This window comes from Pseudomonadota bacterium (assembly GCA_039815145.1).
Lineage (GTDB): Bacteria > Pseudomonadota > Gammaproteobacteria > Steroidobacterales > JBCBZW01 > JBCBZW01.
In genome coordinates this window covers 1-47,495 of the sequence record JBCBZW010000032.1, presented here as the reverse complement: position 1 = coordinate 47,495, position 47,495 = coordinate 1, and the positions used below count along the sequence as shown (strand labels likewise).

Annotated in this window: 41 protein-coding genes; 27 read left to right on the top strand and 14 right to left on the bottom strand. The window is 67.0% G+C overall.

Annotated features, from left to right (window positions below; genetic code table 11):
* From AAF184_10680 to paaZ, 3 genes are all read left to right on the top strand, one after another.
* A partial coding sequence (locus AAF184_10680) for a M24B family metallopeptidase (protein MEO0422792.1) occupies nucleotides 1-782 on the top strand: 782 nt, incomplete at its 5' end.
* The gene (gene ubiH, locus AAF184_10675; protein ID MEO0422791.1) at nucleotides 779-3,370 is read left to right on the top strand and encodes a 2-octaprenyl-6-methoxyphenyl hydroxylase; all 2,592 of its coding nucleotides are present in this window, start codon (nucleotides 779-781) and stop codon (nucleotides 3,368-3,370) included. The genes AAF184_10680 and ubiH, both read left to right, overlap by 4 nt.
* A gap of 33 nt (nucleotides 3,371-3,403) precedes the next feature.
* Complete coding sequence (paaZ, locus tag AAF184_10670; protein MEO0422790.1) at nucleotides 3,404-5,449, top strand: phenylacetic acid degradation bifunctional protein PaaZ; 2,046 nt, start codon at nucleotides 3,404-3,406, stop codon at nucleotides 5,447-5,449.
* On the opposite strand, the gene AAF184_10665 is transcribed toward paaZ, so the two are convergent.
* The 3 genes from AAF184_10665 to pcaF are packed head-to-tail and all read right to left on the bottom strand — an operon-like array spanning nucleotide 5,446 to nucleotide 8,587.
* Nucleotides 5,446-6,519 carry a homoserine O-succinyltransferase gene (locus AAF184_10665; GenBank protein ID MEO0422789.1) on the bottom strand — a complete coding sequence of 358 codons (1,074 nt, stop codon included), beginning with the start codon at nucleotides 6,517-6,519 and terminating at the stop codon, nucleotides 5,446-5,448. The genes paaZ and AAF184_10665 overlap by 4 nt on opposite strands.
* Nucleotides 6,520-6,535: 16 nt before the next feature.
* Entirely contained in the window at nucleotides 6,536-7,378 is an 843-nt protein-coding gene (locus AAF184_10660) for an ATPase (GenBank protein ID MEO0422788.1), read from the bottom strand.
* The gene (gene pcaF / locus AAF184_10655; protein MEO0422787.1) at nucleotides 7,379-8,587 is read right to left on the bottom strand and encodes a 3-oxoadipyl-CoA thiolase; all 1,209 of its coding nucleotides are present in this window, start codon (nucleotides 8,585-8,587) and stop codon (nucleotides 7,379-7,381) included.
* Between the two features lie 214 nt (nucleotides 8,588-8,801).
* On the opposite strand from pcaF, the gene gcvT reads away from it, so the two are divergent.
* The 10 genes from gcvT (at nucleotide 8,802) to AAF184_10605 (ending at nucleotide 21,374) form a co-directional block, all read left to right on the top strand.
* On the top strand, nucleotides 8,802-9,947 hold the full coding sequence (gcvT, locus tag AAF184_10650; protein ID MEO0422786.1) for a glycine cleavage system aminomethyltransferase GcvT: 1,146 nt from the start codon (nucleotides 8,802-8,804) through the stop codon (nucleotides 9,945-9,947).
* A 38-nt stretch (nucleotides 9,948-9,985) separates the two neighbouring features.
* On the top strand, nucleotides 9,986-10,372 hold the full coding sequence (gene gcvH / locus AAF184_10645) for a glycine cleavage system protein GcvH (protein ID MEO0422785.1): 387 nt from the start codon (nucleotides 9,986-9,988) through the stop codon (nucleotides 10,370-10,372).
* Between the two features lie 55 nt (nucleotides 10,373-10,427).
* On the top strand, nucleotides 10,428-10,928 hold the full coding sequence (gene tpx, locus AAF184_10640; protein MEO0422784.1) for a thiol peroxidase: 501 nt from the start codon (nucleotides 10,428-10,430) through the stop codon (nucleotides 10,926-10,928).
* 216 nt (nucleotides 10,929-11,144) lie between these two features.
* Complete coding sequence (locus AAF184_10635; GenBank protein ID MEO0422783.1) at nucleotides 11,145-12,083, top strand: carbohydrate kinase family protein; 939 nt, start codon at nucleotides 11,145-11,147, stop codon at nucleotides 12,081-12,083.
* Nucleotides 12,084-12,136: 53 nt separating this feature from the next.
* Nucleotides 12,137-15,061, top strand: coding sequence for a trypsin-like peptidase domain-containing protein (locus AAF184_10630; protein ID MEO0422782.1), 2,925 nt, complete (start codon nucleotides 12,137-12,139; stop codon nucleotides 15,059-15,061).
* Nucleotides 15,062-15,242: 181 nt separating this feature from the next.
* Nucleotides 15,243-16,757 carry an aminotransferase class III-fold pyridoxal phosphate-dependent enzyme gene (locus AAF184_10625; GenBank protein MEO0422781.1) on the top strand — a complete coding sequence of 505 codons (1,515 nt, stop codon included), beginning with the start codon at nucleotides 15,243-15,245 and terminating at the stop codon, nucleotides 16,755-16,757.
* Between the two features lie 176 nt (nucleotides 16,758-16,933).
* Nucleotides 16,934-17,314: a hypothetical protein gene (locus AAF184_10620; GenBank protein MEO0422780.1), complete on the top strand. Its 381-nt coding sequence runs from the start codon at nucleotides 16,934-16,936 to the stop codon at nucleotides 17,312-17,314.
* Between the two features lie 170 nt (nucleotides 17,315-17,484).
* Nucleotides 17,485-18,912, top strand: coding sequence for a DUF2868 domain-containing protein (locus tag AAF184_10615; protein ID MEO0422779.1), 1,428 nt, complete (start codon nucleotides 17,485-17,487; stop codon nucleotides 18,910-18,912).
* Nucleotides 18,909-20,312, top strand: a complete 1,404-nt coding sequence (locus tag AAF184_10610) for a GTPase/DUF3482 domain-containing protein (protein MEO0422778.1) — start codon at nucleotides 18,909-18,911, stop codon at nucleotides 20,310-20,312. Before AAF184_10615 ends, AAF184_10610 begins: the two co-directional genes overlap by 4 nt.
* A gap of 21 nt (nucleotides 20,313-20,333) precedes the next feature.
* On the top strand, nucleotides 20,334-21,374 hold the full coding sequence (locus AAF184_10605) for a glycoside hydrolase family 5 protein (protein ID MEO0422777.1): 1,041 nt from the start codon (nucleotides 20,334-20,336) through the stop codon (nucleotides 21,372-21,374).
* An 83-nt stretch (nucleotides 21,375-21,457) separates the two neighbouring features.
* On the opposite strand, the gene AAF184_10600 is transcribed toward AAF184_10605, so the two are convergent.
* The 3 genes from AAF184_10600 to AAF184_10590 form a co-directional block, all read right to left on the bottom strand.
* Nucleotides 21,458-23,557, bottom strand: a complete 2,100-nt coding sequence (locus AAF184_10600; GenBank protein MEO0422776.1) for a thioredoxin domain-containing protein — start codon at nucleotides 23,555-23,557, stop codon at nucleotides 21,458-21,460.
* Between the two features lie 84 nt (nucleotides 23,558-23,641).
* Nucleotides 23,642-24,937 (bottom strand): alpha/beta fold hydrolase, encoded by a 1,296-nt coding sequence (locus AAF184_10595; protein ID MEO0422775.1) that lies wholly within the window; start codon nucleotides 24,935-24,937, stop codon nucleotides 23,642-23,644.
* A gap of 7 nt (nucleotides 24,938-24,944) precedes the next feature.
* Nucleotides 24,945-25,433, bottom strand: a complete 489-nt coding sequence (locus AAF184_10590; GenBank protein ID MEO0422774.1) for a hypothetical protein — start codon at nucleotides 25,431-25,433, stop codon at nucleotides 24,945-24,947.
* Nucleotides 25,434-25,613: 180 nt separating this feature from the next.
* Between AAF184_10590 and AAF184_10585 the strand changes: the two genes are divergently transcribed.
* From AAF184_10585 to AAF184_10570, 4 genes are read left to right on the top strand one after another with little or no spacing between them, the layout of a single operon-like run.
* On the top strand, nucleotides 25,614-26,861 hold the full coding sequence (locus AAF184_10585; GenBank protein MEO0422773.1) for a class I SAM-dependent rRNA methyltransferase: 1,248 nt from the start codon (nucleotides 25,614-25,616) through the stop codon (nucleotides 26,859-26,861).
* Between the two features lie 22 nt (nucleotides 26,862-26,883).
* Nucleotides 26,884-27,690: a prolipoprotein diacylglyceryl transferase gene (gene lgt / locus AAF184_10580; protein MEO0422772.1), complete on the top strand. Its 807-nt coding sequence runs from the start codon at nucleotides 26,884-26,886 to the stop codon at nucleotides 27,688-27,690.
* Between the two features lie 2 nt (nucleotides 27,691-27,692).
* Nucleotides 27,693-28,487, top strand: a complete 795-nt coding sequence (gene thyA / locus AAF184_10575) for a thymidylate synthase (GenBank protein ID MEO0422771.1) — start codon at nucleotides 27,693-27,695, stop codon at nucleotides 28,485-28,487.
* 2 nt (nucleotides 28,488-28,489) lie between these two features.
* On the top strand, nucleotides 28,490-29,467 hold the full coding sequence (locus tag AAF184_10570; protein ID MEO0422770.1) for an NAD(P)-binding domain-containing protein: 978 nt from the start codon (nucleotides 28,490-28,492) through the stop codon (nucleotides 29,465-29,467).
* 128 nt (nucleotides 29,468-29,595) lie between these two features.
* Here AAF184_10570 and AAF184_10565 read toward each other — a convergent pair whose 3' ends face one another.
* Both AAF184_10565 and AAF184_10560 read right to left on the bottom strand, forming a co-directional pair.
* Nucleotides 29,596-30,411, bottom strand: a complete 816-nt coding sequence (locus AAF184_10565; GenBank protein MEO0422769.1) for a hypothetical protein — start codon at nucleotides 30,409-30,411, stop codon at nucleotides 29,596-29,598.
* Entirely contained in the window at nucleotides 30,396-31,106 is a 711-nt protein-coding gene (locus AAF184_10560; protein MEO0422768.1) for a hypothetical protein, read from the bottom strand. The genes AAF184_10565 and AAF184_10560 overlap by 16 nt, the downstream gene beginning before the upstream one ends.
* A gap of 446 nt (nucleotides 31,107-31,552) precedes the next feature.
* Between AAF184_10560 and AAF184_10555 the strand changes: the two genes are divergently transcribed.
* The 7 genes from AAF184_10555 to AAF184_10525 all read left to right on the top strand — a co-directional run bounded on the left by AAF184_10555 (nucleotide 31,553) and on the right by AAF184_10525 (nucleotide 40,048).
* Nucleotides 31,553-32,596 carry a hypothetical protein gene (locus AAF184_10555; protein ID MEO0422767.1) on the top strand — a complete coding sequence of 348 codons (1,044 nt, stop codon included), beginning with the start codon at nucleotides 31,553-31,555 and terminating at the stop codon, nucleotides 32,594-32,596.
* 565 nt (nucleotides 32,597-33,161) lie between these two features.
* Nucleotides 33,162-35,105, top strand: coding sequence for a hypothetical protein (locus tag AAF184_10550; GenBank protein MEO0422766.1), 1,944 nt, complete (start codon nucleotides 33,162-33,164; stop codon nucleotides 35,103-35,105).
* Nucleotides 35,106-35,205: 100 nt separating this feature from the next.
* Nucleotides 35,206-35,853: a MarC family protein gene (locus tag AAF184_10545; protein MEO0422765.1), complete on the top strand. Its 648-nt coding sequence runs from the start codon at nucleotides 35,206-35,208 to the stop codon at nucleotides 35,851-35,853.
* A 204-nt stretch (nucleotides 35,854-36,057) separates the two neighbouring features.
* Nucleotides 36,058-36,642 carry a redoxin domain-containing protein gene (locus AAF184_10540; protein ID MEO0422764.1) on the top strand — a complete coding sequence of 195 codons (585 nt, stop codon included), beginning with the start codon at nucleotides 36,058-36,060 and terminating at the stop codon, nucleotides 36,640-36,642.
* 232 nt (nucleotides 36,643-36,874) lie between these two features.
* Nucleotides 36,875-39,085 (top strand): 4-alpha-glucanotransferase, encoded by a 2,211-nt coding sequence (malQ, locus tag AAF184_10535; GenBank protein MEO0422763.1) that lies wholly within the window; start codon nucleotides 36,875-36,877, stop codon nucleotides 39,083-39,085.
* 20 nt (nucleotides 39,086-39,105) lie between these two features.
* Nucleotides 39,106-39,672 (top strand): hypothetical protein, encoded by a 567-nt coding sequence (locus AAF184_10530; GenBank protein MEO0422762.1) that lies wholly within the window; start codon nucleotides 39,106-39,108, stop codon nucleotides 39,670-39,672.
* A 40-nt stretch (nucleotides 39,673-39,712) separates the two neighbouring features.
* Nucleotides 39,713-40,048, top strand: coding sequence for a hypothetical protein (locus tag AAF184_10525; protein ID MEO0422761.1), 336 nt, complete (start codon nucleotides 39,713-39,715; stop codon nucleotides 40,046-40,048).
* Between the two features lie 13 nt (nucleotides 40,049-40,061).
* Here AAF184_10525 and AAF184_10520 read toward each other — a convergent pair whose 3' ends face one another.
* The 6 genes from AAF184_10520 to AAF184_10495 all read right to left on the bottom strand — a co-directional run bounded on the left by AAF184_10520 (nucleotide 40,062) and on the right by AAF184_10495 (nucleotide 44,927).
* Nucleotides 40,062-40,496: a hypothetical protein gene (locus AAF184_10520; protein MEO0422760.1), complete on the bottom strand. Its 435-nt coding sequence runs from the start codon at nucleotides 40,494-40,496 to the stop codon at nucleotides 40,062-40,064.
* The gene (locus AAF184_10515) at nucleotides 40,493-41,704 is read right to left on the bottom strand and encodes a type III PLP-dependent enzyme (GenBank protein ID MEO0422759.1); all 1,212 of its coding nucleotides are present in this window, start codon (nucleotides 41,702-41,704) and stop codon (nucleotides 40,493-40,495) included. The genes AAF184_10520 and AAF184_10515 overlap by 4 nt, the downstream gene beginning before the upstream one ends.
* Nucleotides 41,688-42,545: a polyamine aminopropyltransferase gene (gene speE / locus AAF184_10510; protein ID MEO0422758.1), complete on the bottom strand. Its 858-nt coding sequence runs from the start codon at nucleotides 42,543-42,545 to the stop codon at nucleotides 41,688-41,690. The genes AAF184_10515 and speE overlap by 17 nt, the downstream gene beginning before the upstream one ends.
* Nucleotides 42,542-43,006 (bottom strand): adenosylmethionine decarboxylase, encoded by a 465-nt coding sequence (gene speD / locus AAF184_10505; GenBank protein ID MEO0422757.1) that lies wholly within the window; start codon nucleotides 43,004-43,006, stop codon nucleotides 42,542-42,544. Before speD ends, speE begins: the two co-directional genes overlap by 4 nt.
* Nucleotides 43,007-43,199: 193 nt before the next feature.
* Entirely contained in the window at nucleotides 43,200-44,171 is a 972-nt protein-coding gene (locus AAF184_10500; GenBank protein ID MEO0422756.1) for an MBL fold metallo-hydrolase, read from the bottom strand.
* 45 nt (nucleotides 44,172-44,216) lie between these two features.
* Entirely contained in the window at nucleotides 44,217-44,927 is a 711-nt protein-coding gene (locus AAF184_10495) for a methyltransferase domain-containing protein (protein ID MEO0422755.1), read from the bottom strand.
* 57 nt (nucleotides 44,928-44,984) lie between these two features.
* Between AAF184_10495 and cmoB the strand changes: the two genes are divergently transcribed.
* The 3 genes from cmoB to AAF184_10480 all read left to right on the top strand — a co-directional run.
* Nucleotides 44,985-45,989 (top strand): tRNA 5-methoxyuridine(34)/uridine 5-oxyacetic acid(34) synthase CmoB, encoded by a 1,005-nt coding sequence (gene cmoB, locus AAF184_10490; GenBank protein ID MEO0422754.1) that lies wholly within the window; start codon nucleotides 44,985-44,987, stop codon nucleotides 45,987-45,989.
* Nucleotides 45,986-46,894 carry a rhodanese-related sulfurtransferase gene (locus AAF184_10485; GenBank protein ID MEO0422753.1) on the top strand — a complete coding sequence of 303 codons (909 nt, stop codon included), beginning with the start codon at nucleotides 45,986-45,988 and terminating at the stop codon, nucleotides 46,892-46,894. Before cmoB ends, AAF184_10485 begins: the two co-directional genes overlap by 4 nt.
* A gap of 32 nt (nucleotides 46,895-46,926) precedes the next feature.
* Nucleotides 46,927-47,495: PQQ-binding-like beta-propeller repeat protein (locus AAF184_10480; protein ID MEO0422752.1), on the top strand; the 569-nt coding region annotated here is incomplete at its 3' end.

Below are 47,495 nucleotides of genomic sequence, written 5' to 3'. Positions count from 1 at the left end.
GTCGGCCCGGCATGTTCGAGTACGAGGTGGAGGCCGAGCTCGCGCACACCTTCCGCCGCGCGGGTGCGCGCACGTCCTATCCGCCGATCGTAGCGAGCGGCGCCAACGCGTGCATCCTGCACTACATCAAGAACGATCAAGCCTGTGAGGACGGCGACCTGCTGCTCATCGATGCAGGCTGCGAGATCGAGTGCTACGCCTCAGACATCACCCGCACTTTTCCGGTGAACGGTCGCTTCAGCGACGCCCAGCGGGCGATTTACGAACTCGTGCTGAAGGCTCAGTACGCGGCGATCGAGGCCGTGCAACCGGGCAACCACTGGAACGCTCCCCACGAGGCGGCCGTGAAGATCATCACCCGCGGCCTGGTGCGCCTGGGGTTGCTCAAGGGCGGCGTGCCCAAGCTCATCAAAGATATGGCCTACCGTCGCTTCTTCATGCACAAGACCGGTCATTGGCTCGGCATGGATGTGCACGACGTGGGCGATTACAAGGTGGGTGACGCCTGGCGCGAGTTCGAACCCGGCATGGTGCTCACGGTGGAGCCGGGCATCTACATCGCGCCTGGCAGCAAGGGCGTGCCGCGCAAGTGGTGGGGTATCGGTGTGCGCATCGAGGATGACGTGCTCGTCACTCGCACCGGCCAGGACGTGCTGAGCGCCTCCGTGCCCAAGGAGGTGGATGAGATCGAAGCGCTGATGGCAGACGGCGCCGACACCCTACCTCCTCCTGCGCGCGCCCGACGCTCTCGCCCCCGCCGCGCCGCAGGTGCGGCTCCTTGAACGCGCGCGACGCGCGCGCCTACGACGTGGTGATCGTCGGTGGCGGCGCCGTCGGCAGCGTCCTCGCTCTTGCCCTGGCCCCCCTCAATCTGCGAGTGGCCGTCGTGGAGGCCATGGCGCCGCCGCAGGAGCCCGCCGACAGGGCGCAGGGCGCCGTTCACGAAGCGCGCTGCACAGCGCTCGCCTTAGGTAGCCAGCGGATTCTCGAGACGCTCGGCGTCTGGCCCCAGCTGCAGTCGGCGGCCGTGCCCATCCGGCATATTCATGTCTCAGATCGCGGACAGTTCGGCAGCACTCGCCTGAACGCCGAGGCCGAAGGCGTCAACGCCTTCGGCCAGGTGGTGCACAACAGCGATCTTCAGCAGCGACTTTGGACGCGCATGAGCGCGTTGGGCCAACGCGACCAGGCGCCCGCCGCCGGTCAGTTGGACCTGTGGGCGCCGGCGCAGGTCACCGCGGCCCATGCGGATCTCGAGGCGGCGACGATTACCCTCGCGGTCGACGCTGAGGAGTCGCCCGTGCAGTTGCGGGCGCAACTGTTGGTGGCGGCCGATGGTGCGCGCTCGAGCGTGCGTCGGTTGCTGGGCGTTGGAGCGGATCTTCAGTCCTACCGGCAGCAGGCGATCGTCGCCAACGTCACCACCCAGCGTCCCCATGAGAACGTCGCCTACGAACGTTTCATTGGTAGCGGCCCCCTCGCCTTACTGCCGCTGACGGAGGGGCGCAGCAACGTGGTGTGGACCGTGTGGCGCGATGATGCGCCGCGCCTACTGGCGCTGGATGATGCTGAGTTTCTCGAAGCGCTTCAGGAGGCCTTCGGTTTTCGACTCGGTCGGTTAACCCACACCTCGCCGCGCGCCGCCTTTCCCCTGTGGCTGAGCCGTGCACGCGATGATCTGCTGCCGCCGCGCGTCGCCCTGGTCGGTAACGCAGCCACCGGCGTGCACCCGGTGGCCGGTCAAGGCCTCAACCTTGGGTTGCGCGATGCGGCGGGGCTGGCGGAGTTGATCGCCGACGCCTTGGCCGATGGCCTCATCGATGTGGGCGGCGGCGCGTTACTCGATGCGTTCCTGCGCTGGCGCGCGGAAGACCGCGGCCAGGTGAGCGCCTTTACCGACACGCTAGTGCGCTTGTTTACCCAACCTGCTGCACCGATCGGCATGGCGCGGGGCTTAGGTCTTCTGGCCCTGGATCTCATGCCGGGGGCGAAGTCGGCCTTCGCACGCAATGCGATGGGCATGGGCGGTAAGTCACCTCGCCTGGCCCGCGGCTTGCCCCTTACCAGCGCCGACGCAGCGCGCCGCTACCGGCGGTGCCTCATGAGTGCGTCGCCCGCGGTGGACTACGACGTGGTCATCGTCGGTGGTGGGTTGGTGGGGGCTTCCCTCGCCGCTCTGCTCGCGCACACCACCAAGCTCAGCGTGGCCGTGCTCGATCGGGCCCCGCCGCCGGCCGCGGCCTCGCCCTTGGCTGGGCCCGTGGGAGCGTTCGAGTTCGGTTTGCGCGTCTCCGCCATCTCCCACGCCACCTGGCGCCTGCTTGAACTCGTGCGCGCGCGACCTGATCCACGCTCGCTGATCGCCTACGAACGCATGGAAGTGTGGGAGGGGGCGAGCGCGCGTGAGGCGCGGATCGAGTTCGACTGCGCCCGCCTCGCTGAACCCTGCCTCGGCTACATCATCGACAATGCCGCCCTGCTCAGCGCGTTCTACGAGGTGTTACATAGCGAGCGCAACGTGAATCTGCTGGCGCCTACGGGTGTGGCAGGGATCGGGTCGGCGGCTACGCCGCGCGAGGCGATCGTCGTGCAGTTGGACGATGGACGGGCCCTGCGCGCCCGCCTGGTGGTCGGTGCCGACGGCGCTGAGTCGCGCGTGCGCAGTTTGGCGGGCATCCCCGCCCGTACCCATGAGTACCGTCAGGCAGGGGTCGTCGCGCACCTGCGGCCCGAGCGACCCCATGGCGCAACGGCGCGCCAGCGCTTCCTCGCCGATGGGCCTCTGGCGCTCCTCCCGCTCGCCGACGGTCGCGTCTCCATCGTGTGGTCGACCCGGCCGGAGCACGCGCACGAGCTTCAGTCCGAACTCTCACCCGACGCTTTCGAGCGAGCGGTCGAGGAGGCCAGTGAGGGCGTGCTCGGTCACCTCGAACTGACTAGTGCTCGCGCCTCGTTTCCCCTGCGGGTCATGCACGCCCGTCGCTACACCTCGCCGCGCGTGGCCCTGGTGGGTGACGCCGCACACGTGGTGCACCCGCTGGCCGGTCAGGGCGTGAACCTTGGGTTCCTCGACGCGGCCGCCCTCGCCGGCACCCTGGCGGAGGCCGCCGAACGCGGCGAGGAGATCGGCGATCACTACGTGCTCGAGCGCTACGAACGCGCCCGCAAGGGCGAGAACCTCGCGACGGCCGCCGCCCTGGATGGCCTGAAGCGGTTGTTCGCCTCCCGCCACCCGCTCGTGGACACCCTGCGGCGCACGGGTCTCGCGGCCGTGGATCGTCTCGATCCGGTGAAGTCCGTGCTGGCCCGGCGTGCGATGGGGATCAGTGGCAACGTGCCACCGCTGCTCGCCCGACGGCCCCCGGGCTGAAAAGAAGACTTGAGGAGATCATCCGTGAACAGCATCCCAGGCTACGCGCTAGATCGCTGGATCGCCCCGGGCGATAGCGCCCGTGCGGTGCTGGACGCCACCACCGGTGAACCCGTCGGTCAGGTCTCGAGCGACGGCCTCGACTTTGCGGCCATGCTCGAGCATGCCCGCAGTGTCGGCGGCCCCGCCCTGCGGCGCATGACCTTCCACCAGCGCGCGTTGATGGTGAAGGCGATGGCTAAGCACCTCAACGAGCGCAAGGAGGGGCTGTACACCCTGTCCGCTTCCACCGGTGCCACACGCAAGGACTCCTGGGTCGACATCGACGGTGGCATCACCACCGCCTTCGTTTACGCCAGCAAGGCGCGGCGTGAACTCCCCGACGAACCCTTCTTCGTGGACGGCCCCACGGAGGTGCTCTCCCGCGAGGGCACCTTTCTCGGCCGCCACATCTGTGTGCCCCTCGAGGGCGCAGCCATCCACATCAACGCCTTCAACTTCCCCGTGTGGGGGCTGCTGGAGAAGCTAGCGCCAGCGTTGATCGCCGGTATGCCGGTGATCGCCAAGCCCGCGACGCAGACCTGCTACCTCACCCAGGTGCTGGTCGCCCAGATCATCGACTCCGGCCTGCTACCACCGGGCGCCCTGCAGTTGATCTGCGGCAGCGCCGGGGACTTGCTCGACCACGTGACCTGCCAGGACGTGGTGGCGTTCACGGGCTCCGCGGCCACGGGCATGATGCTCAAGCAACGACCGGCGATCGTGAACAACGCCGTACGCTTCACCATGGAAGCCGATTCCTTGAACTGCTCCGTGCTGGGGCCGGACGCGGGCCCTGGCACGCCCGAGTTCGACCTTTACGTGAAGGAGCTCGTGCGGGAGATGACCACCAAGGCCGGGCAGAAGTGCACGGCCACCCGGCGCGCCATCGTGCCCGCTGCCCACTGCCAGGCAGTGGTGGAGGCGGTGCAGGCACGCCTGGCGAAGACCGTGCTCGGCGACCCGCGCCTGGATGCCGTGCGCATGGGGCCCCTGGTCAGCTTGGATCAACGCCGCGAGGTGCATGAGCGCATCGGTGAGTTGGCGCGCGAAGGTGAGGTGGTGCTTGGCGGCCAATCGCTGCCGACGCGATTGGAAGGCGCGGACCCAGCACGCGGCGCCTTCGTCGCCCCCACCTTGCTCTATTGTCCAAAGCCTCTGCAGGGCGAGGCCGTGCACAGCGTCGAGGCCTTCGGTCCGGTCAGCACCTTGATGCCCTACGACTCGGTGGACGATGCCATCGCGTTGGCGGCCAAGGGCGGCGGCAGCCTGGTCGGGTCGCTGTTCACGCACGATCGGGAGGTGGCGGCGGACATCGTTCTTGGCATGGCGGCGTGGCACGGCCGGGTCTACGTGGTCGATCGCGACAGCGCCAAGGAGGCCACGGGCCACGGCTCCCCCCTGCCGCACCTGATCCACGGCGGCCCTGGGCGAGCGGGCGGCGGGGAGGAACTAGGCGGCATGCGGGGCGTGCTGCATTACCTGCAGCGCGCGGCCGTGCAGGGCTCGCCGGACGTGCTCAGCGCCGTGTGCCGTCGTTACGTACGTGGCGCCGCCACCCATCAGGATAGCGAGGGTCTTCACCCCTTCCGCAAGCGCTTCGAAGCGCTACGTGTCGGCGAGTCCCTGGTGGTCGGCCCGCGCAAGATCACCGAACAGGACGTGGAGGCTTTCGCCGCCCTGAGCGGCGATCGCTTCTACGCGCATATGGACAGCGACGCGGCCAAGGCGAACCCCTTCTTCGACGAACGCGTCGCCCACGGCTACTTCCTCGTCTCCGCGGCCGCCGGCATGTTCGTCGATCCGGCGCCCGGGCCGGTGCTGGCCAACTACGGCCTCGAGGATCTCAGGTTTCTCACCCCGGTGTACTTCGGCGATGAGATCACCGTGCACTTCACCTGCGAGCAGAAGACCATGCGCTACGGCCAAGGCTATGGCGAGGTGCGCTGGGCGGTGGACCTGCGCAATCAGCACGGCGAGATCGCCGCCAGCTACACGGTGCTGACGCTGGTGGACAGCGAGCAGCCAGCGGCCCACTAGGCCTGGGCCCTCCAGTCGAGCGGCGCCGTCGGATCTACGCCCTCGGCGAATGGGCGGCCGCGCTCCACGTTGGTGAGGCGGTAGACCAGACCGATCCAGTTGTCCATGATCGCTTCCGCCGTGTCGTGCCAGCTGTTGTGCAGGGCGGGCACCAGTAGCGCCTCGGGGAAGCTCTCCAGGCCAACGTTCGTCGTAGGTGTCGCCAGACGTCGTTGGTACTCGAGCAGGATGGCGCGGCTGCGCGGGGAGAAGTAGCGCTCGGGGAAGGGCGGTGGATCGGATCGTTCCTTCGCCACCCAGCGCGCGACTTCGCGACGATACTCCTTGAGCAGGGTGATCGCGTCGTACTCCGGATGCCCCTGGAAGCAGACCTGACGAATGCCATCGCCGCTCACGGCGAGGTGCACCTCACCCTCCTCACTCGCCGCCAACACCGCCATGCCGTGGGCTTCGAAGGTGTCCCGCGAGATGTGATTCCAGCGCGAGTGGGGGACATCGAAGCGTGTGTTGACGCCACTCACCAAGGGGTGTGTGCGGTCGCTGACCGTGTGCGAGTACACCCCCCAACGCTTGAAGCCCAGGGGCTGGCGCACCTCGCCGTGCGCGTGCTGGAGCAGCGCGTGGGTGGCGAGGCACGAGCAGAGGGTCGAGGTGACGTGTTGCAAGGCCCAGTCGAACACCGCCGTGAGTTCAGCCCAGAACGGTTCCTTGGAGAGATCGCGTCTCGTCGCGTTGGCACCGGTGATGATCAGCGCGTCGAGGCCCGCCTCGGCCATCGTATCGAAGTGGGCGTAGTGGGCCTCGATGTGCGCTTTGGCGCGGGGGCTGCGCTCGACGCTCTCCAGGGTGAACGGGTGCAGGTAGAACTGAGCGATCTGGTTGGCTTCCCCGATCAGGCGCAGGAACTGGCGCTCGGTGGCCTCCAGGGCTGCATCGGGCATGAGATTGAGCAGGCCAATGTGCAGCTCGCGGATGTCCTGCTGTTCCGCCTGCGCCCGCGAGACCACGGTGACGCCCTCGCGCGCGAGGCGGGCGAAGGTGGGTAGGGGATTATGGGAGACCAGGGGCATGGCGTCGGTCGCTCGCTCAAGCGCGGTCCAGGAGGTCTGCGACGAGATCGACGAAGTCGTCCGCGCTCTGCACCTCAGCCAGCTGGGCGGCCTCCAAGGTGTAGCCGTAGCGTGCGGCGATCGCCTCGTAGCGTGGCACCCGGGCCTCGAACAGGCGTGGGAAGATCCAGCGAACGAAATCATCAGGATCGATCAGCGCGACGTACTCCAACTGGCGCTCACCCATGTACTCGGCGAGCTGTTCATCGAGGAACGCCTCGCGATAGAACATCGGCTTCGGACTCGCCACGGCTCGCTGTACAAGTGCCTGGCTGTCGGCTTGCGAGGCACGGATGTAGATCACCAGGGTGTGTTCGGCCAACACCTCCATCACCCGCGGGTCGTCCAGCTCACAGAGGCTGCCCCCGGCGTCGTTGACGAAGTGCTGGTAGCCGTAGATCGCCTGGGCGCGTTCGATGAACTGCGGCACGTCGAGCATGGCGGCCACCTCGGCTTGCTCGTGCAGGCGCTGACGCCGCTTGAACTCCACCAGGTCGAGGCCGCCGTGTTCCGGGTCGCCGAGCTTGCCGAGGAAGGTGGACAGGGGCGCCAGGTTGTCGATGCTGATGTTGTTCTCCACGTAGATGGAGTCCGAGCGCAGGAGGTCGTGCACGAAGGGCACGGTCATCAACTGGCGTTTGATGTTGTCCAGGATGGGCTCCCCGAGGTAGCGCGTGCCGATGCGATAGTCGCCCGAGTAGTGAAACCAATCCTGGTGGCGCAGGCGCGAAGCCAGGCGCGTCTTGCCCACGCCGGACATGCCTAGCAGCGTGATCGCCCGCGAGGGCAGGTGGCGAAACTCCTTACCGGTGAGGCGCATTCAGGGGCGCTCCAGGAGGCTGGCGACGCCTTGGCCGACGCCGACGCACATGGTGGCGAGGGCCCGGGTGGCTTCGCCGCGTTGGATCGAGTGCGCCGCCGTGGCCACCAGCCGTGCGCCGGTCATCCCCAGGGGATGGCCGAGGGCGATGGCGCCGCCGTTCGGGTTCACGCGTGGATCGTTGTCGTCGACACCCAGTTCGCGTAGGACGGCGAGGCCTTGGGCGGCGAAGGCTTCGTTCAGTTCGATCATGTCGACGCCGTCCAGTGGCTGGTCCAGGCGGGTGAGCAAGCGGCGCGTGGCGGGCACGGGGCCGAGGCCCATGACCCGTGGTTCGATGCCCGCGCTGGCCGCCCCGGCGAAGCGTGCCATGGGGGTGAGGTCGTGCTCGCGGACCGCCTCTTCGCTGGCGAGGAGCACGGCGCAGGCGCCGTCGTTCACGCCGGAAGCGTTGCCCGCCGTCACCGTGCCGTTCGCGCGGAAGGGCGTCTTCAGGCGGGCCAAGGCTTCCAGGGTGGTGTCGGCACGAGGATGCTCGTCGCGCGTCACCCGCAGCGGATCGCCCTTGCGCTGGGGAATCTCGACCGGGGTGATCTCCGCCGCCAGGCGACCGCTCGCCTGCGCCTGCGCCGCGCGTTGCTGAGAGCGCAGGGCGAACGCGTCCTGATCCTCGCGCGACACCTGACACTGCTCGGCCACGTTCTCACCGGTCTCGGGCATCGAGTCGATGCCGTACTCGCGTTGGATGCGAGGATTGACGAAGCGCCAACCGATGGTGGTGTCGAAGATCTCGGCACGGCGGCTGAAGGCAGCATCCGCCTTAGGCATGACCAGGGGCGCGCGGGACATGGACTCGACGCCACCGGCGATGGCCAGTCGCGCCTCGCCGCAGGCGATCGTGCGAGCCGCCATCGCGACCGCGTCCATGCCCGAGGCGCAGAGGCGATTGACGGTGATGGCCGGCACGCTCGGGGGGAGCCCCGCGAGCAGGCTCGCCATCCTCGCGACGTTACGGTTGTCCTCGCCGGCCTGGTTGGCGCAGCCGTAGACCAGCTCGTCGATGCGCTCGGGGTCGACCGCCGCCGCCTGGCGCTGCATCAACGCGCGCAAGGGGATCGCGGCAAGGTCGTCTGCGCGAACGTGAGCGAGGGCGCCGCCGAAGCGACCGATGGGCGTACGCACGGCGTCGCAAATGTACACGGGTTGCATCGTCTCTCCGGGGTGGCTTTCGGGGCTTCGCCTGCGCACGAACCCTGTCGCCCGCAGCGCATCACCGGCCCTCTCGCTGGCTGATTTTGTCACGTTTTCCGAAGGCTAGCGCAGGGCGCGGGAGCGGCGCGGGCGCAGGCTGGTGAGCGCCTCGGGGGATCGGCTATGATCCGCGCCAGTCGCGTCGGGGCGGCGCTTAACCTTTGGAGATCTAGTGTCTCACTTGACCGCACTGGCAAGCGCCCACGAGCGCGCCGGGGCTCGCCTGGTTACCTTCGCCGGCTGGCAGCTGCCCGTGCAGTACAGTTCGGCGCTCGACGAGCACCGCGCCGTGCGCAACGACGCGGGCATGTTCGACGTCTCCCACATGATGATCACCGACTTCGCCGGCGCTGGCGCAAGCGCCTGGCTGCGCGCTCTGCTGTGCAGCGATGTGGCCAAGTTGGACGGCCCTGGCGCCGGCCGCTACACGTGCGCGCTCAACACCGAGGGCGGCGTGATCGACGATCTCATCGTCTTTCGGCGCGACGACCAGGCGGGCGAACCCGCCTACCGCATCGTCAGTAATGCGGGCACGCGCGAGCGGGTCACGGGTTGGTTCGAAGCGCGCCTGCAGGCGTGGGACGGCCCGCCGCTCACGCGTATGCAGCGCGACGACCTCTCCATGATCGCGGTGCAAGGCCCGCAGGCGGTGGGGCGCATCATGCCCGTGTTGGCGGCCACGCTAGGTAGCACCGACATCGAAGCGCTCAGCACCCTGCCGCGCTTTCATGCCGTTGAGGTGGGCGAGACCTTCATCTCCCGTACCGGGTACACGGGCGAGGACGGTGTGGAGATCTGCTTGCCCCACGCGCAGGTGGAGGCGCTCTGGGATCGCTTGCAGCAGGAGGCGCAGGTCGCCCCCTGCGGGCTTGCCGCCCGCGATGTGCTGCGTCTCGAGGCGGGCTTGAACCTCCACGGCAGCGACATGGACGAGACCACCCGCCCGCAAGAGGTCGGCCTGCGATGGCTGCTCGACCTGGATGACGCGCAGCGGGAGTTCGTCGGTCGGGTGGCGGTCGATGCTGAGCGAGGCGCCGCGCCCGCGCGCTTCCTGCGACGAGGCCTGCGCCTGATCGATAAGGGCGTGCCCCGGGCGGATTGCGAGGTGCTCGCCGGCGCAGACGCCGACAGTGCCAGCGTCGTCGGCACCATCACTAGCGGCAGTTTTTCCACCAGCCTGGGCCACGGTGTTGCCCTCTGGCGCATGCGGAGCGATGCTCGCGAGCAAGTGGAGGCGGGAAGCCTTTTCGTTCAGATTCGCCAACGGCGCGTGCGGGCAGAACTGGCCGCGCCGCCGTTCGTGAGGGCTGGCGCCTGAGCGCCGGATGACCAGGCTCGGTACAGGGGAGAAAGATAATGAGCAATGTACCTGGCGATCTGCGTTACACAGAGAGTCATGAGTGGATTCGCGCCGAGGACGACGGCACGCTGGTGATGGGCATCACCGAGCACGCACAAGCCGAGCTCGGCGAGTTGGTGTTCGTCGATCTGCCCGAGGCAGGTCAGGAAGTCTCCCAAGGCGATGCCTTGGCCGTAGTCGAATCAACGAAAGCCGCTTCCGACGTCTACAGTCCGGTGGCGGGCGAACTGGTAGCGGTGAACACCGCCCTCGACGACTCCCCGGACCTCGTCAATCAGCACCCGTACGACGACGGCTGGATCTTGCGCTTGCGACCGAGCGATGATGCGTGGGCCGAGCGCATGCTCGACGCCGAGGCCTATCGCGCGCTGATCAGCGACTGACCGCGCGGCGATCTGGGACACTACGACCTTCTCTCACTTCAGGAGCTTCCTGACGATGGCAACGATTACCCTCCACGGCAACGAGATTCACACCAACGGGGAGCTCCCGAAGGTGGGCGCCGCCGCGCCTGACTTCACGCTGACGGACAAGAACCTCGCCGACGTGGGCCTCAACGAATTCGAAGGCCGTCGCAAGCTGCTGAACATTTTCCCGAGCGTCGATACGCCGGTCTGCGCCCTGTCCACGCGTCGCTTCAACGAGTACGCCAAGGACCACGCGGACACGGTGATGCTCATGATCTCGGCCGACCTGCCCTTCGCCCAGTCGCGCTTCTGCGGTGCGGAGGGGCTGGAGAACGTGTTGGCGCTCTCGACCATGCGCAACCAGGAATTCGCCAGTGACTACGGCGTGCTGATCGAGGATGGCCCCCTGGCCGGTCTCACGGCGCGCGCTGTGGTGGTGCTGGATGAGAACAACACGGTCGTGCACACCCAGCTGGTCACCGAGATCGGCGACGAGCCCGACTACGAGGCAGCCATAAAAGCCCTCGGCTAGGCGCGCCTCGGCGCGTCGCGGCCCCCCGCGACGCGCCCGCATGCCTGCCGCGCTCAGGTCACGGCAGCTCGCGGGCGATTGCAGTAGACTCCGCCGCTTGGACCCGATCCGAGCGGCTGCGCTGGCCCTCGCCCAGCTCTCGTGTCGTCGTGTCCCCACCCGCCCCTGTCATGGCCGACAGGCGGCCGCTTCCACTTCGACGGAGAAACTGAGCGCATGACAGCACTGATCTGCGGGTCCCTGGCCGTCGACAACATCATGGTGTTCCCGGGCCGCTTCAAGGATCACATCCTGCCCGACAAGATCCATATGCTGAACGTGGCGTTTCTGGTGCCGGAGTTGCGCCGCGAGTTCGGCGGCTGCGCGGGCAACATCGCCTATAACCTCAAGCTCTTAGGTGGCGACGGCGTACCGATGGGCACCGTGGGTAGGGACTTCGCCCCCTACGCCGACTGGTTCGCCAGCCAGGGCATCGACGCTCGCTACGTGCGCGCCTACGACGATCAGTTCACGGCTCAGGCGTACATCACGACTGATCTCGACGACAACCAGATCACGGCCTTCCACCCCGGCGCCATGGCCAACGCTCACGAGCAAGCGGTGCCGAGCGACGCCGGGATCTCCATCGGCATCGTCTCGCCGGACGGTAAGGACGGCATGGGCAGCCACGCGCGAGAGTTCGCGGCCGCCGGCATCCCCTTCATCTTCGATCCCGGCCAGGCCCTGCCCCAATTCGAGGGGCCGGAGCTGCTGGAGATGGTGGAGCTCGCCACTTGGCTCACGGTGAACGATTACGAAATGCAGCTCGTCAGCGAGCGCACGGGTCTCGAGCCGAGTGCCCTGGCGCAGCGGGTGAGCGCCCTGATCGTCACCCGCGGCGGCGAGGGCTCGCAGATCCACAGCGACGGGAAGATCACCGAGATTCCCGCCGCACCGGTCGGCGGTCTCGCGGACCCGACCGGCTGCGGCGACGCTTACCGGGCGGGGCTGCTCTACGGCCTCATGAATGAGCTCGGGTGGGAGGTGACCGGTCGCCTCGCCTCGCTCATGGGCGCGGTGAAAATCGAGTCTCACGGCACCCAGAATCACCGTCCGGACCGCGACGAGCTGGCCCGGCGCTACCAGGAGAGTTTCGGCTCCGCCGCACCCTGGTAGGCAACCCGAGCGAACCTTCCTGATCCATGCCTGCCAAACAGCAGGACACGTCGATGCCGAGATCGCCCATGCAGCTCTACCGCCCAAGCCTTTTCACCGCCCTCGCCCTCCTGGCGGGCGCGATCGGGACCTCCGCCGACTGCGCGCTCGCGCAGCAGGCCCAGCCGGCCCCAGCGCCGCCCCCTTCGTGGAGCGAGACCCTGGAGCGCGTCTCCAGTGGTGTGGTGTCGATTCGGGTGGACGGCACGCGCGCCTTCGATACGGAATGGAACCAATCGACCCAGGCCACGGGCTTCGTGGTAGACGCCGAGCGCGGCCTGGTCCTCACCAACCGCCACGTGGTCATGCCGGGGCCGGTGGTGGCGCAGGGCGTATTCGTCAATAACGAGGAAGTCGAGCTGGTGCCCGTGTACCGCGATCCCGTGCACGACTTCGGCTTCTACCGCTACGACCCGGCCGCCCTGCGCTACATCCAGCCGCCCACCCTCGAGCTGCACCCGGAAGGTGCTCAGGTGGGGCGCGACGTACGGGTCATCGGCAACGACGCGGGTGAGCAGCTCTCGATCCTGGCGGGCACGATCGCCAAGCTCGATCGCGCCGCGCCCACCTACGGCAAGAACAAGTACAACGACTTCAACACCTTTTACTTCCAGGCCGCGTCCAGCACCTCCGGGGGGTCCTCCGGTTCGCCGGTGATCGACATCGACGGGCGGGTCGTCGCCCTCAACGCCGGCGCCAACAACAACGCGGCGTCGAGTTTCTTCCTGCCCTTGGACCGCGTTCACCGCGCCCTGCGCTTGATCCAGCAGGAGTCTAAGGTGGCCCGAGGAAGCTTGCTCACGATCTTCAAGCACAAGCCCTTCGACGAGCTCCGTCGCCTAGGGCTTTCATCAGGTACAGAAGCCTCCGTGCGGGCGGCCTTCCCGCAAGGCACCGGCATGCTGGTGGTGGACGAGGTGTTGCCCCAGGGCCCCGGCGATGGGGTGTTGGAGCCCGGCGACATCTTGGTGAGCGTCGATCACGTGTTGGTCAATCGCTTCGTGCCCCTCGAGGAGCGCCTGGACGCCAGCGTCGGCGAGGAAGTGTCCCTTCTGATCCGTCGCGGCGAGCAGGACCTGCGGGTGGCGGTCACGGCCGCCGATTTGCACGGGGTGACGCCCGCCTCGCTCATCGAGGTGGGCGGCGCCATCGTGCACGACCTGTCCTACCAGCAGGCGCGGCACCTGAACGTGCCCGTGCGCGGTACCTACGTGGCATCGCCCGGGTATCTCTTGAGCGTGGCGGGCATTCCCCGCGGCGCGGTGATCACCGAGCTCAACGGCCGCGACGCCAGTTCCCTCGGGGCCTTCGAGGCCCGCCTCGCGGAAGTGCCCGACGGGCAGCCCCTGCGCATTCGCTACTTCACGGAAGCCGATCCTCGTCGGTCGACCTTGCGCGTGGTGAACATGAATCGCGCCTGGTTCCCGAACCGCGCCTGCGAGCGCGACGATTTCCTCGGCTACTGGCCCTGCCGCGCGCTGGATCCCGGCCCGCCGGCGGTGGCGCCGACCGCGGCGAGCACGCGCTTCGCCAAGGTGGGGGACCCGCGCGCCGATTACCTGGCGCCCTCGCTGGTCATGGTCAACTATGACATGCCCTACACCGTCTCCGGTGTGGCCGATCTCCACTACCACGGCACGGGCGTCATCGTGGACGCGCAGCGCGGCTTGGTGGTGGTCGACCGCAACACGGTGCCGGTGGCGATGGGGGATGTTCGCATGACCTTCGCAGGCTCCCTGGAGGTGCCCGCGGAAGTCGTCTACGTCCACCCCCTGCACAACCTGACGCTGCTGCACTACGACCCCGCCCTGATCGGCGACACGCCGACCCGCGCCGCCACCTTCAGCACCCTGCGACCTAAGGCGGGTGATAGGGCCTGGGTGGTGGGTTTGCGGTCCGATCATAAGATCGTCTCCCAGGGCACTATCGTGGCGTCCGTGGATGCGGCGGAGTTCCCGCTTTCGCGGAGCTTCCGCTTCCGCGACTCGAACCTCGAGACGATCTCCGTGGTCAACGCACCGCCCGTTGACGGCGTGCTGGCCAACGATAAGGGCGCGGTGCTGGCCACCTGGTCCAGCTTCGCCTACCAGGACGGGCGCCAAGTGGTGCAGGTCACCCGCGGCATGCCGATCGACATCGTGGCCGATATGGTCAATGCGGTTCGCGAGGAGCAGCCTCTGCGTTCGCTCGAAGCGGAGCTGTGGCCGATCCCGATGGCGGCGGCGCGCCAACTGGGGCTTCCCGATGACTACATCGCGTGGCTCGAGGGACCCGACGGACCCGCGATTCCCCAGGTGCTCAAGGTGATGCGCCTGGTGGCGGGGTCGCCCGCTGCGCAGCTGTTGGAGACGGGGGATCTGCTGCTCGCCGTCGACGGCAAGCCGGTGGCCAACTTCCGCGATGTCGAAGGCAGCACCACGGCCCCGCAGGTCACCCTGACGGTGCTGCGCGATGGGGCGATGCGCAACATCAACGTGCAGACCGTGCCGCTCAGCGGCCGCGGCGTGGACCGCGCGGTGGTGTGGGCGGGCGCTTTGCTGCAGGCACCGCACCGAGCGCTCGCGGCGCAGCGCGGCATCGAACCCTACGGGGCTTATGTAGCGTACTTCGCGTACGGCTCACCGGCGAGCCGCCACGGCCTGTGGGCCGGGCGTCGCGTGGTGGAGGTGGACGGGGAGCCGATCCCCGACCTCGACGCCTTCGTGGCCGCGGTGTCGGGCCGTCGTGATCGCGACTCCCTGCGCCTGAAAACCGTCGGTTGGAACGGGGCGAGCGACGTGATTACGTTGAATCTGGACCTCAAGTACTGGCCCGCCTACGAGTTGCGCCGGGGTCCCGACGGCTGGCAGCGCCAGCCCATCGATTCGGTGGCGGAACCTGGTGTCGTGGCTGGGGAGATGTCGCCCACCCCGGACACCCGCGTGCGCGGCCTGAAATAGGCTGCGCGGGCCCCGTCGGCGGCCCGAAACCCCCTCCGTATGCTACCCTCTGCGGCCTGCCGCGCCGGGCTGTACCCAGCGGCAGTCCTGCCGTAACCGTCGTCCGGCTTCAATGACGTCGGCTGCTGAGCGCGCGCCGCAAAGACCCCAAGATCGGGCGTGCGCGATCGGAGGACTCCCCATGGAGCTCAAGAGCAAACTCGACACCCTGCGCGCGGGCCCCGGCCGGCGTCAGACCGTCGGCCTCAACGACGAGGTCATCGCCCGCTTCGCCGCTGACGATGCGCGCCTGGAAGCGGCCGTGGATGCCGCCCTGTCGGCCCGCGAATGCTGGCTGTCGGCCTACCCCGGCCTGTTCGACCTCGATGAGGCCGCGCAGATAGAGCGCATGCACGAGCAGGTGGCCTGCTTCTACCCCTCGGGCACGGTCAACCCGTACGTGGCGCTAGGCGCCCGCGGTCCCTGGATCGTGACCAGCATGGGCGCCGTGCTCTACGACTGCGGTGGCTATGGCATGCTCGGCGCGGGCCACGCCCCCGAGCACGTGCTGAAGGTGCTGAGCGCACCTCACGTCATGGCTAACGTGATGACCCCGAGCCCGAGCCAGATGCGTCTGATCGAACTCCTGCGCAAGGAGATCGGCCATCGCCGTGCCGATGGCTGCCCCTTCGAGAGCTTCCTGTTCCTGAACTCAGGCTCCGAGTCGATGAGCGTGGGCGCGCGCATCGCCGACATGAACGCCAAGGCCATGACCGACGCCGGCGGGCGCCACGCAGGTAAGCCGATTCGTTCCCTCAGCTTGACGAAGAGCTTTCACGGCCGCACCGATCGGCCCGCCCAGTTCTCCGACTCCACCCGCGATACCTATGAGAAGCACTTGGCCAGCTACCGCAAGCTGGACTCGTTGCTGACGGTAGAACCTAACAACGTCAATGATCTGCGTGCGATGTTCCGCCGCGCCGACGAGGAGGGCTTCTTCATCGAGGCCCTGTTCATGGAGCCCGTGATGGGCGAGGGCAACCCGGGCATGTCCATCACGCCCGAGTTCTACCGCGCGGCCCGTGAGCTCACGCTGGCCCACGGCAGCCTGCTGCTGGTCGATTCGATCCAGGCAGGCCTGCGCGTCCAAGGCTGCCTCTCCATCGTCGACTACCCGGGCTTTGAGAACGAGCAGGCACCGGATCTCGAGACCTACTCGAAAGCGCTCAACGCCGGTCAATTCCCCCTGTCCGTGCTCGCCTTCAACGAGCGCGCCCGACAGATCCAACGCCCGGGCATCTACGGCAACACCATGACCACTAACCCGAAGGCGATGGACGTGGCCTCGGCGGTGCTCACGAGCGTCACGGACGAGCTGCGCGCGAACATCCGTGAGCGCGGCAAGGAAGCCGTGGCCTTGCTGGAGGCGCTGCGCGCCGAGCTCGGCCCTGAGCTGGTGACCGGGGTGCAGGGCACGGGGCTGCTGTTCAGCCTCGAGCTGTCGGATCAGTTCAAGTGCTACGGCCACGACAGCACGGAAGAGTACCTGCGCCTGAACGGCGTCAACGTGATCCACGGCGGGCGTAACAGCCTGCGTTTCACGCCGCAGTTCAGCGTGACCAGCGAAGAGCTCAAGCTGGTCGTCGCGGCCACCCGCGATGCGTTGCTGAACGGTCCTCGAATCAGCGAAGACGAGGCGCGCGTCGCCGTCGGCTGAGTCTGCGTCGGCGCATGGCGGCGGCTACCCTGGCGGTAGCCGCCGCGTCCCTCGGCCGCAAACCGAGGCGCGTTTCCTGCTGCGCTCAACAAAGTTCTGACGCTCCGCGGATCTGATGGACTGGTCTCGCGCGGTATAGTTTTCGGCGGACCCCCTGATGCCTTGGAGAGATTCTCATGGAACGGTTTTTCGTCACCCTCGTGGTCGCCGCGCTCTGCACGCTAACGAGCCCGTTGGCGTTGGCCGAGGACGCCACGTCTGTCGCTGAGCCTGGCTCGGATCCGCTCGGGTTGATGATCGCCCAGATCAAATCCTGGGGCGGCGGCAGCGGTCCTCGCCAGCGCGACTGCCAGCGTGTGTGTGAGAACACGCAGGTGAATTGCCAGCGCGGGTGCTTCGGCCTGGCCGAGACCGATGCCCAGAACAGTTGTTCCCGCCAGTGCCTGGTGACCTATCTCGGATGTGCCGAAGGCTGCCTCCCCGGGTCGACGGGCGGCGCCGCCAACAAGGCCAAGAGCGAGGACGGCGAGGCCAGTAGCGGTTCGTCCTCCGGCTGAGCCCTCCGCCCGCGAGTCCCAGGGCAGGACTCGTGGTCGCCTTCGCTGCTCAGGGCTAGCGCACCGACACAGATGATCACACCAACGTTTCGCCCGGCGCGCCCAGCGCGCCGGCACGCTGGTGTAGACTGCTCGCCATCATTCCACTGACTGCGCGACCCGCCACCGCCTTGCAGCTCGCCCTAATCCTCTCGCTCCATCAAGCGCTCGACGAAGATCGCGGCACGCCTCACGAGGAGCGCCTGCAGCGTGACCGAGAAATCGGTCGTGGCGGTGAGGATGGCACGCCGCTCGGGCGTGTCATGCATTGGTGGAGCAGCGTCGGGTCGCAGCTTCTGCAGGCTGAGGGCGCGGAGTCGGGCGCGCGCATCGACGGTGCCCTGCGGGTGGCGGTGACGGCGCTGACGGCGCTCGGATTCGCCCTGGGGCTCGGTGTTGCCGGTGCCGCCTTCGCTTACCATGGCCGTTACCCAGTAAATCTGTTCGCTCTGCTCGGGGTGCTCGTGGTGGTGCCCTGGCTGCCCTTCATCGCCACAGCGGTGTTGCTGCTGCCCCTGCCGGGCGTGCGGCGGCTACGCGAAGGCTTGGCCACCTTCAGTCCCGGACGCTGGCTCGCCGGCTTCCTGCACAAGCGCCTCAATGTGGACTTCCTGCGCTGGCGCGGCGGCAACACACCGCCGGCGCGCGTGGCCCAGCTCGAAGCGTTGCGCCTGTCCCTGTGGATGGGGGTCGGGTTCTTTTGCGGTGCCCTCGTCCTGGCGCTGCTGTTAGTCGCCTTCACCGATCTCGCCTTCGGCTGGAGCACGACGCTGGAGGTGGACGCTTCCCTCGTCCATGGCCTGGTCAGCGGCGTGTCCCTGCCCTGGCGCGGCTGGTTGCCCGTGGCGGCGCCGGATGCCGAACTGGTTGCCCTGTCCCAGTACTTTCGCCTGGAGAACGCGGCGCCGCCCGATGTCTCGCGCCTCGGCGAATGGTGGCCCTTCGTCTGCATGATGCTGCTGGTCTACGGCCTGGCGCCACGCGCCCTGCTGCTGGCCTGGGTGTCCTGGCGTCGCCACGGTGCCTACGAGGCCCTGCTCCTCGATCATCCTCAGGTGCGCGCGCTCCTCGACCGCATGAGTTCACCGCTCGTGGTGCACGAGTCGTCCGCCGCCGGTGAGCAAGCGACCTTGCCGACCGCGCCGGACGCCGGGGTGAGGCTCACCGCTGGCGGTGCCAACGTGCTGCTGTGGAACAGCCCGATGGAGGCTGCACAGTGCGTCAGTTGGCTGCGCGGGCAGTTCGCCATCGAGGCTGGGGCGGTGCTGGAAGTCGGCTCCCACCAGAGTGGGCAAGCGTTGGATCAAGCCTTGGCCGGTCTGGAGGACGCCAAGCAGCGTCTGGTACTGGTCACCAAGGGCTGGGAGCCGCCCCTACTCGAGTTCCTGGACTTGATCGATGATCTGCGCTCGCTGCTCGGTGCCGACGTCTCGATCACCGTGGTGCCGGTGGACACGAGCGGGCAAGCGGTGGAGGCGGGCGAACGAGATGTGTGGGCGGTCACGCTGGCTCAGCGCAGCGATCCCGCCCTGTACGTGGTGGAGGCGACGAACTCGTGAGCGACCAGCCTTCCAACGCGCCCACCTTCGCCGTGGTCGGTCAACCTAACAAGGGTAAAAGCAGCATCGTCGCCACCCTGGCGGAGGACGCGCAGATCGCCATCGCGCCGACGCCGCGAACGACGCGCCGAGCTGAACGCTACGTGCTCACGGTTGACGGTGAGGCCCTCTACGCCCTGGTCGACACGCCGGGCTTTCAGCGCGCTCGCGCCGCCCTCGATTGGCTGGAGTCCGAGCCGGTGCCGGCCCATGAACGGCCGGCCCGCGTGGCCGACTTCGTCAAGGCGCATCGGGGCGATGACAAGTTCATCGACGAGTGTGAACTGCTCCACCCCATCCTAGAGGGCGGGGGCATCCTCTACGTCGTCGATGGTGCCAAACCCTTCGGCCTCGAGTACGAGGTGGAGATGCAGGTGCTGCGCTGGACCGGTCAGCCGCGCATGGCACTCATCAATCGTATCGGTGAAGGCGACCACGTGGCCGAGTGGCGCGACGCCCTCGGCCAGTACTTCTCGATCGTGCGCGAGTTCAACGCCGTGCACGCCGACTTCGACAAGCGCATCGCCCTGCTCGACGCCTTCGCCGCCCTCGACGAGCGCGTGAGCCCACGTCTGACGCGCGCGGTTCAGGTGCTGCAGCAAGATCGTCAGCGTCGGCGCGAGCGCAGCGCCGAGTCGATCGCCGATCTCCTGACGGCTGCGCTGCGTGCCTCCTGCAGCACGCGCCTCAACGAGGAACGAGACCGCGATCGTCTGGCCGGGAAGCTGCGCAACCGGCTCATGAATGATCTGCGGGATCTGGAGCAACAGTGCCGGGATCAGGTGCAGGCGCACTACCAGCACCAGTCTCTGGAGCGCGCAGAATCGCAGACGAGCGTGGGCGACGGTGACCTGTTCACCACCGATAACTGGGAGATCTTCGGCCTCTCGCGCGAGCAGTTGCTCTGGACCGGTGCCGTCTCCGGCGCCGTGGCCGGCGGTGGCGTGGATCTCATGCTCGGCGGGGCTTCCCTGCTCATGGGCGCGGCCATCGGCGCCGTCGTCGGCAGCACGGGGGCGTGGTTCGCAGGCGATGAGCTCGCCAAAGTGAAGGTGCTCGGGCAGTCGCTCGGGGGACGCATGCTGCAGGTGGGGCCGGTAAGCGCCGTGAACTTCCCCTGGGTGCTCCTCGGCCGGGCCTGGATTCACCACCACCTGGTGGAGGAGCGCAATCACGCGCGACGCGAGGCTCTGGAACTTACCGTGGCCGACGGCACGGCACTCATGGACCAGGTGCCGCAAGGCCTGCGGCGTGAGTTCGTGGTGCTGTTCAAGCGCCTGCGCAACGATGACGACGTGCGACCCGCGCTGGTCGAGGCGGTCTCGAAGTTGCTCGAACTCGAGGCCACCGTCGCGGACTGACCCGCGGCAGGCGCTGGCCCTATGAGCGTTCGCTCACTGCTCGCTGTCTTCGCACTGCTGCTACTGGCCGTGGTGCCGCCTGCCATCGCGGCGGAGCCCTCTCGGACCGCCGTCGAGGTGCATGGTGCACTGGCGGTCGAGGACGGGCGTGTGGTGGATGCGCGCGGGCGGGTCTGGTCCGTCGCCGGCCCGAGCCTGTTTTGGGGCAACGCCGGTTGGGGTGACCGCGCGGCGAACGAGCCCGCGAACTACTTCAACGCGGAGGTGGTCAGCTTCGTTCAGCGCGAGTGGAACGCCGCGATCATCCGCATTCCCATGGGCGCCGAAACCCCGGGGGGCTACCTGGAGGACCCGGCCGGCCGTTGGCAACGCATCCAAGCAGTTGCCGACGCGGCCATCCGCGAGGGCATGTACTTCATCGTCGATTGGCACAGCCACCACGCTGAAGATCACCCCGACGCCGCCGTCGCCTTCTTCGAACGAGTGGCGCGCCGCTACGGCGATACCCCCAACCTCATCTACGAGATCTACAACGAACCGCTGCAGGACACGGACTGGTCCAGCACCATCAAGCCCTACGCCGAGCGCGTTATCGGCGCCATTCGTCGGATCGATCCGGACAACCTCATCATCGTGGGAACGCAGACCTGGTCGCAGGACGTGGACAAGGCCGCGGACGACCCCATCCTCGGCTTCGACAACATCGCCTACACGCTGCACTTCTACGCCGGCTCCCACGGCGAGTCCTTGCGCGCGAAGGCCCGCTACGCCCTCGAGCGCAAGCTACCGATCGTCGTGACCGAATGGGGCGCGGTGAACGCCACGGGCGATGGCGCCGTCGACCACGAGGCGACCGCGCGCTGGGTGGCGTTCATGCGCGAATACGAGCTCACCCACTGCAACTGGTCGTTGCACAGCAAGCGGGAGGGTGCGTCGATGTTGACGATGTCGGCGTCACCGCGGGCGGATTGGGACGATCGAAGCTTTACCGAATCTGGCCGTTTGGTGAGTGAGATCATTCGTAACTGGCATGCCAGCGACTACGCCGGGCGAGCAGAGTAAGGATGCCGGTTGCTGCTGTTGGCGGCCGAGGCGGGCGCAACAGACTGTCCCGCCGTCGACGCTCGAGCCGTTGACCGCCACGACTAGGCACCGTCGCGCAGGCGGGCGACACAGGCGTCCAGGGCGTCGATGGGGGGCGAGCACTGGCTCCCCTCACACACGTAGGCCACCACGCCGCTGGCGGGAGCGTTTCTGGCGGCGAGGCCTTCGGGCAGACCCTGCGCATCCCCCGGGATCGCGTACACGTTACAGTCGATCAGTCCGCCCGCTTCAGGTCCCCGCGCCAGGCGGCCCTGCCAGGCGCCGAGCACGGTCGCGTTGCCCCGCAGTACGACCACCGGTGCAGGTTCCAGTTGGTCCCGTAGGGCGGTGAGCAGCCCCGAGCAGGCCTGCGGATGGGTATTGAGGCGTTGCCAACCGGCTCGCAGTGTCCGCTCCGCTGCCTCCAGGTAGTCGGGGCGACCCAGCAGACTCCCTAGGCGGGTGAGTACGGACGCTGCCATGCCGTTGCCCGACGGCGTCGAGTCGTCCTCGAAGGGCTTCGGTCGGTGTACCAGCGCCTCGTGGTCGTGGGCGGTGAAGAAGAAGCCGCCGCCGTCGCCATCCTCGTAGTGGCTGAGGAGCGTGTCCGCCAGGACGATGGCGAAGTCCAGATCCTCCTGGCGCCAGCGCACCTGGAGCAGGGCGAGGAGGCCGTCGATGAGGAAGACGTAGTCGTCGAGGTAGGCGCGCAGGCGGGGGCCAGATTCGGCGGTGTAGACGGCGTGCAGGCGACCGTCCTGCCACAGCTGCGTGCGCAGAAAGTCCACGGCCGCCGTGGCGGAGCGGGCGAAGGCGTCCTCGCCCGTGTGATGGGCAGCGCGCGCCATGCCAGCGATGGTCAGGCCGTTCCAGCCGGTGAGCACCTTGTCGTCGAGGCCGGGATTCGGCCGTTCGCTGCGGGCGCTCAGCAGGGTGGAGCGGCCGGCGGCCAGGTGTCGGGCCACGTCGTCCGCGCCGATGGCGAGGGACTCGGCGATCTCCTGCGGATGGGCCACCATGGTCAAGTGCCACTTATCCGTGAAGTTAGGCGAGCGGTCGAGGCCGTAGGTGCGGGCGAGCACCTGCCAGGTGCTGTCGTTGCCGATCAGGCGCTTCACCTGCGCCGCTTCCCAGAGGTAGAAGGCGCCTTCGTCGCCCTCCGTGTCCGCGTCTAGAGCCGAGTAGTAGCCGCCGTGTTCGCCCTGGAGCTGGTCGATGATGAAGGCGCCGGTCTCGCGTGCCATGTAGTCGAAGCGCTCGTCGTCCGCGGCGCGAGCGGCGCGGGCGTAGAGGCCGAGCAGCCCGGCGTTGTCGTAGAGCATCTTCTCGAAGTGAGGGATGGTCCAGGTGTCGTCCGTGGCGTAGCGGAAGAAGCCGCCGGCGAGGTGGTCGTAGAGCCCCCCGAGGCCCATGCGCTCCAGGGTGTAGAGCACTTGATGGCGCAGCTCCGAGTCTTCCTTGCCGCGGCGGCGGTCGGCGACCCACTGGTCGAACAGGAGGGTCAGCATGTGCGTGTGGGGGAACTTGGGTGCGCGGCCGAAGCCGCCGTGCTCGCCGTCGAAGTTCGAGCGGATGGCGTCGAGGCCGGCGCGTAGCGGTGAGATCGAGAGGTGGTCGGGGCGCGCGTCCGGCGCCGTGCTGGCGTCGAGCTGTGCCAGGGCGGCGATGATGGAAGCCCCCTCGCGCTCCACCTCATCGGCGCGTTCGGCATGGAACTTGGCCACGCGCTCGAGTACGTCGGGGAATCCCGGCAGCCCCTGGCGCGGGCGGGGCGGGAAGTAGGTGCCGCCGAAAAAGGGAATCTGCCGCTGGGGGGTCAGGAACATGGTGAGCGGCCAGCCGCCCGGGTGTTGCTGAATGAGCAGGTGTGCCTTCTGATAGATCTGGTCGAGGTCTGGCCGTTCCTCCCGATCCACCTTGATGTTCACGAACAAGGCGTTCATCTGTTCGGCGATCTGCGCGTCTTCAAAGCACTCGTGGGCCATGACGTGGCACCAGTGGCAGGCGGAGTAGCCGATCGAGAGCAGGATCGGTTTTCCCGACTCGCGGGCCAGGTCCAAGGCCTCGGCATCCCAGGGCTGCCAGTGCACGGGGTTGTCTGCGTGCTGGCGCAGGTAGGGGCTGGACTCGTCGGCGAGGCGGTTGCGGGGCGTGCGGCTCATCGGGGCTCCGGGGGGGGGGGCGGGTGCTTCTCGGCCCGGACTATACCCCTTACGGGCACCGCGTAGCGCTTGGCGTCCGGCGTTTCAGGGATTGCTGACCGCCGTGGTCAAGAACTGGCGGACCCGCTTCAGGAAGGCGTCAGGTTGTTCCCAGTAGAGCATGTGCCCGGCGTTCGCGAAGCGCGCGAACTGCGCATTCGCAAAGACGTTGGCGTACTCCAGCGCGACCGCCTCGCGCTTGTAGTCGCACTCGCCGCGAAGGATGAGCACCGGGGTGAGGTTCTGGCGCAGCGACGGCCTGGGATCCTGTGTCTGCGCCCGCAGCGAACGACCGGTCATACGGTTCGACCAGAAGCCGTAGCCAGCGGAACTCACGTCGATGTCGCGCGGATCGCAGACGGCGAGCGGTAGGTAGAAGGTGTTCGCGACCTTGTCGAAGAGCGAACCCAGCTCCCACTCACTCGCGAAGCGAACTGCTGCGCCAGGATTGATCTCGGCCAACAGTAGGGCGGTCATCAGGCGGGGCGTCTCGACCAGTCTCGCGAACCCCTCAGCTTGCTCAGACGTTAGTCGTTCATCCAAGCCGCCGTCCCCGCCTGGCACCCAACTCGGGTGATACATCGGACCGGCGCCGGAGAATACGGCGGCGGCGACATGCTGTGGGTGTCGAGCCATGTATCCGGCGCCCATCGAGGCGCCCCAGGAGGAGCCGATCAGGATGATCTGCTCGGCGCCGATCCTGTGGTAGATGCCGTCGAGGTCCGTGAGGTGGCGTTCGAGAGTGTAGTCGTGGATGTCGTCGAGTCGTGCGGAGAGGCCGCCGCCGACTTGGTCGTAGAAGTAGACGTCGTAGCCGTCCTCGCTGAGTCGTCCGATGGCCTCGACGGTGGGCTGGAGCGAGACGCTGTATCCACCGGGCCCGCCGTGCAGGAAAACGATCGGGTGGGCTCGCTTCCTCCCACGCCCATCGACTTTACGCACCGCTACCCGGGACCCGCTCGCCAGGGGCCACACCTCGACGTCGCCGGGTAGGTGGATGGCGAATTGCTGATCTACTGGAATCAGTGGCGTCAGGATAGTGGCGCGCAACGTCATGAGTAGCACGACGGTTCCCACGCCACCTATGCCGAGTGCCCAGGAGTGGTGCCGCGTCACACCGCCGATCCACAGCGACAGACGAGATCCGAGGTAGGTGGCCGCTAGCCAGGCGAGCGTCGCCGCTGCGATCAGAAGGGCCGGGGTGTCGGTGACCGACGCCGCGGTGAGGCCTGCTGCCGCGAACGCCACGGCGCCGAGCGGAGGTGTCAGGAGTAGGCCGAGCGCACAGGCTAGGCGGCGGGCGCCACGAGGCGTTGGCGGATGCTCGGCGACGGCAGTCACATCCGTCTCAAGCCTGCAGGGTCGAGCGCGCGAGCATCGGTCTCGCACGAAGGGCGTCGTACGCGGCGTCGAGGGTGCGTGCGAGGTCCGACGCCAGCTCCCGATTTAGATCATCGAATACGGCGATGGCCTGCGTGCAGCGTGCCTGCACCTTCGCCGCCTCACGCTTGCCCTTGCGGGTGAGGGAGAACACGCGTCGCCGACCGTCGTTCTCGTCCGCGCGGCTGCTGATCATGCCGAGCGAGTTCAGTAGCGAAGTTCGTTGCGCGGTGAGCTGGTGCGACTCGCGCAACGCCTTGGCGATCTCGACCAGCGAGGCTGACCCTTCGTGATGGAGGTAGAGCAGCGTCGAGACGGACCGGGCCGGGATCACGACGCCGGCCGCTTGGAGAAATTCGTCACCCTGCTGGCCGATCAATTCGGCTAGGCGTTGTGCTCGTGCCCCGACGAATGCGTCGCTCAAAGGTAGTTCGAGGAAGAAGGGATGGTCGGTCATGCTCGCCGGCTAATATACAAGTAGTTGCGCAATATATTGCATATCTGGCGCGAGGACCGCAAGGCCGAGCCAGGCATCGTCGGCTGCTTGGCCCGTGATGGCGCCGCGCAGAGGTGCCCCTTCGGATAAGCGGGTATGGTGATGGGATTCCATCGACAAGAATCGATTCAACCGAAAACCATGAGCAATCAACGCCAAGACACAGCGCCCCCCGTGGTGGAGACGCCCTACGCACTCCTCACCCTGCGCAAGCGCGAAGAGCGCCGCCTGCGAGCCGGCCATCTATGGGTGTTCAGCAACGAGGTGGACACGCGCACGACATCGCTGAAGGACTTTGCACCGGGTGACCCCGTGACCGTGGTGGGGTCCAGCGGGCGCTTCCTGGGCCATGGGTACGTCAACCCGCGGTCGCTCATCGCGGCCCGCGTGCTCAGCCGTGACCCCGGCGTGCTGCCCAACGAGGCGTTGCTCGGCGCGCGGCTGCGCCAGGCCGTCGCGTTGCGTGAGGGCTGGCTGCGTCAGGCGCGCTGGGGCCGCCTCGTCCACGGCGAGGGGGATCTGCTGCCAGGGTTGGTGGTGGATCGCTTCGACGACCTCCTCGTCGGGCAGGTGACCACCGCGGGTATGGCGAGATGGCAGGACACGCTCGCCCACCTTTTGCGCGACATCGTGCCCGGCGTGAAGGCGCTGCGATGGGCCAACGATACGGCTGTTCGGGACTTGGAAGGACTTCCACGCGAGTCGTGCATGGGCTTCGGTGAGCTACCGGATCAGCTCACGGTGGAGGAGGGCGACGCGCGCTTCGAACTGCCGGGTGGCGGCGGCCAGAAAACCGGCTGGTACTACGACCAACGCCGCAACCGCGAGCGCCTGCTGCCGATGATCCAGCCAGGGCACCGCGTGTTGGACGTGTTCAGCTACGTCGGCGCATGGGGCATCCGCGCCGCGCTGGCCGGCGCTGGCCCGGTCACCTGCGTCGACAGCTCGGCGCCGGCGCTCGCTGCCGTGGCGCACAACGCGGCCCTCAACGGGGTGGAGGTGCAGGCCCGCCAGGGGGACGCCGCCGGGGTGCTCAAGGCCCTCGCCGGAGAAGGCCAACGCTTCGATGTGATCGTGCTCGATCCCCCCGCCCTGATCCCGCGGCGCAAGGACATCGAGGCGGGCACCAAGGCCTACTGGCAGCTCAACGAACTCGCGATGCGCTTGCTGGCAGACGACGGGCTCCTGGTGAGTTGCTCCTGCTCCCATCACCTGACCGAGGAGTCCCTGCTTCGCGTGGTGGCCGGTTGTGCCAGGCACCAGCATCGAGATTTACAGGTGTTGATGCGCGGCGAGCAGGCGCCGGACCACCCGGTGCATCCGGCGATCGAGCAGAGCCGGTACCTGAAGGCCCTCTACTGCCGCGTAAGCGCCCGAAAAAATCCGTGAGGCCGCGCTACAATCGCGCGTCATGATCAAGTACCCGGAATTCGACCCCGTCGCCATCGCCCTCGGGCCGATCAAGGTGCGTTGGTACGGCCTCACCTACATCCTCGGCTTCCTCGCCTGCTGGCTGCTCCTGCGCTACCGCGCCCTGCGCAGCGACGGGCGTTGGACCGTGCAGCACGTGGAGGAGATCATCTTCTACGGCATGCTCGGCGTGCTGCTCGGCGGCCGCCTGGGCTACGTGCTGTTCTATGGCACGGAGACCTTCCTCCAGGATCCGCTCTACCTGTTCCGAATCTGGGACGGGGGCATGTCTTTCCACGGCGGCATCTCCGGCGTGGCGGTGGCGATGTACCTGTTCGGCCGCCGGGCGGGCAAGAGCTTTCTCGAAGTCACCGATTTCATGGTGCCCGCGGTGCCGCCGGGGCTGTTCTTCGGGCGCATGGGTAACTTCATCAACGGCGAGCTGTGGGGCGGCGAGACCACCTTGCCCTGGGGCTTCGAGGTGAACGGCGTGGTGCTGCACCCCTCGCAGCTCTACGAAGCAGCCCTCGAGGGCGTGTTGCTGTTCATCATCGTGTGGGTGTACTCCTCCCGCCCCCGAGCAACGGGCGCGGTGAGCGGTGTCATGCTGGCGGGCTACGCGGTGTTCCGCATGCTCGTGGAGTTCGTGCGTACGCCAGATGCGCACCTGGGCGACGACGGTTACCTGGCCTTCGGTTGGGTCACCATGGGGCAGGTGCTCAGCCTACCTATGCTGATCATTGGGCTATGGCTGTTCCTGCGGGCGCGTCAATCGCCTGAAGCCACCGCCGCAGAAGGGGGGCGCTGAGCGTGCGTGCTTATCTGGATTTGCTGCGCCACGTGCTCCAGGAAGGAGCGCGCAAGGACGACCGTACGGGCACGGGTACGCTCAGCGTGTTCGGCCATCAAATGCGCTTCGATCTCAGCGAGGGCTTCCCGCTGGTCACGACCAAGCGCGTGCACCTGCGCTCGATCATCCACGAGCTGCTCTGGTTCCTGAAGGGTGAGACCAACATCGCCTACCTGCGGGACAACGGCGTGAGCATCTGGGACGAGTGGGCCGACGAGCAGGGCGAGCTCGGCCCCGTGTACGGTCGTCAGTGGCGCAGCTGGCCCACCGCTGACGGTGGCGACGTGGATCAGATCGCCCGCGTCGTGCAGCAGCTGCGAGAGAGTCCTGACTCGCGGCGCATCATCGTCAGCGCGTGGAACGTGGGCGAGCTCGATCAGATGGCCTTGATGCCCTGCCACGCCCTATTCCAGTTCTACGTGGCAGAAGGCCGCCTGTCGTGCCAGCTCTACCAGCGCAGCTGTGACCTCTTCCTCGGCGTGCCCTTCAACATCGCCTCCTACGCGCTGCTCACGCATATGCTGGCCCAGCAATGCGATCTGCACGTGGGGGAGTTCGTATGGACCGGTGGCGACTGCCACCTCTACCTCAACCACCTCGACCAGGTGCGCAGGCAGCTGGAACGCGAGCCCTTCCCGCCGCCGAAGCTGTTGATCAATCGCCGGCCGCCCACCATCTTCGACTACGCTTACGAGGACTTCGCCGTACGTGACTACCAAAGCCATCCGCCGATCAGCGCACCGGTGGCGGTGTGACGATGGCGCGATCGACCGGGCCAGGCACGCGCCTGCTGACCAAGTCCCAGGTGGCCAAGCTGATCGACATGCCCGCCGTGATGGAGGCCGTGGAGTCAGCGCTCGTGGCGCACGCACGCGGGCAAACGCAGATGCCACCGAAGGTATACCTCGAGTTCGCCAATCACATGGGCGATCTGCGCGCGATGCCCGCGCTGGTGGGGGAGCGGGCAGGGGTGAAGTGGATCAACTCGCACCCTAACAACCCGCTTCGCTTTCATCTGCCCACCGTGCGCGGTGTCTATCTGCTGAGCGACCCCGCCAACGGCGATCTCCTGTCGATGATGGATGCGACGTTGATCACCGCCCTGCGTACGGGTGCGTCCGCCGGCTTGGCCACTCGCGTGCTCGCGCGCGGCGACGCCCGTACGGTAGGCATCATCGGTTGTGGGGCTCAGGCGCCCTATTTGCTGAGTGCTGTGCTGGCCGCGCGGACGCCGATGCGCATCCTGGTCACGGACCGGGACGAGGAGAAGGCACAGGTACTTGCGGCTTCCGTAGGTGCGGAAGCGGTCGCCCTGGAGGCGGCGGCGGCCTGCGACATCGTGTGCACAGCGACGCCCTCGCGCGAGCCCCTCGTGCGGCGGGAGTGGTTGCAGCCGGGGGCCCACATCAACGCGATGGGGGCTGATGCCCACGGTAAGCAGGAGCTGCAGACGCAGATCCTGCGCGATGCCCACGTCTTTGTGGACGACGTGGTGCAAGCGCAAGGCAGCGGCGAGGTCAACGTGCCCCTCGCCCGCGAGGAGCTGGCGAGCAGCGATATCGCCGGCACCCTCGGCGCCGTGCTCGCCGGCGATACGGCCGGGCGGCTCAACGAGGAGGACATCACGGTGTTCGATTCCACCGGCCTCGCCATTCAGGATGTGGCCGTGGCGGCCTTGGCCTACGAGCGGGCCGTGGCCCAGGGTGTGGGCACGGAGCTCGACTTCTTCGCCTGACTCGTTAGCGAACCATCGAGCCCCCATGCTCGAGACCCAACGGGGCTGGCGGGCGCTACGCCTGGTATCACAGGCGGATGAGCGCCACCAGCTTGGGTCGGGACACGGTCAATAACAAACAGGATCGCCTAGAAGTCCTCAAAGTCGTCGGACTCGTTCTGACGTTGCAGACGATTCACCTGCTCTTCCCAATCCTTCGGTGGCGGTTGCTCCGGCGCCGCGCCGCCTCCGACTGCGCGTGATGCGGTTTGCTGCAACGCGGGGCTCGCCCATACGTTGCGTATGCTGCCCGAGGCCTGACGTCGGCATCCAAACTTTGCAGCCGCTTCCGTCGCATCGGGTTCGAACAGCGCCTTGGAGAACCGCCGGCACGCGCTGCGCGCTCGAATGCCCAACCCGCGAAGGTCCTGGATGCAGACACGTATGTCCCGCTCGCAACGACGGCGCTCATCTGAACCGGCAGCTCCGTAGGAGCAACTCCGCTCGAGCAGGCACTCGGCCTCCGTCCGCGTCAAGGTGGCCTTCTCAGCATTCGGCGGGGGACTGGCGCCGCATCCCTGAGGCCCGGCGATGAGGGCTCGCGCGGCGGGCGTGAAGGCTGCTTGCAGCGATCTGCAGGCCGCCAGGGCGGTGCGGGTGCCAAAGTCCACCGGTTCGCCCTTCGCTTCGCTTTCCACTTCGCTCATGCACGTGAGCAAGGTGCCCTCACAGCCGTTGCCCTGTCCGAGCCCGGCGCCTGCCGAGCACACACGCTCTAGCCAGCAAAAACGTTCGCTTCCGCTACGGCCTTGAACGGACAAGAAGCTGACCACGCCCCTCACTTCCGGCGCGGAGAACATCTGCGTCGCCGTCTCTTGTGCGAGTACCGCTGGACCCGCGAGGACGAGGAGCACCCCTGCTTGCCTGAGTGCCTTGCCGGTGCCGCCGATCAAGGCTTCACCCATTGACAGTCCTTACCCCCTGCTGCGGCCACGGCACCGAACACGTCATTCGCCATCAGGCCGCACTTGCAGACGAGTCCTGCGTCCGCGGGGCGAGGACCGCATTTCTGTCCGTCCGCATTCCAGACCGGATTAGTGTTGACGGCAGCGCCGTCCTGGAAACGAATGGGAGCCCGCACTTCGGGGCCGGCAGGGATGCCACTGGAACCCGACTCAGGCGGCGAGTTCGAGCCGCGAACAGAGCCGTTGAGCACCTCATTGTTCACGAGCCGCACGGCGCGCTCCCAGTGAGGGTAGAGCACACCGTCGCCGCCGCTGCGCCGCGCGCCGATGACGATAGCGAGTATCTCCGCGGCCGTGGGTGGCGGTCGACCGTAAGTCTGGACCGTTTGATTGCCGAGGCCTCTGAAAACGCGGAACTCGCGATCGCGTTGGTCTTTCAGTTGTTCTAGCTTCTCGCGAATCGTTGCGGCCACATCAGGATCGCTGATCGCTCTGACTTGTTGCTGGTGCGCGCGGTACTTGCGGTTGAGTTCGTCGAATCGCTGGCGCTCCTGTGGGGTCATAGCCGCTTGCACGTCGCCGGGGGAGATCGTCAGGGAACTCGCCTGCAACATGGCGTTGGTGGGCGTGGTGGCGTGACTGAGTGCTGCCATTGCGGTGACAACGAGGCTGGCGAGAAGAATCCGTTTGCGCATGTGGTGCGTCCTGTGCCCGCGGCGAGGTGAAGACTCTGCGATGATGATTCGCCCAACGCCCAACCGGTGTCATTTGGCAATGCAGCACCAAGATGCGTGTTGTGGCCTGTTGCCAACCGGCCCGGCCTCCGCGTCTCCGGTCTGGGGTTCACGATATGCGGGTAGCGGCGCTGAGAGTGGCGGGGCGCACAAGTTCTAGAGCGCCATGCTCGGCGGTCGCTGCAAACGCAGTGGTGCCATGGCCTCGTGCATGGGGCCCGCTCAGTTGAGGCACTGCATTCCTCGCCCGAACCAAATGCGCTCCCCGCACCTCAAAGGCTGAGGCTCAACACTGACGGCCGGTACCCCGTGCCGCCCGCCGCGGGGTGATACCATCGCGCCCCGATCTGCCCGCAAGCCGCCAACCCTCTGGACTTTATGTCCTGCTAGCTCGAGGCAACTGAAAAATGAACAAGCAAGAATTCCAGGGCGCCCGTTCCCCTCGCGCCCGCTGGCTAGGCGCTCTGCTCGCGTTGCTCCCGCTGCTGGCCGCGCACGCGGCGCGGCCCGTGGATCCGCCCTCGGTGGAGCTCACCCGCGGCACCAACAACGTGGTGGCCGCCACCATCCTGGACAAGCCGAACCTCACGCACATCAAGTTGCGGGTGGATGCGCTGCTCAGTGGCACGGCGGAAGAGCAGGAGTTTGCCGTGCGCGCGGAGGAGGGCGCGTTCGGTGATCTGGTGATCGGTCGACGCTATCTCGTCGCCTTTACGCGCGTAGGGTCCAACGATCAATTCCGCGACGCGAAGTTCCTCGATCCGGAGGGGCCGCGAGCGCTGAAGCTGCGTGGTGGACGCGTCTGGACCGTCTTCCCGGACACTCCCGCCCTGCGCTTCTTGTTCAACCGTGCCCGGGGTGATGACCAGCCCAGCAACCGAGAGCGTTTGGACGCGGTGTTGACCCTGATCGCCGACGGCGGTGTGCGCAACCAGGCGCTCGCGATCGAAGAACTCTACGTGCGCAACGAGCTCGGCCCCGTCTTCGAGGACGAGGACATCGACGTGATCAAGGCCGCCTTGTCGCAGCCCGATCTGCCCGTCCAGCTGCGTCAGTTCCTGATGGATGCGGCGGCGAAGTTCCCCGCAGGCCCCACCGCCCCGTGGTTGCACGAAGAACACCGCAAGGTGTTGCTGCGATCGGGCCCGACGTTGGATCTGGTGAGCGCGCAAGCCCTCCTGGCCGTCACTGCCCTGAAGGGGCTGGCGGCGAATAACGATACGAAGGACCTTCCGGTGGTGCTGCCGATGCTGGGATCGAACTCCCCTGGCGTGGTGCGAGAGGCCTTGGCTGCGGCTCACGCGATGGATCCGCCGGCTACCTTGGCTGCGGTGCAGCAGCAGTTGGAGAGCGTGATGTTCGAGGAAGGGGTAAATGGGGTGACGCGCCGGCTGCTGGAGCGCTACCTCCTGGGAGAGCTCGGCGTGATCGAAAACGACGACGCTCGCTGACTCCACTCACCACCCCCTCAGGATGGCGCACCGCAGCGCGCGCCATCCTGATTCCCCACCACGTTCCCACATCAGCTGATCGCCAGCTGCAGATTGCGCCCACTGCAGACGGCGACGGCAATGCCCGACAGTTGATCCTTACCGTCATTTGTCCAGCGCTGCGGCGATCCTCGAAGAGCCGTGGTTTCAGAGGAAACCACCGAGGTGGTATCAGCCGCGACAGCCAAAAGCCGAAACCGTCGCGATATCTAGCACTTACTTCAAGCTAATAATTTGCATAGCTCTTGCAAAGCGAGCCCCACGGTAGGGAACCCGCGTTGGCGTGGTGCGTTTCGTGCGCTCCATCGCGGGTTATTGTCGCGCTGCGGAAATATGTCTGCGACTTATTGTCGCAGGTAGGAATGCCGCTCATTCAGGGCGTTCGCCCATCGGTGCCTTGGCATAAGTCGATGGGTTGGTTTTTGCTCCCAGTGCGCCGTATAGTCCGGTCACCCAGCGGTAGGCCACAACACGCAAAACGCATGTCTACCTGCTGGCAAATTCATAACGACCAGGGGGTCAACACATGAACCGCTACGGCATTGCAGCCTCTGCGGGCATCGCAGCACTCGCGCTCAGCACCAGCGCTGCGTTCGCGGCAGACACCACCACCGGCGACCTGAGAATGTCCTCGCGACACGCTCACACCGGTGCGATGACGATTCAGGACCTGCAGGCTCTCCAGGGCCCGCAGCGCAGCGGCGGCGCGCCCGCTTCTGTTCCCAACCAGCTCGGCAAGACCACCTTCTCTCGCCAGCTGACCGACCTGGTGCAGGACGCCCTGGTCGATCCCGCTCACAACCCCGTGCTCGCTCCGGCCCTGAGCCTGAGCTTCGACGGCCCGTCCAGCGACGACAACAGCGCGCTGTTCGGCTTCCGCATCCAGCCGCCCGACACCAACGGTGACGTGGGTCGCGACTTCGTCGTGAGCTACATCAACCTGACCTGGTCGTACTACGACAAGGCCGGCAACCTCGTCGGCGGTCCCTTCGCTGGTAACAGCTTCTGGGCCGGCTTCGGCGGTGCTTGTGAAGCCAACAACAACGGCGACCCGATCATCATCTACGACGAAGACGTTGGTCGTTGGGTGTTCAACCAGTTTGCTCCGTTCTCCGGGGTGCAGTGTTTCGCCATCTCCGACGGTGAAGATCCGGCCGGTCCGTACACCCTGTACGAGTTCGTGGTCGAGCCCGACGCGTTCAACGATTACCCGAAGGTTGGCGTTTGGGCCAGCGCCGACGGTTCTCAGAGCGCTTACACCTACACCGGTCGTAACTTCATCCCGCAGGGCAGCCCCGCTTTCGCGCGTGACATCACTGCCGTGCTGTTCGATCGCGACGCGATGCTCGCTGGTGGCGCCGCTGGTTTCACCACCGTGGTCGCACCCGGTGGTTTCGTAACCTACGACGGCCTCCAGCCGGGTTCCGTGCAGGCGCTCTCCGACGCGCCGGCCGACGCCTGCCCGCTGTTCTCCGTGGCTGAAGCACCTGCTACCTACCGCTTCTTCGAGTTCTGCGAGAACTTCCCGGGTGCAGGTACCCTCACCACGCTGCCGACCGTCTCCGTTCCGGCCTTCGACGACAACCTGAACGACGTGCCGCAGCCCGGTGGTGACAACCTCGACACCCTGGCGTTCTTCACCATGTACCGTTCCAACCACGCTGTGATCAACGGTCAGCACCAGCTGGCTATGTCGCACACGGTGGACGCCGGTGGCGACCGCGGCGGCATGCGTTGGGCCATCCTCGACGTTGACGACTACAACAACATCTCGATCATCGACACCGGCACCCAGGCGCCGAACGATGGCTTCGAGCGTTGGATGGGTTCCGTGGCGCTGGACACCGTGGGTAACCTCGGCCTGGCCTACACCCGTGGCGGCAACGGCGACTTCACGAGCGTCTACGTGACCGGTCGTGAGACCACCGATCCGGCTGGCACCGTGCAGCAGGAAGTCGAGTGTGTGCAGGGTACGGGTTCGCAGACCGGTGGCGGCGGCCGCTGGGGTGACTACTCCTCCACGAGCCTCGACCCCGTCGACGGTTGCACCTTCTGGACCTTCCAGGAGTACGTGGCCGAGACCGGTAGCTTCGAGTGGAACACCCGTGTGTGTGCTTGGAACTTCCCGAGCTGCACCGGCGTGACCCCCACCGACTTCACCCTGGCTCCGGCTGATCCGGGTGTTGCTGGTACCGACAACGACTTCGACACCAGCAACGGCTCAGCCAACAGCGGTGTTGTGCTCTACATCGGCGGCGCAGCCGGCTCCACGGCGATCACGCTCGGCGCTTGCTCCACCACCGTTGATCTGGCCAACGCTCGCCTGATCGGCTTCACCCGCGCTGACGGCGCTGGTAACGCTACCATCACGCGCACGATCCCCGGCGGCGCCGCGGGTCGCACGATCCTGGCCCAGGCCGTGGATCTGAGTGCTTGTGAGACCTCGAACGTCACTTCGCAGACGTTCTAAGGCACCTAACCCCGCTGCGGCGGGGATAGTCGCCTGACCGATAAGGCGGGAGCTTCGGCTCCCGCCTTATTTTTTTCTGCTCCTCGCCGATACAGCGCCCATGGAATCGCCCATCGACCTCTTCGTCAGTGCCTTCGTCACGTTCTTCCTGCTGATCGACGCGATCGGCATGTCGCCCGTGTTCGTGACCTTGACCGCCGCGGGAGACGCGGCCTATCGCCGTCGTACGGCGGTGGTGGCGGTGCTGGTGGCGTCGATGGTGATCTTCGCCTTCGCCCTGGGCGGGCGCTGGCTCCTCGACCATATGGGCATCTCCATCCATTCGTTCCGTATGGCCGGCGGCGCGTTGTTGTTCCTCATCGCCTTGGAGATGGTGTTCGAGAAGCGCACGGAACGCCGTGAGGAGCGTGCCCACGACGTGCAGGAGCACGCTCAGGAGGCCTCGGATCCCGCCCCCGATGTGTCCGTGTTCCCCCTGGGTATTCCCATGCTGGCGGGGCCGGGCGTGATCGTCTCCGTGATGGTGTTCATGACCGAGCACCCGGGGCTGCTCGCGCATGCGGTGGTGCTGTCGGCGGTGGTGGCCAACATGGTCCTGGCGCTCGCCATCTTCCTGCTCGCCATTCCGTTGTTGAAAGCGCTCGGGGATAGCGTGGTCGGTGCCTTGACCCGGATTCTCGGCGTGCTGCTCTGCGCGCTCGCGATCGAGATGCTGGTGGTGGGCACCAAGGGTGCGTTCAACCTCTAGCCCCGTTGCCTAGCTGGCCTCGTATCCAAGTACCGTATCGTCTTCGCCGAATACACCCGTTAGTTAGTGTTTTCTGCGGGTTACGCGCCGCGTAGCATCTTCCCGTGTGGAGTTGCGAAGAGCTCCGACGGGGCGTGATACTTGCGTGCTTTTTCTGCGTCAGCATGGGGATGTGTAGCACCCTGCGCGTAGGAGAAGCTTCAAATGGTGTCGACTCGATCCGTCGCGGCCCCGCGTCTGAGGGCGCCCGTCTTTCTGCTGACCCTGCTGGTGAGTCTCGCCGTTGGCTTGAGCACGGCAGCCCCACGCCAGCGCGGGGCGATCAGCCCGGTGCCAGCGCCCGCCTTCACCCACGCCGGGGCCGAGGACTGGCTGAACAGCGATCCCCTCACCCTCGAGTCCCTGCGCGGCAAGGTGGTGCTGGTGGACTTCTGGGCCTTCGAGTGCTGGAACTGCTACCGCTCCTTCCCCTGGCTGAACGGTCTCGAGGGTGAGTTCGAGGAGCAGGGCCTGCAGGTGATCGGCATACACGCGCCGGAGTTCGAGCGCGAGCGGCACCGGGCGGCCGTGGCGGCCAAGGCGCGTGAGTTCGAACTGCACCATCCGCTCATGATCGACAACGACTTCAGCTACTGGCGCGCCCTCGGCAATCGCTACTGGCCCACCTACTACTTGATCGACAAGCGAGGTCGCGTTCGCTACCGGTTCATCGGCGAGACCCACGCCGGGTCGGAACAGGCTCGCCAGGTGGAGCGCGCCGTGAGGGCCCTGCTGGCCGAGCCGGCCTGAGACTTCCTCGTGGGTCGGTGGGCCTGCGGCGCTGCGCCGCCGCCTGCGAAGCGGGCGCGGTTCCTAGGCCGCAAGGCACGGCCGTGCAATACTCAGCGGCTTTGGGAACGGCCGTTCTGTGCTCGCCTACGGGCGCTGCTACATAACCCGGCGTCATCCGGCGACAAGAGGCGGCCGCTCCCGTTGCATTTACCGTTGACGCGGAAGATCTGAGCGGAGCTAAGCGGCCCCCGTGAGCAGTCTCGACAGGCTCGCCGAAGCCTGTGGCATCCAGCCCGATTACTTCGACTACCAGGGCCGTCATTGCATCGTGTCTGCGGACACGAAGGCTGCCTTGCTGCGCGCCATGGGCGTGAACGTCGATGATGAGCAGGCGATCAACGCCGAGCTCGACCGGCTTGCCCTGCAGCCTTGGCGGGATGCCCTGCGCCCGGCGATCGTGCTGCGCGAACACGCCCGTCCCCTGGTGCCCGTGCGCCTCTCGGCGAAGCACTGCGAGGCGCCCATCACCTGGGGCATCGCTCTGGAGAACGGTGAGTATCGCGAAGGCGTCGTGTCCTTCAGCGAACGAAGCCCCAAAGCGGTGCGTGAAGTCGATGGCGTCGAGCATCGCCAGTATCTTCTGCAGCTACCCCTCGACCTCGCCCCCGGCTACCACGATTTTCGCCTGCGTTCGGAAGACGGCGAGCTCGATGTCTCCTCCCGCCTGATCATCGCGCCGGAAACGGGCTATGGCCCCGAGGAGGTCACGCGCGACGAGCACACCTTCGGCGTGGGGCTGCAGCTCTACACGCTGCGCTCGCGCGAGAATTGGGGCATCGGTGACCTTGGTGACCTGCGTCGCCTGGCCCCCGCCCTGCGCGATGCGGGGGCGGACTACATCGGCCTCAACCCGCTGCACTCGCTCTACCCGCACCGCCCCGAGCACTCGAGCCCCTACAGCCCGTCGAGCCGCGCCATGCTCAACGCGCTGTATATCGATATTCCGGCCGTGCCCGAGTTCGATCAGTGCGAGCAGGCCCAACAGCTCGCCGCCAGCGATGACTTCAAGGCCGAACTCGCGCAGGCGCGCGAAGCCACCCACGTGGACTACGAACGGGTGGCGCGGCTGAAGCTCGAGGTGCTCGAGCGGATGTTCGCCTACTTCAATACGACCCACATCCAGCGCGGCAGCGGCCGCGCGCTCGCGATGCAGAACTTCGTGGCGGAGATGGGCGAGCCCTTGGTGCACCAGGTGCTCTACGACGCCCTGGCCGAGCACTTCAAGGCGCAGGATCCGCAGAGCGTGGGCTGGCAGAGCTGGCCGGAAGCGTTCCACGAACCCAAGTCTCCGGCCGTGGCCGACTTCGCTTCTGCGCGCAGCTCGCGCGTTCGCTTCTTCGAGTACCTGCAGTGGCTGGCGGACGAGCAACTGGGCCTCGCCCAGCAGTCCGTGTTGAGCGCGGGCATGAACGTTGGCTTGTACCGTGATCTCGCCGTGGGCGCCGACCCCGGGGGGGCGGAATCCTGGGGGGAGCAAGCGCTGTACTGCTTCGACGCGAGTGTCGGTGCACCACCGGATCGCCTCGCCCTGCAGGGGCAGGACTGGGGCGCGCCCCCGATCCATCCCCTGCGCCTCGCCGAGCGCGCCTACCGTGACTTCACCACCCTCATTCGCGCCAACATGCGCCACTGCGGTGCACTGCGCATCGATCACGTGATGTCCCTGATGCGTTTGTGGTGGGTGCCCGCCGGCAAGTCTGCCCTCGAGGGTGCCTACGTGCGCTACCCCATGGAGGACATGCTCGGCATCCTGGCCCTGGAGAGTCGACGCAACGAGTGCATGGTGATTGGGGAAGACCTCGGCACGGTGCCTGATGAAATTCGTGGCCCCCTGCGTACCGCGGGCATCTACTCCTACCGGGTGCTCTACTTCGAGAAGTCCAACGACCAGGAGTTCTTGCTGCCGGGGGCCTATCGGGATCAGGCTCTGGCCACGCCCACCACCCACGACTTGCCCACCCTGTGGGGATGGTGGGAAGGACACGACCTCGCCCTGCGCGATGAGTTGCGCCTCTTTCCCGACGAGCAGATCCGTGAAGAGAGCTATCGCGAGCGAGAGCTCGATCGCGAGCGCATTCTGCGCGCTCTCGAGACCGAAGGACTACTGCCCCAGGGTTGGTCCGTGGCGAGCGCCGGGTCGCCCATCGACTATCCGCTCCTCAGTGCCCTTATCGAGTTCTTAGGTAGGAGTCACTCGGCGCTGCTTACGATCGCGCCGGAGGATCTGCTGGAGATCCGCGATCCGGTGAACGTGCCGGGCACCTGCCTCGAGTACCGCAACTGGTCACGCAAGCTGACGGCCGATTGGGAGGACTGGCTCTCGAGCGACCGGGTGGCGCGTGTGCTCGAACGTCTCTGCGCGGCTCGCGCCCGCGCTTCCCTGAGGCGCCTGCGGCCCTGATCGCCATGCTGGAGGCGCTAATGGATTTCGCGCTTACCTTCGCCCTTCCGGTGATGCTGGCGGCGGGCTTCGTCTGGCTCGCAAGTGCTGTCTCGTGGATGGCCCTGCCGCATCACATCGGCGAGTACCGACCGGTAAAGGACGAGGAGGCCTTCGCGCGGGCCATCCGGCGTCAGTCTTTGCGCCGCGGTCAGTACCTCTTGCCACACCTCGAGCGCTGGGAAGATGCGTCCACGCCCGAGGGTCGCGAACGCTTCGTCGCAGGTCCCGTCGCCTTCTTGACGATCTTGCCCAATCGCGTGCCATCGATCCGTCGTCACCTGTTGCTGACGCTTGCCCACTACACGCTCGTGTGCACGGCCATCGCTTGGGCGACGCAAACCTTTGTTCCCCTGGGCGCTTCCTATCATGCGGTGTTTCCGCCGGTCGCCGTGATGGCGCTGTTGGCGCACGGGTCCGCGCTTATTCCCGAAGCAATCTGGTACGGTAAGCCCTGGGGTAACGTGGTACGCGGCCTGGTCGATGCGGTCGTGTTCGCGCTGCTCACGGCAGGAGCGATGGCCGCTATGTGGCCGCCCGCCCCGTAGGGTTTCAAGCGCGACAACTTGCAACGTGGAGAGCGTTGGCGTGAGTTTGAAGGATCAGGTCGACAAGGCGATGCCGGGCTGGGAGCGTTGGTACCCAAGCCTGTTCGATGCCGCCGTGGATCTCGGCATCCTGCGCGCGCGCAGGTGCGATCCTTCCTCGCTGCTGCTGACCAATCGGCACGCGCGGATACGCGAGGAAGCCGAGGCGATGCACCGCGATCGGTGGGGTGGGGACTTCTCCAACGCCGATGCGATTCCGAGTTTGGAAAGCAAACGCACGGTGCGCAAGAAGAAGAAAGCGAAGCCCGCCGCCCATAAGGGTAAGGCGCGCGTGAAGGTCACGCCGCGGGGGCCCGGCGGCGATCGACGCCGCTGACGAGCGCCTGGCGCTAGCCGTCGTCGCCAGCGATTACCATCGCCACGGCCACCATTGCGAACAGCTCTGCCCCCACGGCCGTCAGGCCGATCCGCAACGCCTCGCCGGTGACGAACACGGCCCCGCCCACGAGCGCGTAAGGCAGCACCTGTAGCAGGCCGACGACGACCACGCCCACCACGATCGCCCAAGCCTGTCGCAGCACCATGCCCGCACCCACCCCGAAGGCGATGAGCGCCAGGCAGAGGTGCAGGCCCTTGCCCGCCCCCGTGAGCCAGGCGTTCGCCTGATCCCCCAGCGACACCGTTGTGAGCCAGCCCGCCGCCGCCAGCAAGGCGACGCCCAGTACCGGTGCGATCTGGCGCATCGGCGCGCGCAGGAGGGCACGCTCGATTCGGTTGTAGACGATCAACGCATGCTCGAGCGGCGAGGCCAGGTCGTCCATCATGGCGCTGCTAAGGCCTCGTGCTCGTGGTCATCATCGTCGTCGCTAGCCTCGCTGTCGTGGACCACGAAGGTGGCGTCGGGCAGGGAGTTGAAGCGGGTTTTTGTCGCCGCCGTGTAGGCGCCCATCTGGTGCCCGACCAGGAGATCACCGATGGCGAGCTCTGGCAAATCGATCTGTTCGGCCACCATGTCGATGCTGTCGCACGTGGGGCCGGCAATCATGCTCGGCGTGGTGGGGCCATCGCGAAAGACCTGCAGGGGGTACACGGTGGCATCGAAGATCTGGCCGCTGTAGGAGCCGTAGGCGCCGTCGTCGACGAAGTACCAGCGCAGGCCGGCGCGGGAGCTGCGCCCGGCGATCGTGGTCACGCTGCGCACCGTGGGGGCCACCAGGCAACGTCCGGGTTCGGCCATCAGATGCCATTCGCTCGGCAGCTTGCGCAGGGCCCGACGGATGGGGCGACAGAAGGCGTGCAGGTCGAGGCCTTGCAGCCGGTAGTCCGCCGGGAAGCCGCCGCCGATGTCGAGGGTGGCCAGGGGCGAAGATACCTGTTCGTTGAGGGCAAGCATCAGCGCTGCACAGGCCTCGATGGCCTCCACGTGCTTGGCCGCATCGGGCACCTGGGAGCCGACGTGAAAGGAGAGGCCGCGGATGTGCAGGCCGAGCTCGCCCGCCGCCTGCACCATCTCGCTCACCTCTTCCGGCGCGCAGCCAAACTTACGTGACAGGTCGACCCGCGCGCTGGGCGCGCGGAAGCTGACCCGCAGCAACACACCGACGCGCTTGCGGTAGGGCACGAGCTTGCGCAGCTCATCGAGGTTATCGACTACGAAGGTGGTGGCCCCGAAGCGTAGAGCGTCGCGGATCTCGCGGTCCTTCTTCACCGGGTGCGTGTGGATCGTCCGCCGCCCGGAGATGCGCAGGTCGAGCAGCAGGTCCATCTCGCCGGCGGAGGCGACGTCGAAGCCGGCTCCCAGTGCGTCGAGGGTGCGCACGATGTGCTCGTTAGGGTGTGCCTTGACCGCGTAGTAGAGATCGACGCCGGGCAGGGCGGCGGCCAGCAACTGGTATTGGCGCTGCAGCACGCTCGGGTCGAACACCAGCAACGGTGAACCGTGGGCCTCGACCAGGGCCTCGAGGGGCGCGCGCTCCTCGGGCCGATCGCCGGTCAGGAGCGTGCGATCGGAAAGATCAGGTGTCGTTGCCACGCAGGCTCTGCTCCACGTAACGCGGCAGGGCGAAGCTGCCAAGGTGGACGTCCGGCGTGTAGTAGCGGGTGTCGAGTCCCGCCGCGGCCATGCGGGTGGCCAAGGTGTCGTGGTCGACCTGGCGCAGGCTGGGGTCGTCCGAGCCCCACGCGAAGGTCATGATGCCGCCGTAGTAGGTAGGCACGGCGGCGCTGTAGAAGGTGTGATCGGCGAACACCGGCGTCATGCGCTCGTGCGTTGTGCGCACCTCGTCAAGCTGGAAGAAGGCGACGCCGTTTTGCGTCACCACCACGCCACCCGGGTTCAGGCAGCGCTTACACGCGCTGTAGAAGTCCTGGGTGAAGAGCGCCTCACCCGGGCCGATTGGATCCGTGCTATCGGAGATGATGACGTCGAAGCGCTCCTCGGCGGTGCGCACGTAGTCGAGGCCATCGGCGATCACCAGGTGGAATCGAGGATCATCGAAGGCACCCGCCGAGTGGTTGGGCAACCACTGCTTGGACATCTCGATGACCTTCTCGTCGATCTCCACCTGCACGATCCGCTCGACATCGCCATGGCGGCAGACCTCGCGCAACATGCCGCCGTCGCCACCGCCGACGATGAGCACGGAGCGCGCTTTGCCGTGGGCCAGGATGGGCACGTGGGTGAGCATCTCGTGGTAGATGAACTCGTCCGCTTCTGTGGTCTGCACGATGCCGTCGAGGGTCATGACCCGACCCAGCACGGCGTTGTGGAAGATCATCAGGTGCTGCTGGCCCGTGCCGCTCTCGAAGTACACCTTGTCGATGCGCATCTCCTGGGAGAGCGCGTCGTAGAGCGTTTCGCGAAAGTGCTTCATTCGGCGTCTTTCGTCACGATGCCGCGCATGTGTTCACCCACTTCTGTTCGTGAGGGGGTGAACGCGCGCTTCAGGACGTCGATCGCCTTCAGGGGCTTAGCGTCGCCACACATGAACACGTCGAAGGCGGCAAAGTCGCGCTCGGGCCAGGTGTGGACGCTGATATGGGATTCGGCAAGCACTGCCACGCCGGAGATGCCTCCGTTGGGCGTGAAGTGATGCAGGTGTATGTGCAGGAGGGTGGCGCCGGCGGCTTCTACAGCATCGCGCAGGGCGGTCTCCATGTGGTCGAGTTCATCGAGGCGGGTGGCGCCCCACAGGTCGGCGATCAGGTGTGTGCCGGCAAACTCGACGCCGTCACGTTGAATGAAGTGATCGGCAGTGGTGGTGGTGTCGCGGGATTGTTCGTGGGTGGGCCATCCCGGGCGGTCAGCGAAGGCAACGACGGAATTTTGCGCCATTTGAGGCACCTCCTAATCGAGGAACAAAGGGTGGTTTGGATCGACACGCCCTTGCACCTCTAGTCAGGAGGCAGCGTGCCGTCAGCGGACTAACATAAAAACCCCGACGGTTTCTGCGGATCGCAAAATTCTAGGGGCTTTCCCCCGAAATGCAAGCGTGTGCAGCGCCAGCGTTTGTGCCGTAGATCACGTTTTACCGGCTGGGGAGTACCGCGGCTGGGGGACGGGCACGGGGGATGACGGCGAAGCAGTCGAGATCTTCCGCGAACACCAGGTTGCCCCGCCACCGACGGCGGATGCTCTGTTGTGAGGCCAACTCGTGGCCTTCGGTGCGGCGCATGCGGTGGGATAGCACGAGCAGATCGGGATCCGTATCCGCCGCTAGTTGACCAATCATCGACGGTGGCATGTGCAAGCTGCGAGCGCCACGGCCGGCGCTGTCGGTGATCGCGTGATGGGCGACGAGGAGCTCCGTATCGCTGCCCGCCAGGAGGCGCAGGCGATCGTTGCGGTTGGTGGTGTCGCCGGTGAACACCACCGTCGCCTCACCGATATCCACCCGGTAGGCGATCGCGGGGATCGGTCCGTGATGCACGGCGATCGCGGCGACGGCGATGTCGCGCCCCTCACCGAACTGACCCGTCCACCGCGCCTCGCTCTCACCGTCGAGGGTGAGGGGGGTGATCGCGTAGTCGCCGCGTTGCGTGTCCAGGTAGTCATCGAGGTAGGGCCACGCGCCGTCGCTCGCCAGCAGGCGGCGGGTGAAGGAGTCGAGGTCTGCGGTGAAACGCGAACCGGACGGGCCCAGTACGGGGAGATCACGCTTGCGTCGGCCGAAGTAGGACGCCTTGAGGAGGGCGGCGAGATCCAGGCTGTGATCGATGTGCAGGTGGGTGAGGGCGATCACGTCGAGATCTTCGAAGCGAGCGCCCGCCTGATTGAAGCGTAAGGCGACGCCACCGCCGGCATCGACCAGCACGCGGGCGACGCCGTCGTGCCACAGGAGATAGCCCGAGGATGCGCGACCAGACGCCAGTTCCGGGCCACCGGAGCCGAGCACCTGCAGCCATACGCCCGGCGCGCGGCAATCGTCGGCGAGGCTTGGCTGAGTCATGAGCGCGATGCCGAGGGCGATGAGCACGCGGAGGGGACGGGGCAAGCTCACGGAATCTCCTCGAGTGCCAACGGAACGGTTAGGTCGCCGGAGCCGCTACTTGATGGCGAGAAAGCCCTCGAAGCTGATGTACTTCATGACGGTCATGACATCCACGAAGCCCGCCCGCTCCAGCAACCCTAAGTTGCCCGCCGTGGAAAAGGGTTCCAGCACGCCCTTCAGGCTGCGCGACTTGGCCACGATCTCATCACCGCTGTAGCCCTGCTCCAGCTTGTAGTCGGCGTAGAGGCCGCTCGCGATGTCCTGAAAGCGCGCGTCGGGGGCCCGTACCTTTTCGAACAGAATGAAGGCGCCGCCCCAGTTGAGCGCCTCGAAGACGCGATCGAAGATCACCTGGCGCCAGCGGGGGCGTACGAACTGCATGGTGTAGCAGGCGACGATCAGGTCGGCGGGCTCGAGCGTGACATCGAGGAGATCGGCTTCGATCAGCTCCACCGCGGGTTGCTCCGCGCAGCGCTCCCGGGCGCGCGTGATCATGCCCGTCTCGCTGTCGATGCCGATGACCTTCACCTGCTTGGCCGCGTTGCGTTCGGCCAGGGTGGCACAGAGGCTACCGGTGCTGCAGCCGAGGTCGTAGCAGCGCGATCCGGGCCCGAGGAAATAGTCGGAGAGGGCGCCGATCAGGGCGTGGGTTTGACCGTAGAGTGGGACGGAGCGCGCCACGTGCTCGTCGAAGCGCTCGCTGACGCCATCGCCGAAGGTCCAGGCGGCGTTGGCGGCTTCTATAATGTCGCCCACGTTTTTCATCGCGAGTCCTCGATGGCGGCTGGGACCTGACAGGTCCCGGTTGGCCAGAAGTTGCCTATGGTGCCACCGTTTTGTTCCGAGCATGAGGCGCAAGCCCTGAAGGCTGCCGCCGCCGGTACGCCCCTGCAGGCCGTCCTGCCGACGCTGCTGGCCCAGGCGGATGCGGCCTGTGCGCCCGGCGTGCACGGCGACCTCGCCCGCTGGGGCGATGCCTTGGCATCGCTGCCGCCGGCGCAGGCGAGCGACATCGACCTGGCCCGTCCGGTCATTCGCCTCGGCCAGGAGGCGGATCTGGCGGACGCTGCCGCGCGCGAGCAACTCGAACGCTGCCTCGAGGCCTTCGTGCCCTGGCGCAAGGGGCCCTTCGAGCTGTTCGGCGTGACCCTGGACACGGAATGGCGCTGCGACCTCAAGTGGGACCGTGTGCGCGAGGCCTGCGCGCCCTTGGCCGGGCGCCGCGTGCTCGACGTAGGCTGCGGCAATGGCTACTACGCTTTGCGCATGCTCGCCGATGATCCCGCCTGGGTGCTGGGCCTGGACCCCTACCTGCTCTACGCCATGCAGTACCGGCTCCTACGCCACTACCTGGGGCACGAACCCCGCCTGCACCTGTTGCCGCTGCCCCTGGAGGCGCTACCCGAGGAGAGCCTTCGCTGCTTCGATTCGGTGTTCTCCATGGGGGTGCTCTACCATCGACGCTCGCCGATGGATCATCTCCAGGCCCTGCGCCGCACCCTGGCGCCCGGCGGTGAGCTGATCCTGGAGACCCTGGTGATCGAGGGAGGAATGAACGAGGTGCTGGTGCCCGAGGGCCGCTACGCGAGCATGCGTAACGTCTGGTTCCTGCCGAGCGTGGCGAGCCTTCAGAGCTGGCTGCGCAAGGCGGGCCTGCGCGAGCCGCAGCTGATCGACCTCACGCCCACGACACCGCAGGAGCAGCGCAGTACGCGGTGGATGCCATTCCGCTCCCTGAGCGATTTCCTCGATGCGGACGATCCCTCGCGCACCGTCGAAGGGCACCCGGCGCCCCTGCGCGCCGTGGTGCTGGCCAAGGCGCCATGAGCGAGCCGACCCTGCACATCGCCACCTTCTACCGCTTCGTCGAATTGCCCGACTACGCATCTTTGCGCGAACCCCTCCTGGCCGAGAGCCACGCTCGGGGGATCACCGGCACCGTGCTCCTCGCCGATGAGGGGATCAACGCCACCCTGGCCGGCAGCCGCGAGGCGCTCGAGGGCCTTCTGCAATGGTTAGGTAAGAGATCAGCCCTCGCGGGGCTCGCACCGCGCTGGTCGACGGCGCCCGCGTCGCCCTTCCGCAAGATGAAGGTCAAGCTGCGACGGGAAATCGTGACCCTCGGCGTGTCGGGTATTACGCCGGGCAAGCGCACGGGCGCGCACGTGCCCCCGAGCGAGTGGAACGCCCTGATCCGCGATCCCCAGACGCTGGTGGTGGATACGCGCAACCTCTACGAGACGGGCATCGGCAGCTTCGCCGGCGCCGTCGATCCGGGCACCCGCAACTTCCGCGAGTTCCCAGACTACGTGGCGCAGCAACTGGACCCTGAGGTGCACAAGCGCGTGGCGATGTTCTGCACGGGCGGTATTCGCTGCGAGAAGGCGAGCGCGCTGCTGTTGGACGCCGGCTTCGAAGATGTGTGCCAGCTCGAGGGCGGCATCCTCGCCTACCTGGACGAGGTGCCGGAAGCGGAGTCACTGTGGTGGGGCGAGTGCTTCGTCTTCGACGAGCGCGTCGCCGTGGACAACGCGCTTGCGCCGGGTAGCTACGGCCAGTGTTATGCATGCCGCCGCCCGGTGTCCGACGAGGACCGCCAGCACCTGCACTACGAGGCCGGCATCAGCTGCCCGGCGTGCTACGACGATCTCACCCCGGCCCAGCGCGCCTCCTTCGCCGAGCGCAAGCGTCAGCGCGACCTCGCCGCGGCGCGGGCCCAATCAGACGCTTGAGGGATCGCGCCCGATCCTAGAGGAAGATGTGTATGACCAGGCTGGTAGATGATTGGAAGGTGCGGGGTACGCTCGCCACGGCGTTGCTTGCGGTGGCGGCCGGCGGTGCGGGCGCCACGGATACGGACTGGCCCGCCTTCGGCAACGATCTTGCGAACGGCCGCTACAGCCAGCTCCAGCAACTCACCACAGACAACGTGGCGAACTTGCAGTTGGCCTGGCGCGTGGACACGGGCAAGCGTGGCAGCTTCCAGGCCACCCCCATCGTGCGCGACGGCGTGATGTACGTCTCCACGCCCTTCAATCACGTGCTCGCCCTGGACGCCGCCACGGGCGCGATCCGTTGGCGCTACGAGCACGAACTCACCACGAAGGAGTTCTGCTGCGGGCCGGCCAACCGCGGCGTTGCCGTCGCTCACGACCGCGTGTACATGGCCACGCTGGACGGTCAACTGGTGGCCCTGGATGCGGCCACGGGTCAGCTCGCCTGGCGCGCCCCGATCGTGGACGCGGAAGCGCGCAACGAGCAGGCCCAGGCGCGCGAGGCTTTAACACCACTGATCGGTGACAGCACCTTCAGCGGGGCGACGGTGACCGGGGG

What these genes read in the sequence shown, in the direction of transcription:
- AAF184_10550 (MEO0422766.1), top strand. Translation starts at nt 33,162, where the DNA reads ATGAACCGCTACGGCATTGCAGCCTCTGCGGGCATCGCAGCACTCGCG.
- AAF184_10520 (MEO0422760.1), bottom strand. Translation starts at nt 40,496, where the DNA reads ATGATGGACGACCTGGCCTCGCCGCTCGAGCATGCGTTGATCGTCTAC.
- AAF184_10530 (MEO0422762.1), top strand. Translation starts at nt 39,106, where the DNA reads ATGGATTTCGCGCTTACCTTCGCCCTTCCGGTGATGCTGGCGGCGGGC.
- AAF184_10665 (MEO0422789.1), bottom strand. Translation starts at nt 6,519, where the DNA reads ATGCCCCTGGTCTCCCATAATCCCCTACCCACCTTCGCCCGCCTCGCG.
- AAF184_10565 (MEO0422769.1), bottom strand. Translation starts at nt 30,411, where the DNA reads ATGGGTGAAGCCTTGATCGGCGGCACCGGCAAGGCACTCAGGCAAGCA.
- AAF184_10555 (MEO0422767.1), top strand. Translation starts at nt 31,553, where the DNA reads ATGAACAAGCAAGAATTCCAGGGCGCCCGTTCCCCTCGCGCCCGCTGG.
- AAF184_10600 (MEO0422776.1), bottom strand. Translation starts at nt 23,557, where the DNA reads ATGAGCCGCACGCCCCGCAACCGCCTCGCCGACGAGTCCAGCCCCTAC.
- pcaF (MEO0422787.1), bottom strand. Translation starts at nt 8,587, where the DNA reads ATGCAACCCGTGTACATTTGCGACGCCGTGCGTACGCCCATCGGTCGC.
- AAF184_10540 (MEO0422764.1), top strand. Translation starts at nt 36,058, where the DNA reads ATGGTGTCGACTCGATCCGTCGCGGCCCCGCGTCTGAGGGCGCCCGTC.
- AAF184_10630 (MEO0422782.1), top strand. Translation starts at nt 12,137, where the DNA reads ATGCCGAGATCGCCCATGCAGCTCTACCGCCCAAGCCTTTTCACCGCC.
- cmoB (MEO0422754.1), top strand. Translation starts at nt 44,985, where the DNA reads ATGGTGCCACCGTTTTGTTCCGAGCATGAGGCGCAAGCCCTGAAGGCT.
- lgt (MEO0422772.1), top strand. Translation starts at nt 26,884, where the DNA reads ATGATCAAGTACCCGGAATTCGACCCCGTCGCCATCGCCCTCGGGCCG.
- speE (MEO0422758.1), bottom strand. Translation starts at nt 42,545, where the DNA reads ATGAAGCACTTTCGCGAAACGCTCTACGACGCGCTCTCCCAGGAGATG.
- AAF184_10485 (MEO0422753.1), top strand. Translation starts at nt 45,986, where the DNA reads ATGAGCGAGCCGACCCTGCACATCGCCACCTTCTACCGCTTCGTCGAA.
- AAF184_10620 (MEO0422780.1), top strand. Translation starts at nt 16,934, where the DNA reads ATGGAACGGTTTTTCGTCACCCTCGTGGTCGCCGCGCTCTGCACGCTA.
- gcvH (MEO0422785.1), top strand. Translation starts at nt 9,986, where the DNA reads ATGAGCAATGTACCTGGCGATCTGCGTTACACAGAGAGTCATGAGTGG.
- AAF184_10545 (MEO0422765.1), top strand. Translation starts at nt 35,206, where the DNA reads ATGGAATCGCCCATCGACCTCTTCGTCAGTGCCTTCGTCACGTTCTTC.
- AAF184_10590 (MEO0422774.1), bottom strand. Translation starts at nt 25,433, where the DNA reads ATGACCGACCATCCCTTCTTCCTCGAACTACCTTTGAGCGACGCATTC.
- AAF184_10625 (MEO0422781.1), top strand. Translation starts at nt 15,243, where the DNA reads ATGGAGCTCAAGAGCAAACTCGACACCCTGCGCGCGGGCCCCGGCCGG.
- speD (MEO0422757.1), bottom strand. Translation starts at nt 43,006, where the DNA reads ATGGCGCAAAATTCCGTCGTTGCCTTCGCTGACCGCCCGGGATGGCCC.
- AAF184_10605 (MEO0422777.1), top strand. Translation starts at nt 20,334, where the DNA reads ATGAGCGTTCGCTCACTGCTCGCTGTCTTCGCACTGCTGCTACTGGCC.
- AAF184_10560 (MEO0422768.1), bottom strand. Translation starts at nt 31,106, where the DNA reads ATGCGCAAACGGATTCTTCTCGCCAGCCTCGTTGTCACCGCAATGGCA.
- AAF184_10635 (MEO0422783.1), top strand. Translation starts at nt 11,145, where the DNA reads ATGACAGCACTGATCTGCGGGTCCCTGGCCGTCGACAACATCATGGTG.
- AAF184_10495 (MEO0422755.1), bottom strand. Translation starts at nt 44,927, where the DNA reads ATGAAAAACGTGGGCGACATTATAGAAGCCGCCAACGCCGCCTGGACC.
- AAF184_10660 (MEO0422788.1), bottom strand. Translation starts at nt 7,378, where the DNA reads ATGCGCCTCACCGGTAAGGAGTTTCGCCACCTGCCCTCGCGGGCGATC.
- tpx (MEO0422784.1), top strand. Translation starts at nt 10,428, where the DNA reads ATGGCAACGATTACCCTCCACGGCAACGAGATTCACACCAACGGGGAG.
- AAF184_10585 (MEO0422773.1), top strand. Translation starts at nt 25,614, where the DNA reads ATGAGCAATCAACGCCAAGACACAGCGCCCCCCGTGGTGGAGACGCCC.
- AAF184_10570 (MEO0422770.1), top strand. Translation starts at nt 28,490, where the DNA reads ATGGCGCGATCGACCGGGCCAGGCACGCGCCTGCTGACCAAGTCCCAG.